This window comes from Deinococcus aquatilis DSM 23025 (assembly GCF_000378445.1).
Classification (GTDB): Bacteria; Deinococcota; Deinococci; order Deinococcales; family Deinococcaceae; genus Deinococcus; species Deinococcus aquatilis.
In genome coordinates, this window is the sequence record NZ_KB899716.1 from 1 (window position 1) to 57269 (window position 57269).

The 57269-nt window shown below is 61.9% G+C and carries 53 protein-coding genes (1 of these 53 running past the window's edge); 24 read left to right on the forward strand and 29 right to left on the reverse strand.

The annotated features are described in order from the left end of the window. Nucleotides 1-240: 240 nt before the first annotated feature. On the reverse strand, nucleotides 241-708 hold the full coding sequence (locus tag F561_RS0113025; RefSeq protein WP_026298875.1) for an S-ribosylhomocysteine lyase: 468 nt from the start codon (nucleotides 706-708) through the stop codon (nucleotides 241-243). 98 nt (nucleotides 709-806) lie between these two features. Here F561_RS0113025 and lspA point away from each other — a divergent pair, with 98 nt between their 5' ends. Then, a complete protein-coding gene (lspA, locus tag F561_RS0113030) occupies nucleotides 807-1364 on the forward strand; it encodes a signal peptidase II (protein WP_019010409.1) in 558 nt (185 codons plus the stop codon). An 86-nt stretch (nucleotides 1365-1450) separates the two neighbouring features. Here lspA and rpmB read toward each other — a convergent pair whose 3' ends face one another. After that, nucleotides 1451-1666, reverse strand: a complete 216-nt coding sequence (gene rpmB, locus F561_RS0113035) for a 50S ribosomal protein L28 (protein ID WP_026298876.1) — start codon at nucleotides 1664-1666, stop codon at nucleotides 1451-1453. Nucleotides 1667-1918: 252 nt separating this feature from the next. Further along, nucleotides 1919-2185, reverse strand: a complete 267-nt coding sequence (locus F561_RS0113040) for a GlsB/YeaQ/YmgE family stress response membrane protein (RefSeq protein WP_019010411.1) — start codon at nucleotides 2183-2185, stop codon at nucleotides 1919-1921. Nucleotides 2186-2680: 495 nt separating this feature from the next. Between F561_RS0113040 and thrC the strand changes: the two genes are divergently transcribed. Then, nucleotides 2681-3721 (forward strand): threonine synthase, encoded by a 1041-nt coding sequence (thrC, locus tag F561_RS0113045; protein WP_019010412.1) that lies wholly within the window; start codon nucleotides 2681-2683, stop codon nucleotides 3719-3721. Between the two features lie 109 nt (nucleotides 3722-3830). Beyond that, nucleotides 3831-4739 (forward strand): homoserine kinase, encoded by a 909-nt coding sequence (thrB, locus tag F561_RS0113050; RefSeq protein WP_019010413.1) that lies wholly within the window; start codon nucleotides 3831-3833, stop codon nucleotides 4737-4739. 75 nt (nucleotides 4740-4814) lie between these two features. Here the strand turns inward: thrB and F561_RS0113055 are convergent, their stop codons facing one another. After that, the gene (locus tag F561_RS0113055) at nucleotides 4815-7043 is read right to left on the reverse strand and encodes an MMPL family transporter (protein WP_026298877.1); all 2229 of its coding nucleotides are present in this window, start codon (nucleotides 7041-7043) and stop codon (nucleotides 4815-4817) included. Between the two features lie 81 nt (nucleotides 7044-7124). After that, nucleotides 7125-7904, reverse strand: coding sequence for an APH(3') family aminoglycoside O-phosphotransferase (locus tag F561_RS0113060; RefSeq protein ID WP_019010415.1), 780 nt, complete (start codon nucleotides 7902-7904; stop codon nucleotides 7125-7127). Nucleotides 7905-7986: 82 nt separating this feature from the next. Here F561_RS0113060 and F561_RS0113065 point away from each other — a divergent pair, with 82 nt between their 5' ends. The 3 genes from F561_RS0113065 to F561_RS0113075 all read left to right on the forward strand — a co-directional run bounded on the left by F561_RS0113065 (nucleotide 7987) and on the right by F561_RS0113075 (nucleotide 10268). Beyond that, the gene (locus tag F561_RS0113065) at nucleotides 7987-8889 is read left to right on the forward strand and encodes a hypothetical protein (RefSeq protein ID WP_026298878.1); all 903 of its coding nucleotides are present in this window, start codon (nucleotides 7987-7989) and stop codon (nucleotides 8887-8889) included. Beyond that, a complete protein-coding gene (locus F561_RS0113070; RefSeq protein WP_019010417.1) occupies nucleotides 8886-9263 on the forward strand; it encodes a hypothetical protein in 378 nt (125 codons plus the stop codon). Before F561_RS0113065 ends, F561_RS0113070 begins: the two co-directional genes overlap by 4 nt. A 165-nt stretch (nucleotides 9264-9428) precedes the next feature. Then, complete coding sequence (locus F561_RS0113075; protein WP_019010418.1) at nucleotides 9429-10268, forward strand: CDP-alcohol phosphatidyltransferase family protein; 840 nt, start codon at nucleotides 9429-9431, stop codon at nucleotides 10266-10268. 129 nt (nucleotides 10269-10397) lie between these two features. Here the strand turns inward: F561_RS0113075 and F561_RS0113080 are convergent, their stop codons facing one another. From F561_RS0113080 to F561_RS0113105, 6 genes are all read right to left on the reverse strand, one after another. Then, nucleotides 10398-11072 carry a DUF2270 domain-containing protein gene (locus tag F561_RS0113080; RefSeq protein ID WP_019010419.1) on the reverse strand — a complete coding sequence of 225 codons (675 nt, stop codon included), beginning with the start codon at nucleotides 11070-11072 and terminating at the stop codon, nucleotides 10398-10400. Nucleotides 11073-11170: 98 nt separating this feature from the next. Continuing rightward, on the reverse strand, nucleotides 11171-12376 hold the full coding sequence (locus F561_RS0113085) for a low temperature requirement protein A (protein ID WP_026298879.1): 1206 nt from the start codon (nucleotides 12374-12376) through the stop codon (nucleotides 11171-11173). A 204-nt stretch (nucleotides 12377-12580) separates the two neighbouring features. Then, entirely contained in the window at nucleotides 12581-13540 is a 960-nt protein-coding gene (locus tag F561_RS0113090) for a glycoside hydrolase family 130 protein (RefSeq protein ID WP_019010421.1), read from the reverse strand. A gap of 89 nt (nucleotides 13541-13629) precedes the next feature. Next, complete coding sequence (locus F561_RS0113095; protein WP_019010422.1) at nucleotides 13630-14292, reverse strand: MBL fold metallo-hydrolase; 663 nt, start codon at nucleotides 14290-14292, stop codon at nucleotides 13630-13632. Between the two features lie 22 nt (nucleotides 14293-14314). Further along, nucleotides 14315-15253, reverse strand: coding sequence for a hypothetical protein (locus tag F561_RS0113100; protein WP_019010423.1), 939 nt, complete (start codon nucleotides 15251-15253; stop codon nucleotides 14315-14317). A 76-nt stretch (nucleotides 15254-15329) separates the two neighbouring features. After that, on the reverse strand, nucleotides 15330-16082 hold the full coding sequence (locus F561_RS0113105) for a metallophosphoesterase family protein (RefSeq protein ID WP_026298881.1): 753 nt from the start codon (nucleotides 16080-16082) through the stop codon (nucleotides 15330-15332). 143 nt (nucleotides 16083-16225) lie between these two features. Here F561_RS0113105 and dprA point away from each other — a divergent pair, with 143 nt between their 5' ends. Continuing rightward, nucleotides 16226-17323, forward strand: coding sequence for a DNA-processing protein DprA (gene dprA, locus F561_RS0113110; RefSeq protein ID WP_019010425.1), 1098 nt, complete (start codon nucleotides 16226-16228; stop codon nucleotides 17321-17323). A gap of 81 nt (nucleotides 17324-17404) precedes the next feature. On the opposite strand, the gene F561_RS0113115 is transcribed toward dprA, so the two are convergent. Next, complete coding sequence (locus F561_RS0113115; protein WP_019010426.1) at nucleotides 17405-17692, reverse strand: hypothetical protein; 288 nt, start codon at nucleotides 17690-17692, stop codon at nucleotides 17405-17407. A gap of 63 nt (nucleotides 17693-17755) precedes the next feature. Here F561_RS0113115 and F561_RS0113120 point away from each other — a divergent pair, with 63 nt between their 5' ends. The 6 genes from F561_RS0113120 (at nucleotide 17756) to pyk (ending at nucleotide 25560) form a co-directional block, all read left to right on the forward strand. Beyond that, the gene (locus tag F561_RS0113120; protein ID WP_019010427.1) at nucleotides 17756-18772 is read left to right on the forward strand and encodes an NAD-dependent epimerase/dehydratase family protein; all 1017 of its coding nucleotides are present in this window, start codon (nucleotides 17756-17758) and stop codon (nucleotides 18770-18772) included. 138 nt (nucleotides 18773-18910) lie between these two features. Next, nucleotides 18911-19327: a DUF4397 domain-containing protein gene (locus F561_RS0113125; protein WP_019010428.1), complete on the forward strand. Its 417-nt coding sequence runs from the start codon at nucleotides 18911-18913 to the stop codon at nucleotides 19325-19327. Nucleotides 19328-19547: 220 nt separating this feature from the next. Next, nucleotides 19548-20918, forward strand: coding sequence for a chromosomal replication initiator protein DnaA (gene dnaA, locus F561_RS0113130; RefSeq protein WP_026298882.1), 1371 nt, complete (start codon nucleotides 19548-19550; stop codon nucleotides 20916-20918). Nucleotides 20919-21323: 405 nt separating this feature from the next. After that, on the forward strand, nucleotides 21324-22406 hold the full coding sequence (gene dnaN, locus F561_RS0113135) for a DNA polymerase III subunit beta (RefSeq protein ID WP_019010430.1): 1083 nt from the start codon (nucleotides 21324-21326) through the stop codon (nucleotides 22404-22406). Between the two features lie 294 nt (nucleotides 22407-22700). Continuing rightward, nucleotides 22701-23969 (forward strand): phosphopyruvate hydratase, encoded by a 1269-nt coding sequence (gene eno / locus F561_RS0113140; protein ID WP_026298883.1) that lies wholly within the window; start codon nucleotides 22701-22703, stop codon nucleotides 23967-23969. Nucleotides 23970-24108: 139 nt separating this feature from the next. Then, a complete protein-coding gene (gene pyk / locus F561_RS0113145) occupies nucleotides 24109-25560 on the forward strand; it encodes a pyruvate kinase (RefSeq protein WP_019010432.1) in 1452 nt (483 codons plus the stop codon). A gap of 290 nt (nucleotides 25561-25850) precedes the next feature. On the opposite strand, the gene tyrS is transcribed toward pyk, so the two are convergent. Further along, nucleotides 25851-27539, reverse strand: coding sequence for a tyrosine--tRNA ligase (gene tyrS / locus F561_RS30005; protein ID WP_019010433.1), 1689 nt, complete (start codon nucleotides 27537-27539; stop codon nucleotides 25851-25853). Between the two features lie 517 nt (nucleotides 27540-28056). Here tyrS and F561_RS0113155 point away from each other — a divergent pair. After that, nucleotides 28057-28995, forward strand: coding sequence for a GNAT family N-acetyltransferase (locus F561_RS0113155; RefSeq protein WP_019010434.1), 939 nt, complete (start codon nucleotides 28057-28059; stop codon nucleotides 28993-28995). A 44-nt stretch (nucleotides 28996-29039) separates the two neighbouring features. On the opposite strand, the gene truA is transcribed toward F561_RS0113155, so the two are convergent. Continuing rightward, complete coding sequence (truA, locus tag F561_RS0113160) at nucleotides 29040-29891, reverse strand: tRNA pseudouridine(38-40) synthase TruA (protein WP_019010435.1); 852 nt, start codon at nucleotides 29889-29891, stop codon at nucleotides 29040-29042. A gap of 80 nt (nucleotides 29892-29971) precedes the next feature. Between truA and F561_RS30325 the strand changes: the two genes are divergently transcribed. Further along, complete coding sequence (locus F561_RS30325; protein WP_019010436.1) at nucleotides 29972-30826, forward strand: peptidoglycan DD-metalloendopeptidase family protein; 855 nt, start codon at nucleotides 29972-29974, stop codon at nucleotides 30824-30826. Between the two features lie 78 nt (nucleotides 30827-30904). Here the strand turns inward: F561_RS30325 and F561_RS0113170 are convergent, their stop codons facing one another. Beyond that, complete coding sequence (locus F561_RS0113170; protein WP_157451843.1) at nucleotides 30905-32695, reverse strand: AfsR/SARP family transcriptional regulator; 1791 nt, start codon at nucleotides 32693-32695, stop codon at nucleotides 30905-30907. A gap of 100 nt (nucleotides 32696-32795) precedes the next feature. Between F561_RS0113170 and F561_RS25465 the strand changes: the two genes are divergently transcribed. Beyond that, complete coding sequence (locus F561_RS25465; RefSeq protein WP_019010438.1) at nucleotides 32796-33065, forward strand: antibiotic biosynthesis monooxygenase family protein; 270 nt, start codon at nucleotides 32796-32798, stop codon at nucleotides 33063-33065. 87 nt (nucleotides 33066-33152) lie between these two features. On the opposite strand, the gene fumC is transcribed toward F561_RS25465, so the two are convergent. Then, the gene (fumC, locus tag F561_RS0113180) at nucleotides 33153-34562 is read right to left on the reverse strand and encodes a class II fumarate hydratase (RefSeq protein ID WP_019010439.1); all 1410 of its coding nucleotides are present in this window, start codon (nucleotides 34560-34562) and stop codon (nucleotides 33153-33155) included. A 120-nt stretch (nucleotides 34563-34682) separates the two neighbouring features. Here fumC and F561_RS0113185 point away from each other — a divergent pair, with 120 nt between their 5' ends. Beyond that, entirely contained in the window at nucleotides 34683-35684 is a 1002-nt protein-coding gene (locus F561_RS0113185) for a YpdA family putative bacillithiol disulfide reductase (RefSeq protein WP_019010440.1), read from the forward strand. 81 nt (nucleotides 35685-35765) lie between these two features. Here F561_RS0113185 and F561_RS29660 read toward each other — a convergent pair whose 3' ends face one another. After that, nucleotides 35766-36080: a hypothetical protein gene (locus F561_RS29660; protein WP_211214818.1), complete on the reverse strand. Its 315-nt coding sequence runs from the start codon at nucleotides 36078-36080 to the stop codon at nucleotides 35766-35768. Here F561_RS29660 and F561_RS25475 point away from each other — a divergent pair. After that, nucleotides 36073-37287 carry a VanW family protein gene (locus tag F561_RS25475; RefSeq protein WP_245556517.1) on the forward strand — a complete coding sequence of 405 codons (1215 nt, stop codon included), beginning with the start codon at nucleotides 36073-36075 and terminating at the stop codon, nucleotides 37285-37287. The two genes, F561_RS29660 and F561_RS25475, sit on opposite strands and share 8 nt — an antisense overlap. A gap of 73 nt (nucleotides 37288-37360) precedes the next feature. Here the strand turns inward: F561_RS25475 and parB are convergent, their stop codons facing one another. The 5 genes from parB to mnmG all read right to left on the reverse strand — a co-directional run bounded on the left by parB (nucleotide 37361) and on the right by mnmG (nucleotide 42068). Beyond that, entirely contained in the window at nucleotides 37361-38218 is an 858-nt protein-coding gene (gene parB, locus F561_RS0113195; protein WP_026298885.1) for a ParB/RepB/Spo0J family partition protein ParB, read from the reverse strand. Next, on the reverse strand, nucleotides 38202-38951 hold the full coding sequence (locus F561_RS0113200; RefSeq protein WP_026298886.1) for a ParA family protein: 750 nt from the start codon (nucleotides 38949-38951) through the stop codon (nucleotides 38202-38204). Before F561_RS0113200 ends, parB begins: the two co-directional genes overlap by 17 nt. 82 nt (nucleotides 38952-39033) lie before the next feature. Further along, complete coding sequence (rsmG, locus tag F561_RS0113205; protein WP_019010444.1) at nucleotides 39034-39771, reverse strand: 16S rRNA (guanine(527)-N(7))-methyltransferase RsmG; 738 nt, start codon at nucleotides 39769-39771, stop codon at nucleotides 39034-39036. Beyond that, a complete protein-coding gene (locus F561_RS0113210) occupies nucleotides 39768-40172 on the reverse strand; it encodes a hypothetical protein (RefSeq protein ID WP_051096916.1) in 405 nt (134 codons plus the stop codon). Before F561_RS0113210 ends, rsmG begins: the two co-directional genes overlap by 4 nt. A gap of 90 nt (nucleotides 40173-40262) precedes the next feature. Further along, nucleotides 40263-42068: a tRNA uridine-5-carboxymethylaminomethyl(34) synthesis enzyme MnmG gene (gene mnmG / locus F561_RS0113215; protein WP_019010446.1), complete on the reverse strand. Its 1806-nt coding sequence runs from the start codon at nucleotides 42066-42068 to the stop codon at nucleotides 40263-40265. Nucleotides 42069-42178: 110 nt separating this feature from the next. Here mnmG and F561_RS0113220 point away from each other — a divergent pair, with 110 nt between their 5' ends. The 5 genes from F561_RS0113220 to F561_RS0113240 all read left to right on the forward strand — a co-directional run bounded on the left by F561_RS0113220 (nucleotide 42179) and on the right by F561_RS0113240 (nucleotide 48259). Next, on the forward strand, nucleotides 42179-43780 hold the full coding sequence (locus tag F561_RS0113220; RefSeq protein WP_019010447.1) for an aminotransferase class V-fold PLP-dependent enzyme: 1602 nt from the start codon (nucleotides 42179-42181) through the stop codon (nucleotides 43778-43780). A gap of 404 nt (nucleotides 43781-44184) precedes the next feature. Further along, nucleotides 44185-45348: a thiamine pyrophosphate-dependent dehydrogenase E1 component subunit alpha gene (locus F561_RS0113225; RefSeq protein WP_019010448.1), complete on the forward strand. Its 1164-nt coding sequence runs from the start codon at nucleotides 44185-44187 to the stop codon at nucleotides 45346-45348. After that, complete coding sequence (locus tag F561_RS0113230; RefSeq protein WP_019010449.1) at nucleotides 45345-46373, forward strand: alpha-ketoacid dehydrogenase subunit beta; 1029 nt, start codon at nucleotides 45345-45347, stop codon at nucleotides 46371-46373. The genes F561_RS0113225 and F561_RS0113230 overlap by 4 nt, the downstream gene beginning before the upstream one ends. A gap of 35 nt (nucleotides 46374-46408) precedes the next feature. After that, the gene (locus F561_RS0113235; RefSeq protein WP_026298888.1) at nucleotides 46409-46642 is read left to right on the forward strand and encodes a hypothetical protein; all 234 of its coding nucleotides are present in this window, start codon (nucleotides 46409-46411) and stop codon (nucleotides 46640-46642) included. 66 nt (nucleotides 46643-46708) lie between these two features. Then, nucleotides 46709-48259 (forward strand): dihydrolipoamide acetyltransferase family protein, encoded by a 1551-nt coding sequence (locus F561_RS0113240; protein ID WP_019010451.1) that lies wholly within the window; start codon nucleotides 46709-46711, stop codon nucleotides 48257-48259. A gap of 101 nt (nucleotides 48260-48360) precedes the next feature. Here the strand turns inward: F561_RS0113240 and F561_RS0113245 are convergent, their stop codons facing one another. The 7 genes from F561_RS0113245 to F561_RS30330 form a co-directional block, all read right to left on the reverse strand. After that, the gene (locus tag F561_RS0113245; RefSeq protein ID WP_019010452.1) at nucleotides 48361-49185 is read right to left on the reverse strand and encodes an ABC transporter permease; all 825 of its coding nucleotides are present in this window, start codon (nucleotides 49183-49185) and stop codon (nucleotides 48361-48363) included. After that, nucleotides 49182-50024: an ABC transporter ATP-binding protein gene (locus F561_RS0113250; protein ID WP_019010453.1), complete on the reverse strand. Its 843-nt coding sequence runs from the start codon at nucleotides 50022-50024 to the stop codon at nucleotides 49182-49184. The genes F561_RS0113245 and F561_RS0113250 overlap by 4 nt, the downstream gene beginning before the upstream one ends. 7 nt (nucleotides 50025-50031) lie before the next feature. Continuing rightward, the gene (locus F561_RS0113255) at nucleotides 50032-51063 is read right to left on the reverse strand and encodes an ABC transporter substrate-binding protein (RefSeq protein WP_019010454.1); all 1032 of its coding nucleotides are present in this window, start codon (nucleotides 51061-51063) and stop codon (nucleotides 50032-50034) included. Between the two features lie 377 nt (nucleotides 51064-51440). Then, nucleotides 51441-52340, reverse strand: a complete 900-nt coding sequence (locus tag F561_RS0113260) for an SDR family oxidoreductase (RefSeq protein ID WP_019010455.1) — start codon at nucleotides 52338-52340, stop codon at nucleotides 51441-51443. A 161-nt stretch (nucleotides 52341-52501) separates the two neighbouring features. Beyond that, entirely contained in the window at nucleotides 52502-54502 is a 2001-nt protein-coding gene (gene tkt, locus F561_RS0113265; RefSeq protein ID WP_051096917.1) for a transketolase, read from the reverse strand. Nucleotides 54503-54724: 222 nt separating this feature from the next. Next, complete coding sequence (gene pdxY, locus F561_RS0113270; protein ID WP_019010457.1) at nucleotides 54725-55645, reverse strand: pyridoxal kinase PdxY; 921 nt, start codon at nucleotides 55643-55645, stop codon at nucleotides 54725-54727. A gap of 20 nt (nucleotides 55646-55665) precedes the next feature. Beyond that, nucleotides 55666-56496 (reverse strand): peptidoglycan-binding domain-containing protein, encoded by an 831-nt coding sequence (locus F561_RS30330; protein WP_019010458.1) that lies wholly within the window; start codon nucleotides 56494-56496, stop codon nucleotides 55666-55668. Nucleotides 56497-56635: 139 nt separating this feature from the next. Here F561_RS30330 and F561_RS0113280 point away from each other — a divergent pair, with 139 nt between their 5' ends. Continuing rightward, nucleotides 56636-57269, forward strand: the 5' portion of a protein-coding gene (locus tag F561_RS0113280; RefSeq protein WP_019010459.1) for a winged helix-turn-helix domain-containing protein. It continues 62 nt past the right edge of the window; the window shows 634 of its 696 coding nt (coding positions 1-634); its start codon is at nucleotides 56636-56638; its stop codon lies beyond the right edge, outside the window.

Here is a 57269-nt window from a genome sequence, read left to right on the forward strand (position 1 = left end):
TGCTTGCTCTCGCTCTTCTCACTCGCTTGTCATGCACCGCGCCTCTCTTGAGGCTCAGAGAGATTACAGGGGATTCCCTCACCTGTCAACCCCCTTAACCCTATCTGACCTCACACCTTTTCTGAAATACCTACAGAACGCCTCTGACACGCATAAATCCGGCCCTTGCGGACCGGATCGAACGAGAATCATTTTGTGTTTGTACTGCTCTGCACTGTAGGCACAGCGATGAAACGTGGCTCAGCGCTTGAGCAAAACAGTTTCCTGAACCTTTAGGCCCCCAGCCAGAGCGTCACGGGCATGTTGGCGGGCGGCCTCCAGGTCGTGGTCACGGTAATTGCCGCATTCCAGTTCGCTGACACCGGGAATGGGACGGTCATGGGCGGCGGTATCGCGCAGGGCTGCCTCGAAGGCCCGCAGTACTCCCTGCTCATCGGGTTCGCCAATCACGGCCATATACATTCCGGTGCGGCATCCCATCGGAGAGACATCGACAACATCGGTCAGGTGATCACGCAGATAACCGGCCAGCAGATGTTCCAGGGTGTGGATGGCCGCCGGGTCAATGGCTGCCTGATTGGGCTGAAGCAGACGCAGGTCGTATTTGCTGATCGAATCGCCACGCGGCGTGGTTTTGACACCTGCCAACCGAACGTAGGGAGCCTTGACTTTGGTGTGATCCAGATCGAAAGATTCGACATTTGCCATGCCCATCATTGTCGCTCAGTTGAAAGGCGGGCATGGTGACGTGGTCAGCACCCTCTCCGCCGCAAGTAACAGACCATTGTTTCAGACCCCACTGCTTGATGCTCTGCTTCTCTGCTCTCCGTATACTGCTCGGCGTGCCGACCCTGACCGACCGTGCGCCGCGCTTGCCTGTGTGGACGCCGTTTTTAATTGCTGGCCTGCTGATCGTGGCCGACCAAGCCCTCAAGGCCTGGGCGCTGTCCAATCTGGTGCAGGGTCAGCCCGCTGTTCCCTTCATTCCCGGCGTGATCGACTGGGTGCTGACCTTTAATACGGGCGCGGCATGGAGCCTCTTCAGTGGCTCGGCCCTTCCGCTGGCGCTGGGGCGGTTGGCGGTTGGACTGGGAATTTTGGCTTACGTCACCTTCCGTCCGCAGACACGCTTCGTCACCGTGATCCTGAGCCTGATTTCCGCTGGGGCCATCGGGAACGCCATAGACGGTATTCGCCTGGGCAAGGTGACGGACATGATTCACTCCCCTGCCCTGAGCGCTGTGACCCGCGCCCTGAATGCAGGCGACTTTCCTATTTTCAACATTGCCGACAGTTGCGTGGTGGGCGGCACCCTTTTGCTCTTGATCGCCACCTTCGTAGCCGACCGCAAGCCCAAGCTCTAAGAAGAGCAGAGACAAAAGACCGCTGCCTCCATCCAGAACGGACAGAGGCAGCGGTCGGCGTGATGACCCAACTCAGATCAGGCTGTTCAGATCAGGTTGCGGCGGCACTTAGTGCAGACGCGCAGGCGCAGGCTGACGCCGCCACGGGTCACGGTGAGAGGTTGCAGGTTGGGGACCTGACGGGTTTTGGTGACGCCGGTGACCTTACGGCCTACGCCGCCTGCCGCACGGGCCTTACCACGGCGCACTACAGAGTTGACGACAATCGGCCCTTTGCCGCACACTTCGCATACTTTTGACATGTTGGTCTCTCCTTCTTGAGTCTAGTTCCGCTGCACTGCCCGCAGGCCGCGCCCCATTTTGGAGCGTCTGCCACGCCGGGCGGGAACAGACAAGCCTTACGAATGTAGCACATCCAAAATGGGCAGGATAAGGCCTCCACAGACTGAGCGGCGAACCTTAAAGGAGCAGGCCAAGGATCAGCTGAGGCGAAAGACGGAAGGCATGAAAAAACCGGAAACCACGAGGGAATCCGGTTCAGAAAGCTGAAAACGTTAACGCAGAACGCGCAGGGCCTTCAGGATGGCGATCAGAACGACGCTACCGACGACGCCCCAGATGATGCTCCAGAAACTGAAGCCCGTTCCGGCATTGTCTCCGCCGATGTTCAGCAGGTTGCCGAACAGGAACTGAGCAATGATGCTACCGACGATACCGATCAAGATGTTCGCCACTGCACCTTGTTGGGCATTGGTTTTCATGATCAGACTTGCGAGCCACCCGCAGAGGGCACCTACCAGAATAGTGATGATCCAACTCATGTTCTTACCTCCTGGACGTTGAGTTTCAACGATGGTCGCTTCTGAGGTGAAGCCGTTGTGGGTTGAGCATGAGACGGCAGCCCCCCCATAAGTGTAGTAGGGCACACCTTCTCAAGACTGGCCCAACACCCGGTAAGCACCAGCCAAACCGCTGCTGAAGCTGAGCTATGCAAACTGCGGCCAGCACGCTCATTTCTGATCTTGAGCTGATGCACAGCCCCCAACTGGGCGAGTGTCTCTGTGCCTCACATTTCATATCCTGACCCTGAGAAGCCGTCCGGTCAGCCCTTCTTTCGGGTCTGTCCCACTGTTCTTGCAACCTCCCCTACCTAAATAGAAGGCCAACAGGACGCCCATCCAACTGAATCTACTGCTGACCTGTCTTGCCCCCCCGACAACGCTGGGGCGACGACACCGCTAGCATAGGCAGACTTGATCCGCCCGCCCACTGTATTTCCTGACAGGGGCGCGGCGGCGCGGAGGACACTGAACCCTATGCCCGGACTACTTGAACGCTACCGAGACTTTTTGCCCATCACCGACAAGACGCCTGCCCTGAGTCTGCACGAAGGCAGCACGCCCCTGATTCACGCGCCTGCCCTGAGCAAACTGCTGGACATCGACCTGTACCTGAAATACGAGGGCCTGAATCCCACCGGCAGCTTCAAGGATCGGGGCATGGTGATGGCGGTTGCCAAAGCCGTGGAGGACGGCGCAGACACCGTGATCTGCGCCAGTACGGGCAACACCAGCGCCGCCGCCGCCGCCTACGCGGCCCGCAGCGGCCTGAGGTGCATCGTGCTGATTCCCGATGGCAACATTGCGCTGGGCAAGTTGGCGCAGGCAGTGGCCTACGGAGCGCAGATCGTGGCGATCAACGGCAACTTTGATGCGGCCCTGAGCCTCGTGCAGCAGATCAGCCGGGAACACCCCATCGCCCTCGTGAACAGCGTGAACCCCTACCGCCTTCAGGGACAAAAAACCGCCGCCTTTGAAATCGTGGACGAACTGGGCGCGGCTCCCGACATTCTGGCCCTGCCCGTGGGCAACGCCGGAAACATCAGCGCGTACTGGATGGGCTTCCGCGAGTACCGCACACGCGGCATTACCGACACCCTGCCGAGAATGTGGGGCTTTCAGGCGGCGGGCGCGGCTCCGTTGGCGCGTGGGCTGGAGCGGGTAGACAACCCCGAAACGCTGGCAACCGCCATCCGCATCGGCGCACCGGCCAGCGCCCACCTTGCCAAAGCGGCGGTCAGCGAAAGCGGCGGCCTGTTTGACATGGCAACCGACGATGAAATCATGGACGCCTACTTTCAGATTGCCCGTGAAGGCGTGTTCTGTGAGCCTGCCAGCGCCACTCCCGTCGCGGGCCTGCTGAAGCTGCATGCCGCCGGAAAACTGAAGCCCGGATCGCGTGTGGTGGCGGTTCTGACTGGCAACGGCCTGAAAGACCCCAACAACGCAATGCGGAACATGGCCGCGCCCGTGGCAGTAGGAGCCGACATGCAGAGCGTGCTGGCAACTATTCTCTAGGGATGGGTGAGTGGTTAGTGGTGAGTGGTGAGTGGGAAAAACACAGGACAGAACGTAGATCGTGGAGTGTGGGCGAGACCGTCTGGAACGCTGAACTTCCGGTATTCGGATGACCTCGTTTACGGTTCGTGCGCCTGCCAGCAGCGCCAACTTGGGGCCGGGGTTCGACAGCCTCGGCCTGAGCGTGCCGCTGTACACCACCTTACGGGTCACGCCGCAGCTCATCACCGAAGTGGTGCCGATGGGCGCGGGGCTGGAAGGCACGCCGCACGACGAGAGCAATTATGTGTACCGCGCCATGCTGCTGGCTGCCAAACGCGCTGGGCAGCCACTGCCGCACGCCCGCATAGAAATTGAGTCGGATGTGCCGCTGGCCCGTGGGCTGGGCAGCAGCGCCGCCGCACTGGTGGCCGGAATCGTGGCCGGAAACGAGCTGCTGGGCACGCCCCTGACCCCCGAAGTGGTGCTGGACGTGGCTGCACGCGAGGAAGGCCACCCCGACAACGTGGCCCCGGCGCTGTTCGGCGGCATCGTGGTTGCCACACTGGACAAGTTGGGCACGCATTACGTACGCCTTGATCCGCCCGCACATCTGGCCGTCACGGTGCTGATTCCCGACTTCGAGCTGTCGACGAGCAAGGCCCGTGCCGTGTTACCCAAGGAATACAGCCGCGCCGACGCTGTACACGCCCTCTCTCACGCCGCGCTGCTGGCGGCGGCCCTCAGCGTGGGCAGGCTGGATCTGCTGCGCCACGCCATGCAGGACTACATTCACCAGATCTGGCGAGCGCCCCTTGTTCCCGGCCTCAGCGATATTCTGGAAGAAGCCCACAAGCACGGCGCACTGGGCGCGGCCCTGAGTGGCGCTGGCCCCACGGTGCTGTGTTTTCACGATACCCGCGAGGACACGGCGCGGCTGCACACCTACCTGCATACGGTGATGGCCAAAAACGGCCTGACCGGAACGGTGCTGGATCTGCCGATTGACGCGGTGGGCACGGTGGTTGAACGGCAATAGGGATCGTGGAGTCTGGAACGTGGATCGTGGGGCAAACGCCAAACCACGATCCACGTTCTACGATCTACCCCCTGATTAATGCTCTATTCGCACCTGCGGCAACAGCCGATCCAACCACTTCGGCAGCCACCAGTTCCACTTTCCGGCAATTTTCAGGAAGGCAGGCACCAGCACCAGCCGCACCAATGTGGCGTCGAGCAGCACGGCCACCGCCAGCCCCAGCCCGATGCTTTTGTTGGCGACCACGCGCCCCACGATGAAGGCGCAGAACACGATGAACATGATCACGGCGGCGCTGGTGATGATCCGCGCCGTACGCCCGACGGCCAAGACCACCGCCTCATCGTTGGGATGACCGCGCAGTACCTCTTCTTGCACCCTTGAAAGCAGGAAGATTTCGTAATCCATGCTGAGGCCGAACAGCACCGCGAACAGCAGCAGCGGCAGGCTGGAATCCAGTACACCCACATCCTGCGGAATGCCCAGATAGGAGGCCAGAAAGCCGTCCTGTACGATCAAAGTGACCACTCCATAGGCGGCGGCCACCGTCAGGGCGTTCATCACGATGCTTTTGAGGGGAATCAGCAGGCTGCGGAAGGCCACCATCAGCAGCAGGAAGGTGGCCGTAAACACGCCCACGATGACGGTGGGCAGCGTTCCGGTGATGGCCTGACTGAATTCGCGCTCTCCGACGGGTGCGCCGCCCAGCGTGTAGCGGTAGCCGCTGGCATCCAGCGTGCGCCGAATCTGGCTCTCGAAGGCGTCGATGCGGTCTGCCCGCAAGGCCGTACTCGGAATGACCGTGACGCGCAACAATTGGCGGTCTGTGCTGAAGGAACGCCGGGTCAGCGCCGTGACGGCAGCGATGGCGTCCGTGCCCCCGCCGCCTGCTCCGTTGGCGCTCAGGTCGGCGGCGGTCAGGAAGGGACTGAGGACGGTCTGCACGCCGGGTAAGGCCCGCAGGTCGGCCACCACGGCCCGGAACCGTTCGCGGTCTGTGGGGCCGTAACGCTTGCCATTGTCCAAGACCACCTCAAATTGACTGAGCAGGCCACCCGCCCCCAGCGTACGAACATCCGACAGCGCGTCCCGGCTTTCGACCCCCGCTGTCAGGCCCCATGCGCCCGCGTAGCCTGTTTTCATATTCAGGGCGGGCAGCGCCAGCAACAGCAAAAAGGCAGTGCTAAGGATCACGCCGAGGAAGGGGCGGGCCGTGACGCGGCGGGCGAAGGCCGTCCAGGCTTCTGAGGCCGCGCTGCTCTGTGCCCACGGAAATTTGAGGATGCGGGGGCTGTTGACCCGTTCTCCGAGGAGGGCCAGCATGGCAGGGAGGGCCGTGAGGCTGGCAAGCACGGTGAGCAGGACGGCCAGCACCCCACCGAGGCCCATGCTGCGAACAAAGGCCAGCGGCGGCAGGATCAGGCCCGCCATCGCAATGGCAACCGTGACGCCGCTGAAGGCCACGCTGCGCCCCGCCGTCAGCATGGTGCGGGCCGCTGCCGCCCGCGAATCGCTGTCCAGGGCCAGTTCTTCGCGGAAGCGGTTGACCATCAGCAGGGCGTAGTCGATGCCCGCGCCCAACCCGATGAGTGTGATGATGCTCTGGGCAAAGGTACTGACCTCCATGACCTGCGTGAGGCCAAACAGACAGGCCATCGCCACCGTGATGCTCAGCACGCCCACGACCAGCGGCAGCCCGGTGGCGACCAGGGCCCCGAACACCAGCAGCAACACTAGCGCCGTGAGGGGCAGCGCGGCAAATTCACTGCGTTTGGTGTCGCTCTCGGCAAAGGCAGTGAAATCATCGGCAATGGCCTGCCCACCTGTGATACGGATGCTGAGGCCGGGGCCGGACGCCTCCACCTTTGCCGCGTACTCGCGCACCCGCCCAAGGGTTTCGGTGGCTCCTTCCTCCAATGGAATCTGGGCCACCGTGAGGGCCAGCACACCGTCAGTCGCCCGCGTGGGCAGCGTGGTCTGGGCATCCTGACGCAGCACCCGCGTCACGCCCTGCACTCCCTCCAGCCCCTGCACGAACCTGTCGTAGGTGGCCCTGCCCTGGGCCGTGTTCAGATCCGGGGTGCTGCGCGTGACCAACAGCACGGTATTGGTGTCTTCTTCTCCGAACCGCTCGCGCAACAGATTGATGACGCGGCGACCATCCGAATTTTGCAGGCTGCCGGGATTGGCCGACAAGGCGGCGGGAGCGCGGGCCGCGAAGGGCACCGATAGCAGCGCCGCCAGAACCCAGAGGGCCAACACCAGAAGGGGCCGCCGGGTGACGAATAGGGAGAAGGCACGCATGAAGCCCAAGTAGAGCATGTGGGTCACAAGGGGACGTGACGGAAGAGATACAGGCTGGGCGGTGAGCCGTGAAGACCCGCTCTAAAACAATTCGTCCAGCAGGCAGTAATAGGCCAGCTTTTGCGGGTCTACCCACTCGCGCCCGTAGGCATCCAGAAAGGCCTCGGCGTGGGCGGCGGTCAGGTTGTGCGTCAGGCTGCGGTGGGCAAGGGCCACATCTGCATGTCGGTCTGCCAGCCCCGCACGGCCCACATCCACGAAGCCCTCCACCCACTCTCCGTTCAGGATCAGGTTGGGCAAACAGGGGTCGCCGTGCGTCACCACGAGGTCTTCGGTGGGCGGGCGGGTGCGGGCCAGCTCGTTGAAAATGCTGATGGCGCTGCGGCCCAGGCGTTCTTCGTCAAAATCTGTTTCATCCACCGCGCCCGATTCCACCTGTTCGCGGGCCAGCCGCAGGGTCACGGGCAGGGTCATGGAAAAGGGGCAATCGCGCACGGGCAGGGCGTGAAGTTCCCGCAGCGCACGCGCCAGCAGGCCCACCACCCGCTCGGGGTGCAGCAGGGCGTCGGAGTGGCTCATGGGAATTCCGGGCAGGCGCGACATCGCCAGAAATTCGTGCGTGGCACTGACCTCAAAGCCGATCAGCGCAGGCACGGGCACGCGCCCCGCCAGCCAGCGCAGCCGCTCGCGCTCCTGCTGCAAGGTGCTGACCGGGTGGCCGCCGCGCTCCTGTACCTTCAGCACGTATTTTTGCGACCTCCACACGCCCGCACCGCTCTGGCCCTCGGTCACGGCTTCCCAGCGGGCGGCGGGCAGAATGCGGCGCAGGGCGTCGGGCAGGGTGGGGAACGGATCGGACATGGGGAAAAGGATAGAGGGTGGGTCGCAGTCAGAGGAACACAGTTTCCGGTTCTCACGGCCCAAGCCCTGTACACTGCGGAGCGTGAAGGTTGGCTTATTGGAATCGCGTGCGGCGCGTCTGTCGGGGTACTGGGCAGCGTACCTTAAGGAACTTGGGGTCGAGAGAGCTGTCTCTGACCTGACCGACGCCGAGGCTCTGGCGCTGGGGCAAGAAAGCCTGCCGGGGGAACCCGTGCAGGTGCAACTGGCATTGGGGCGCATTCTGGCGCTGGGCCGGGTAGATGCGGTGCTGGTGCCGCAAAGTGCGCCCGTGGCGAACGACGCCTGGGGCGAGGCGCTCACCGAACTGCTTTCCCGGCGCTTCAGCAGCCTGCCCACGCTGATGCCCATTCCCGACGGCGGCCCCACGCTGGAAACCGTCGCCACCGAAATTGGCCTGAAACTGGCCCAGAATCCGGGCGGAATGCGGCTGGCGCTGGAACGGGTCAAGCCCAAGTCACGCGGAGCACGCGAAGACATGCCGCCGCTGGCGATGGCGTCGCGGGTCACGGTGGCTGTGATCGGGCCGCGCTCGCTGCTGGCCGAAGAGATTCTGGCAAGCGGCCTCGCCCCGGCGCTGGATGCTTTGGGGCTGCATGCCGTCTTTTCTTCCGAATTGCCTGTGGCGCAGGTGCTGGCACGGGCCGAGCGGATGGAAGAAACCGGGCAGATTCCGGCAGGCGAGCGGGAACTGTTTGGCGCGGCGTCCCTGTTGTCGGGCAAAAGTGCTGTGCGGGGCGTGATCTTCGTGGCTCCGGCCCGTGACGCGGCCCACCGCGCCGCCCTGAACCGCGCCGCCGCCCGGATGCACGCGCCCACCCTGCTGATCGATCTGGACGCCGGACAGACCGAGTGGCCCGAACTCGAAGCCTTCCGGGACCGGATCACGCTGGGCGCATCGGCGCGGGCCGCTGCCGAAAACACTCTGCCGGAGGACCCTGCATGAATATCTGGCGCTGGCTGACCACCCCCGACCCCGAACCGGGCTTTACACGCGGCAAGATCATCAAGCTGACGGTGCGCGTATTCCTGTTCGCCATCTTTGCCACCCTGGTGGGCGGCCTGCTGCGGGCCGTGGGGCTGGGGCCGTATCTGGATACGTGGTGGGGAACGCTCCTGTTCGTCCTGCTGCTGTACGTGCCTCTGGCCCGTTACCTGATGGTCGATACCTTTGCGCCCAGCAGAGTGCGTGGAGGCCGGTTGGGTGGGGGCAGCAAAGCGCCCGTGAACAAGGCAGGTCAAACCAGCGCCGAGCGCCGCAAAGAGCGCAACCGCTATGCCGGAGTTCGCAAGAGTGCGCCGAAGGGTGGAAGGCGGTAAAGACCGGCAGTGGTCAGTCGTCAGTGGTGAGTGGGAAAAGCGTGGTGGCCGTATCGTCCAAGCTCTCACCAATTCTGTAACCCAATCAAAACCTGATCCAGACCCGCCTGCATGAACGATCATGCAGCGGGTTTTTCTTTGAAGAGGCCGCGTTGGTGCAGAATCATGGACACCATGCCTGCTGCCTCCTCTCCCCCACCCCACTTGCCCACGCTGGAGCAGACGCGTAAAGCCCGCCCCGGCAGAGAGTGGGCGTCCGAACGGGTGTTCCGGCCTGCGGCGCAGCAGTTGATCGGCCCTCTGGCCCGCTGGGGCGTGAATCCGGCCCATCTGGTGCTGTTTCATACGGCGCTGGGCCTGTACGCGGCCCATTCCATCCGGCGTGGTGGGTGGCTGACGCCTGCGCTGCTGCTTCAGGTCAAGACTGTGCTGGACGCCGCCGACGGCCAACTGGCCCGCGCCACCGGACAGACCACCGAAACAGGCCGGTATCTGGATACCGAGATGGATCTGGTGGTGAACGCGGCGCTGAATGTGGCCCTTGTGGGACGCTGGGGCCTGCCGCTGACGCTGCTGCAAAGCCTGATCCTGAGCGTGGATTACCTGTGGGAACGCGATTACCGCGCCGCACGCGGCGAAGAATTCCGGGCCGCGCCTGCCCAGAGCGGAGACAATCCGCACCTGTTGGCTGCCCTCAAAGCCGTGTATGCCGCCTATTTCGTGCCGCAGGAAAAGCTGTTGGGCGCGGTATTCCAGCGCCGTCTGCGTGCCCGCACGGGTCAGCCTCCGACCCAGGCGCAACAGGTAGCCTACACGCCTCAGCCCATCACCGGAATCGCCGCCAATCTGGGCCTGAGTACGCAATCGTTGGCGCTGGGGGTATGTCTGCTGCTGGGCCGCCCGCGCCTCTATGCCGCCAGTCTGCCCCTACAAGCGGCGCTGCTGGTGGGGGTGCAACTGTGGCGGGAAGGGCGGGTGGAAGGGTCAGTGGAAAGTGGGAAGTAGTGAGTGGGAAGGTCAAAAGCTTTCTTGTTTTGCCCATCGCCAGAGCATTCTCAAAGTCTCTGTTCGTACCTTGGCGCATAGATTCTGCGGCCACCACGCTTTTCCCACTACCCACTCACCACTGACGTTTCATCCTTCTTCCAGCGGATAGGTTCGGGCCGCCCGAATCGCCAATACGATCAGGTGGGTGTAGAACACCGTGATTCCCAGAAAGACCAGCCAGCCGGGAAAATTACCGATGTCGGCCAGAGCCAGAGCATCCGGGAATTCCAGCGACCAGCCTTTGGGTTGGCTGAGATCCAGTTTGGCAAACCACGCGAACAGAACCGCCGTATAAATCCACAGATAATTGCGGTTCAGACGCCAGCCCAGTGCATCGGCGCGGGTCATGGGACTGCGGGGCTTGCTCAGTTCGGCCAGCAGCAATTGATGCCAGCCGGTATCCACCTTGTCGCCCAGCATGGCCGGATAAAAAAAACGTTCCATGATCCTGACCCGGTGATGGGCGATCTCGAAACTGCGGAAGCGCCGTGCCTCCAGCCGCAGGAAGAAATAGTTCATGAACATGGCAAACAGAAAAGTGGCGTGGCTGTTGTTGGGATCACCGAGGGCAAACGAAGCCAGACCTGCCGTGGTCACAACCGACCAGTTGGTGGTCATATCGAGGCGTTGACGGTAGGCCGTCATCTTGCCCACCTCTGCGCGGTACAGATGAATCAGGGCATTGGCCGTGTTGGTGGTGTAGCTCGCTTCAGTGAGAGCGCCGTCCAGCAAGGCTCCCAATCCGCCGCCAGAGCCGGGCATCAGACCGGAGCCATAGACGGAGAGGAGTTCATGCCCTCAGGGTAGCGCAGCAGCGCAAACAGCAGTCTTATCTGGATTCCGTTCCCCATACATCCCGATCAGTGAATGTCGGTGCGCCCCACGTTGCCGCTGGAAAACCACGCCCGAACTCCCAAGATAGCGTGCAGGACGTGCAGCAAGATCAGCCCCACGACCATCCAGGACAGGGTGACGGGCAGCAGGGGCAACAGCAGGGCCGCCCCCGCCGTCGCTATTCGCAGCGGCACGATGGTTCGGGCGGCGATCAGGGGTGTGCCGCCGTGTTCCAACGTACCTTCCAGCCCCGCGCAGGCCAGATAGAACAGGGCAAATCCGCCCGCCAGCAGCCAGCGCACGCCTGCTTCTACACTGTGTAACTCTGCGCCTTCTCCCTGCGGGACAATGGCGTGCTGAACCATCGCGCCCATCATGGTGATGCCGATCACCAGCGGCAGGTGCAGATAAGACCACAGGGCAAATTTACGGCGGTCGTGGGAATCGGGTTCCAAGCGCCCGATGTAATCGAAGTAGATCCACCACAGCCCGAAACCCAGCAGAAATCCCAGAGAAAAGCGCACCAGCGTGACCAGATCGACGCTGCCCGCGTCGGCCAGGCCGTTGACGGTGCCCACCAGATTTTCACCCAGCACGATAATCACGAAGAGGCCGAAGCGTTCCGGCAGTTTGCGAGCAGCGGCAGGAAAGGCAGTGACCTGATCCCTGAGCGTCAGGAGCGGAGTCAGCAGGTCTATCAGCAGGCCAGCCGCTTTGAGGGCCAGTCCCACCGGGCCACCCACGAAGGCGGCAATGACCCACAAGATGATGCTAAGGCTGAAGTTCCGCACGTAGACATCAGTCACGACCCGCGTCTGAGGATTGTGCCGCCCTGCCCGCCACCACATGAAGGTGATCACAGCCCGCGCAAAGGCGTAGGACAGCGCAAAGCCAGTCGCCGTTTTGCTGAAGCCGTACTCAGCCGTTGCTGCAATGGCCGCGACCGAGAGCATCTGCAAGAACGTGAACGCCCGGAAGCTGAGGTCGAAGGTTTCAAACCGCTCGTTGTAATAGGCGATGGAAAGCCAGATCCACCACACCGGAATAAACAGCAACACGAATTCGGTGAACGTCTTCAGGTCGGGGTGGGCGGCCAGATGGTGCGCCAACCGCGAAATGACGACCACGAAAATCAGGTCGTAAAAGAGTTCCAGCCACGTGACCCGCTTGGCCTCGCTGCCCGGTACATGAAGCTGCGGCTTTTGCCACCACAATCGGAAGTTAGTTAACATCAATCCTCATGACATCAGCCTCTCATCTGAACAGATGGTCGATTGGATGCCAAGCGGGATTTATATAGATAAGTGTCGAGCTAAAACTGAACTTGAATAGATTGGGGTTAGTTCATGGCTCGATCAGGTCAGGCTACAAGAGTGTTTTTAATATCGGCAGATTCCACCGGGTCAGATTCACATTGTTACTTAGTGCCAGAAACGCTACTGACCCTGCACGAAATTGATCAGGTCATTTAATTTACAGGTCGCCAAACCCACCATCCGGTCAGCGCCACCGTAATACACCCACACCTCGTCGCCAACTACGGGATTGGCGCAGGAGAAAACCACGTTGGGCACATCTCCGCGAATTTCCCACGTCTCAGTGGGTTCCATGATGAACTCGGCAGGGCGGTGTAAGACCTTCGATGGGTCTTCCAGATCAAGCAGGGCGGCAGACAGGCGGTAGACATGGCGCTGGTCGTAGGCGTGATACAGCACCAGCCAACCGTGCGGAGTCTCGATAGGCACACCCCCCGCACCGACGCGTTTTTCGTCCCAGCCGCCCAACTCGGGTCGCGGGGCTATCAATTCTCGGTGATCCGTCCAGTTCAGCAGATCATCGGAAGAGGCCAGCCAGATGCTGGGCGGGCGGCGGTGGAACATCACGTAGCGCCCGCCGATCTTGCGCGGAAACAGCACATGGTCTTTGTTGTCCTCGCCGCGAATGACCGGGCCGAGCCGTTCCCACGAAATCAGGTTGTGAGAGCGGGCCAGGCAGGGCATGATGCCGTGCGGAGAATAGGCCGTGTAGGCCATATAAAAACACTGGTCGTCCTCATGCCATGTCACGCGCGGGTCTTCCACTCCACGCGATTCGTAGGGTTCCTGCGGGGCCAAAACGGGCTGTTCCAGTTTGTTCCAGGTCAGTCCATCTGCCGACACCGCGTACCCGATGCTGGAAACGAAATCGATGCCCTGCGCCCGGTAATGCATATGAAAGAGGCCCGCATGCTGCACCACGGCGGCATTGAAAACGTTCATGGCTTCCCAGGCGTTCAGTGGGCTGGGGCGCAGAACAGGACTGTGTAGGTGGCGGTGAAGCAGAAAGCGGCGGCCATCGTCGGCCCGCAAAGTGGCGACGGCATCGAAAACTCCGGCAGGTGGGTCTGAATAGGTCATGACGGCTCCTGAAGAACTGACGTTTGCTGGTTTATCCAAGCGCTGAGAGAGCACACACTCTGGATAGGAGCGCTTGGCTGCGGCAGGTACTACTGCAAGAACGGATTGGTACGCCGCTCGAAACCGGTGGTGGTGGCTGGCCCGTGTCCCGGGTAAACGGTGGTGGCATCGGGCAGGGTCAGAAGTTCCTGCGCGATCCCTGCCAGCAGTTGGGCATGGTTGCCGCCGGGCAGGTCGGTGCGGCCTATTCCCCCCCGAAAAAGCGTATCTCCAGCCACCACGAAACCACTGTCCTGATCCACGAACACCACATGACCGGGCGCGTGTCCGGGCACCTCGCGGGCAGTCAGGGTCAGGTCGCCCGCTGTAAAGGTCTGCCCCTGGGCAATGCCGTGGTCGGGCGCTTCCGGCTGAATGAACGGCAGATTCCAGCGGGCCGCACTCGCCGCGCCCATCTGGTAGATCGGCAGGTCGGCGGGGTGCAGATACACGGGAACTTTCAGGGCCTCACGCAGAGGCTGTACCGCACCGATATGGTCGAAATGTGCGTGTGTAAGCAGAATTCCGCGCACGGTCACGCCCGAGGACCGCACCCAGGCCAGCACCTTGTCGGCCTCGTCGCCGGGATCGAAGAGGAAGCCTTCGTTCTGCTGGCCTGCCACCAACACGGCGTTTTCCTGCAGAGGTCCAGTGGAGAGGGTCCAGACGCGGGCGGAGCCGTGCAATTGAGGTTGGGTGTGCGGGCGGGTCATGTGGGCAGTGTACTGGTGGCCGCTATACCAATCCGAACGCATCCCGCAATCCCAGCACGAAGACCTGAAAGCTGAGGCTGGGGCTGGCGTAGGCCTCCAGCGCGGCTTGCAGGGCGTCCAGGGCGGTGTCAGCGCGGGCACGCTGGGCAGGTGGGCGGGGCTGCCACACGAAGCGAAGCGCTTCAGGATGCCAGGCCGGATCAAAGCGTTTTTCCAGACTCTCGGCGGCTTCCAGTGCAGTCAGCAGGCCCGTGCCGATGGCCTGATCGAGTTCGCGGGCATCGGCCAGGGCGCTCCGCACGGTGTCCGGGTCGGCCAGAACTCCGGCGCGACCTGCGGCAAAGGCCACCAGTTCGGGGTCAGGGTCGTGGCCCGCTTTCGCCAGCGCGAATGCCATCGCCTGATCGGGCGCGGGCGAGACGCTCAGGCGGGCGCTTCTGCTGGCAATGGTGGGCAGAACCGCCCGCGCATCCTCGGCCAGAAAGACGAACAAGGCTCCGTGAGGCGGCTCTTCCACCAGTTTCAGCAGGGCGTTTCCGGCAGTATTTCCCAGGTATTCCGCGCCGTTGACGATCACCACGCGCCGCCTGAAGGTGGGCCGGACTTCCAGAAACTCGTAGACGTGAATGTCGTACTCGTTCTTGTCGTCGCGGTTGTCCAGAATTGCGCCGATAGGAATGATCTTGCGCCGGGCCGTTTTGCCCGTGCTGGTGGTGGCGCGGGGTTCCACGGTCAGCAGATCGGGGTGCGTGCCCGCCGCCAACATGCGGCAAGACGGACACTGCCCACACGCCTCGCCCGACATGCCGCGAATTCCCGAGCAATTGAACTGCGCGGCCACTGCCCAGGCCACCGCCAACTTGCCCACCCGCGCTGGCCCGGTCAGCAACAGGGCATTGCCCCCAAAGAGTCCGGTCTGCTCCAGCACAGGCCCGTGCAGCAGCGCGGCCTGCGCCGTCATCGGCCCGATGGCCAGAACTATCGGCTCGGCTTCGGCCTGCTTTTTGGTGCTTTTCCCACTAGCCACAGCTCACGTCCTACTTCCCGATGGCCAACCGCGCTGCCAGTACCTGCGGCAACCCTGCTTCCAGCGCCGCTTCCTGTGCCCGTCCGATGTCGTAGGCCACCCGGAACACCTCGAAATGGCCGCGCACCGAGTCGTAAATGGCGTAGCTGGCACGCGGATTGCCGTCTCGGGGCTGGCCCACGCTGCCCGGATTCAGGATCACGCGGGCGCTGGGCGGCACCATATAACTGCCCCCGTCCTGAAACGCCTGATGCTTGATCCACTCACCTACCGGGGCATTCAGGGTGGCGTAGACGCTGGGGGCGTGCGTGTGCCCCACGAAGCCCAGCCGCCCCTGCCACTGCGCGAAGGCGTCGCGGGCCGCCGTGACCGAATCGGTGTAATCGTCCAGGCTGACCGGCGTGCCGTGGCGGTAGCGTGCGCCCACATCGGGATCGTCGATGCCGTCACGCCACACCCGCACCCAGGCGATATCCCGCTCGGAGAGGCGGTCGAGCTGCCACAGCAGCGCCTGAGACACGATGCTCTCTTTGATCTCGCGGCGGCCATCGGCATAGTCCAGCAACATCTGGTCGTGGTTGCCCATCACACATACGGCGTCCAGATCGCGCAGGGTGTTCAGGACCTCGCGGGGGTGGGGACCGTAGCCCAGCGCGTCGCCAAGGTGGATGACCTGATCGTGCCGCTTGGAATCGGCATCACTCAGAACCGCTTCCAGAGCTGTCTGGTTGGCGTGAATGTCAGAAAGCAGCAGGAGCCGCACCCCCCCATGATACGCGCCCAACTGATGAAAGGCTGAAGATGTTCTGCACAGGAGGTCATTTCCGGGGCTAAACGGCAGATCGGAGTAGGGGATGTTGGTGAACGACCTATCAGTTAACTGCCTCTTCCCGCTATTCTGGCCGCGTGACCTCCGGCTCCCTTTCTTCTCCCACCACCGACCAGGCTGAGGAATTGCTGGCCCTGCTGACGCTCCGGTTTACGCCTCAGTTGGGGCCACGCCGGATAGAGAGTCTGCGAGAACGCTTCGGCAGTGCGCGGGCGGCGCTGACCATGCCCCTGACCGAACTGCGCCACACGCCGGGGCTGGATGCCAGATCACTCTCGGGCATCGGGACAGCCAGGCCCGCCCAACAGGCCGAGGCCGAACTGAGCAAACTGGAGCGGGCAGGTGTGACCCTGCTGGGCCGGGGTCTGCCAGGATATCCGGCGGCGCTGGATTCTTTGGGCGACCCACCTGCCGTGCTGTGGGTGCGGGGGCCACTGCCTGACCTCCCCAGCGTGCCACGGACCATCGGCATGGTCGGCACTCGCGCCGCCAGCCCGCACGCTCTGGCACTGACCCGAAAAATCGCGGCAGATCTGGCCCGCTCAGACGTGACGGTGATCAGTGGGCTGGCACGCGGCATAGACACCGCCGCCCACAGCGCCAGCACCGAGGCGGGCGGCCTGAGCATCGGCATTCTGGGCAGCGCCGTGAACATGATCTATCCGCACGAAAACGCGGCCCTCGCCCAGAAGCTGACCCTGATTTCCGAATATCCGCTGGGAACGGGGCCAGCCACCCACCACTTTCCGATCAGAAACAGGTTGATCGCGGCGCTGAGTGCCGCAACAATTGTCATGGAAGGCGAGCTGAAATCTGGCTCACTCATCACGGCGACGCACGCGCTCGAATGTGGGCGCACCGTGTTCGCCGTGCCCGGACTGGCAGGCGATCCCCGCGCCGCTGGCCCCCACCGCCTGATCCGCGACGGAGCCGTCCTGACTGAAAACGTGCAGGACATCCTGAATGAGATGGGGTGGGGAGCAGCCTGCACTGCTCCTCTGCCCGACCTTCCACCCGATCAGGCCCGCGTATTGGCCGCCCTGAATGCACCTTCTACCCTGGACGACTTGCAGGCAGGCACCGGCCTGAGCCTCTCAGAACTGCAAACCGCACTGGTGATGCTGCAACTACAGATGTTGACTGAGGAGGTGGGAGGGCGGTGGGTCAGGCGCTAGAGGCTGAAAGCACCAGCTTCCCTGGCCCGGAACTTATGGCACAGAGCTTATGGGCTTATAGCCCCAAGTTAGACTCGCCTGCTACTCGTGCTGCGGCCCATAGTCTTTTTCCACATCCACACGCGGCGGGCCGGGCAAAGTCACGCCTTCGTGTGCAGGATCGAGCAGCGTGGGCAGCACGTCTTTCAGGCCCACGGTCAGGTGGCCCGCCGTCCCCTGCACGCCTCCGCTCAGTGGATCGAGTGTCAGGCTCCAGCCCCCGTCCGGCCAGTTCACCCCTGTTTCCAGCCTTTCCCCACGCGCTAGGCTCGCGGCTTCCAGATCGTCCAGGCGCACCCGGACCCGCCCTCCCGTGAACCGAATCTTCATGGCGGGCAGTGTATGGCGGCCACGGGATGATGGGAAGTGGAGCGGCGTGGCATCCTGACGAACATGACCACAGCCAGACAGGTTCAGAAGGTGTTGGTACTGGGCGGCACACGCTTTGTCGGGCGGCATATCGTGGAAGCCCTTCTCTCGGCGGGCCATGAGGTCACGGTGCTGACACGCGGCCAGTCTGTGGACGAACTGCCCGGTACGGTAGAACGCCTGCAAGGTGACCGCGAGCAGGGTGCGGCGGGCCTACAGGCCCTCAGTGGGCGCAGATGGGATGCCTGTATCGATGTCAGCGGTTACACGCCCGCAGCGGTGCAGGCCAGCACCAACGCCTTGGCAGACAGCGTCAACCGGTATGTCTTTGTCAGCACCGTCAGCGTGTATGCCGAACAACACCGCCACCCCATCCGTGAGTCCGATCCCCTGCTGCCCGCCGCCCCGGAAGACCTGACTGAAGTAACAGGCGAGAGCTACGGCCCGCTGAAAGTGACCTGTGAACGAATCGTGCAGGATGTTTTCGGAACACGCGCCACCATTCTTCGACCACAGATCGTGGCTGGCCCTTTTGACCACACGGCCCGTTATCCGTACTGGCCCGACCGGGCCGCCCAGTCCCGGCAAGACGGCAGGCCCATGCTGGCTCCGGGCAAAGGCTCGGATCATGTGCAGGTCATCGACGCACGGGATCTCGGACGCTTCGCGGTGCGGATTCTGGAAGACGGCACACCCGGCATCTTCAACGTGTCCGGCCCGCGCCTGACCTGGGCGGAATTCATGCAGGCCATCGGCGCAGAGTCGGTGGTGTGGGTGGACGCCGCGACGCTGGAAGCTCAGGGCATCGGCTGGCGCGACTTGCCACTCTATCTGGCCGATGACAGTGAGCAGGGCGGCCTGATGGATATAGATGCATCTCCTGCCCTGGCCGCGGGCCTGACCCTCACCGACCCGGCCACCACCGCACGGGATACGCGGGCCTGGAGTGCGGGCCAACAGACAGCTTATGCCCTGACTCCTGAGCTAGAATCGGCGGCCCTGAATGCCAATCGTGATGTACAGGACGCAGATTCTCAGTAATCCCGACGGGCTTCTGCATCACTTCTTCAAAAACTGTGCCAACTCTTCAACAACGCTGCATCGGAACTTAAAACGTGCCGCCTAACCTCTGGGCAACAGGGAAGCCGAGAACGGCCCCTGAACACCCGGAGGAACATCATGAAGAACCTGAAATTGCCCGTCCTGACCGCCACTCTGCTGCTGACCGCCACCTTCACCGCTGCTCAGGCCCAGAGCGGTCTACAGAGACTCAGCGCCGACACCGACGCGGCGAATGTCTATTTTATGGTCGATACTGGACGGGCAGGAGCCGTGGATCTATTCGTGGATGGTCAGAAAGTCGTGGCACAGGCCCTAGCGACCGACGCGGCCACCCTCCTCAATCTCACGCCGGGCAGCCATGACATTCTGGTCAAAACCGCCTACGACGGAATGACCATCGCTCAGAGCACGATCAATGTCGCTCTTGACCAATGGTATGCCCTGGGAGTTCAGAATAATGACACCGCGACGGACTACGACCTGACGTTTGTGAGTGGGAGCCGCAACGTTCAGCAGTTCTTGGACGGCAATTGAACTGCTGGAAACCAATTTAAGCGATCCCCTCCGTCAGACGAGGGGATCGCTTTTTTGTATCGAATGCGGCCAGAATCACGTGGCTAGAGACTGTGAAATCTCAGAAGCGGGACATCCTGAAAGGCAACAGGTCAAAGAAACCGGGAATGGTATGCTGGCCTGACATGGGCTGAAGCAAAATCAAATCAGTCCAACGCAGGCCAGAAGGGGGGTGTGCTTTATTTCGCAGGAAATCTGGGCGGACGTGCTGGGGTACGTCCGCAAAAACATCTCCGAAGTCGAGTACCACACCTGGTTTGCCCCGGTCAAAAACCTGGGCGTCCAGGAGGGATCGTTGGTGCTCGGTGTCAGGAACAGTTTTGCGCAGGAGTGGTTTCGCAAGCACTACCTGGACCTGCTTGAAGACGCGTTACGTAGTCTGGGGGCGCAAAATCCCGCTGTAAGTTTTCAGGTCTTGCCTGCGGTGCAAGAAGCTATGTTCCTGCCGCAAGACCCGCCGCCACCACCCGGCCCGCCCACGCGTTCCCCTTCGCCCGCCCCCTTAGAGAACCGCAAAAGCCTGAATCCCAAGTACACCTTCGAAAATTTTGTGGTGGGACCAAACAACAATCTGGCCCATGCCGCAGCGTTGGCTGTGGCCGAATCTCCGGGCAAGGCCTACAATCCGCTCTTTATTTATGGGGATGTCGGCCTGGGCAAAACCCACCTGATGCACGCCGTCGGGCATTACATGATGGAGCGCTTTCCGGGAAAGAGAATTGAGTATGTATCTACGGAAAGCTTTACCAATGATCTGATCAATGCCATTCGTGATGACAAGATGACTCTGTTTCGCAACAGATACCGCTCTGTAGATCTTCTGTTGGTGGATGACATTCAATTTTTGGCGGGCAAGGAACGGACTCAGGAAGAATTCTTTCATACGTTCAATGCTCTCTATGAAAATCATAAACAGATCATTCTGAGTTCAGATCGGCCTCCCAGAGATATTCAGACCCTGGAAGGTCGTCTGAGAAGCCGATTTGAATGGGGACTGATCACCGATATTCAATCTCCGGAATTTGAAACACGTGTAGCGATCTTGAAGATGAACGCGGAGCATAACCGCATTGATATTCCTCAGGATGTTCTGGAACTCATCGCACGGCAGGTCACGAGCAACATCCGTGAACTGGAAGGTGCCTTGATGCGCGTGGTGGCCTTCAGTAGTTTGAATAACGTGCCATTTTCGCGTGCAGTGGCGGCCAAAGCTCTGAGCAACGTTTTTACGCCGCAAGAAGTTAAGGTAGAAATGATTGACGTTCTGCGGCAGGTAGCGGCGCATTTCAACATGCCGCAAGACGTGGTACGCGGTGCAGGACGTGTGCGGGAAGTTGTAGTACCACGTCAGGTTGCCATGTACCTGATTCGGGAGTTGACAAGTCATTCTTTGCCTGAAATTGGCCAGTTTTTTGGGCGCGATCATTCTACCGTGATGCACGCGGTCAGCAAAGTCACGGAGCAAATGGGCAAGGACACCGAACTGACAGCCTCAGTTTCAAGCCTCCGAAGACAAATGCAGGGCTTGGATGAGGAAGATAATGAGGCATAATCAGGACGGTGTTTTACGTACAGATAAAAATAAGTTCCATCCAGCGTTCCAAAACCGTGTGCAGAGTTTCACAAGCTGTGGATAAACCTGTGGATAACCTGTGGATAAGTGCCTTTTTTCTGTGGATAAAATTGTGGATAACCCAAGGTCATTTGACCCCTGTGGATAAGTGCCGATTTTATCCACAGGTTATCCACAGGAAGATGCCAGTTATCCACAATTTTGTCCACAGGCCAAACATGCGCCCAGCGCTCCTCTAGACCACTTTTCCACAGTTTCCACAGGCCCTATTACTACTACTACTATCTTTTAATTTATATAAAGACAGGTAAAAGATAGGAACGCCCCATGAGGGGTCAAATTAGATTCTGTCCCCTCCCCTTCTCCACCAAGAGGTCACCGATTATGAGAGCGCATATCACCAAAAAAATTCTGAGCGAAGGTCTAGGACTCCTTGAGCGTGTGATTCCTAGCCGGAGCAGTAATCCCCTCCTGACCTCGCTGAAAGTGGAAGCCACTGAAGCGGGCCTGACCTTGAGTGGGACGAATCTGGAAATCGACCTGTCCTGTTTTGTGCCCGCAGAGGTTCAGACCCCACAAAACTTTGTCATTCCGGCCCATTTATTCGCTCAGATCGTTCGCAGCTTGGGCGGCGAACTCGTGGAACTGGAATTGACTGGAAACGAACTCGCCGTGCGTGCTGGCGGCTCAAATTTCAAGTTGCAGACTGGGGATCTGGAAGCCTATCCGCCTCTGTCTTTTCCCACGCAGGCCGACGTGAGCCTGGATGCCGGAGAACTTTCACGGGCCTTCGGTAGCGTGCGCTACGCCGCCAGCAATGAAGCTTTTCAGGCGGTCTTCCGGGGCATCAAGCTGGAACACCGGGGTGAAACGGCGCGGGTCGTCGCTTCTGACGGCTACCGCGTGGCGATCCGGGATTTCCCGGCCAGTGGAGACGGTAAAAATCTGATCGTGCCTGCCCGCAGCGCCGACGAACTGATTCGTGTGCTGAAGGACGGCGAGGCCCGGTTTACCTACGGTGAGGGCATGCTGACCGTGACCACCGACCGCGTCCGCATGAATCTGAAACTTCTGGATGGAGACTTTCCCGACTATGAGCGTGTGATCCCCAAAGACATTCGTTTGCAGGTCACCCTGCCTGCCACGGCCCTCAAGGACGCTGTAAACCGCGTTGCTGTGCTGGCCGACAAAAATGCCAACAACCGCGTGGAATTTCAGGTATCGCAGGGCAAGTTGCTGCTGGCTGCAGAGGGCGACTATGGCCGCGCCCAGGACACGTTGGATGTGGTTCAGGGCGGCACGGAACCAGCCATGAGTCTGGCGTTCAATGCCCGGCATGTCCTGGATGCCCTCGGTCCCATTGAAGGAGACGCCGAGCTTTTGTTCAGCGGCTCTACAAGCCCCGCCATCTTCCGTGCCAGCGGTGGAGGCGGTTATATGGCCGTCATGGTCACGCTGCGCGTCTGAGGGGCCAGTGGAGGGCAGCGTGGGCATCTCTTGCCGCACTCGCCTGTGTCAGTTGCGAGCTGCTCGGATATTTTGGCAGTGATGCGCAGGTAGCCGAGACTTCTCAAATCGAAATCCAATCGAGATCAACGCGGCAGGATTCAAGGCGGGCGACCGCGTTAGACCGGGTGCATCCAGATCTGACATGGGGCGCTTATAGTGTTCCAAGTACACCTACCCTCCCGGCAGCTTAGGAGCGCGGGTTGAATCGAGGAATACCGAGAAGTGCCGCTGATGCAGTACCCGGAGGAACGCATGAACATCGAAAAAGTGATGGCCCGTGAAGTGCTGGATTCGCGTGGGAATCCCACCGTAGAAGCTGAAGTTCACCTCGACAGCGGCTATGTAGGCCGCGCCATCGTGCCCAGCGGAGCCAGCACCGGCACGCACGAGGCCCTTGAACTGCGCGACGGCGGAAGCCGTTATGGCGGCAAAGGCGTGCAGAAAGCCGTTCAGAACGTCAACGAGGCGCTTGGGCCAGCTGTCGTGGGTCTGGATGCCAGCGACCAGGCAGCCATCGACGCCGCCATGCTCGACCTTGACGGCACCCCCAACAAGGGACGCCTGGGAGGCAACGCAATTCTGGCAGTCAGCCTTGCCACAGCCCGTGCAGCAGCGGCAGAACTCGATATTCCGCTGTACCGCTACCTTGGCGGCAGCAATGCCAAAACGCTGCCCGTGCCCATGATGAACCTGATCAACGGCGGCGCACACGCCGACAACTCGGTCGATTTTCAGGAATTCATGGTCATGCCGGTCGGTGCGCCGTCGTTCCGCGAGGCACTGCGTTACGGCGCAGAAACCTTCCACTCGCTGAAAAAAGTGTTGAGCGCACGCGGCTACAACACCAACGTCGGTGATGAGGGCGGTTTTGCCCCTGACCTCAAGAGCAACGAGGAAGCCCTCAGTGTGCTGCTCGAAGCCATCGAAAAGGCGGGCTACGAACCCGGCAAAGACATCGTGATCGCGCTTGATCCTGCCGTGACCGAACTGTACAAAGACGGCAATTACCACCTCGAAAGTGAAGGCCGCGTGCTGTCTACCGCCGAGATGGTGGATTTCTGGGCTGATTGGGCCGCCCGTTACCCCATCCTGTCTATCGAAGACGGCCTGGCCGAGGACGACTGGGACGGCTGGCGTTTGCTGACCCAGAAAATTGGCGACAAGGTGCAACTTGTCGGCGACGACCTGTTCGTGACCAACCCCGAACGCCTTCAGCGCGGCATCGATACTGGTGTGGGCAACGCCATTTTGGTGAAGGTGAACCAGATCGGCAGCCTCACCGAATCGATGGACGCCATCGAACTCGCCAAGCGCAGCCGTTACGGCACCATCATCAGCCACCGCAGCGGCGAATCTGAAGATGCGTTTATCGCTGATCTGGCCGTCGCCACCAATGCTGGACAGATCAAGACCGGCAGCGCCAGCCGCTCCGACCGTATTGCCAAGTACAACCAACTGCTGCGCATCGAAGACGGTCTGGGTGACCGCGCCGTGTTCCTGGGCCGCAAAGCCCTGCGCTGAGCCTCATCTTGGCCCGGACAGGTGGGCGGTGGGGCCTTGACCCTTGCCGCCCACCTGTCCAGAAGAATTTGGAATCCTTTCCATCCGAAGCAGGTACCGGTTCTAGAGCAGGCACTCTCTACAAAAGCAGGTAACACACATGAAGCACTTTGACCGCGCCACCAAAATTGTTGCCACCATCGGCCCCGCCAGCCGCAGCCCTGAAGTCCTGGGCCGCATGATCGACGCGGGCCTGAACGTGGTCCGCATGAACTTCAGTCACGGCGATCCCGATGATCACCGTCAGACTTTCGAGATGGTTCGCAAATTGGCCGATGAGAAGGGCGTCAGCATCGGCATTCTTCAGGATCTTCAGGGGCCGAAAATTCGTGTGGCCCGCTTTGCTGAAGGCTCGGTCACGCTGGTCAAGGGCCAGAAATTCGTGATTACGATGGACGACGACGTGGAAGGCACCGCCGAGCGCGTGGGCACCACCTACAAGGGACTCGCGCTGGACGTGCATCCCGGCATGGCCCTGCTGCTGGACGACGGCAACATGGCTCTGCGCGTAGACGGCGTGCGCGGCAACGACGTGCAGACCACGGTGGTCGTGGGCGGCGTTCTGAAAAACAACAAGGGGATCAACGTTCCTGAAGCCGACCTGTCGGTGCCCGCGCTGTCTGACAAGGACGTGCAGGACATGGAATTCGGTGCCCAGTTGGGCGTGGATTGGGTGGCCCTGAGCTTTGTTCGCAGCCGCGACGACCTGCTGCTGGCCCGTCATTACCTCTCCCGCTTTGGCAGCCGCGCCAAGCTGATGGCGAAGATCGAGAAGCCTCAGGCCGTAGACCGCTTTGAAGACATCCTGAAAGAAGTGGACGGCATCATGGTGGCTCGTGGCGATCTCGGCGTAGAAATGCGTGCCGAGCAGGTTCCCACCATTCAGAAGCGCATCATCCGCATGTGCCGTGAAGCAGGCAAACCCGTGATCACGGCCACGCAGATGTTGGAAAGCATGATCAGCCTGCCGCGTCCGACCCGCGCCGAGGCGTCTGACGTAGCCAACGCCATCTACGACGGCACCGACGCCGTCATGCTGTCGGCGGAGTCGGCGGCGGGGATGTACCCAGTCGAGTCTGTGGCGATGATGGACCGAATCGCCCGCGAAGCCGAGGGCAGCGAACACTACGCCATGTTGCAGCGTCAACTGGTCGTGGATACCGAACTGGCGCAGGATTCTATCGCTTACGCGGCCTGTAGCATCGGCGAGAAGCTGGATTCGCCCGCCATCGTGACCTTTACCAGCACTGGCGGCGCGGCGGCCCGCATTGCCAAGAACCGGCCTCCACTGGCAATTCTTGCCCTCACGCCCAACATCCAGACGCGTAATCAGCTGGCGCTGTCATGGGGCGTCGTGCCGATGCTCAGCGAGGACCCCCGCGATACCGACGACATGGTCCGCATTGCCAACGACGAATTGAAAAAGAGTGGGCTGGCTGATGTAGGCGACCGCTACGTGATCACGGCGGGTGTGCCGTTCGGCGTGCGTGGTACCACCAACATGCTGCGCGTCGAGCGTCTGCGCGAAGAGGACATGAGTACGCGAGTCTGATCTCACCCACAATTCTGACCTGACCAACCCCACCGCCAAGTGTGATGGGGTGGTCAGGCTTTTATCCACAGGGACGCAGTTTATCCACACGCCACCTGTGGATAACTTTGTGCTGTAAATAGAATTTTTTCCGCTCAGGCACGTTATCCACAGCCTGGGGTGGTTGTCCACACCATCCTGTGCATAACTTTGCGTGCATGGCCCCTGGGCAGTGCCAAATCCGGCCATCAAGGGCAGGGCCGAAGAAGCCGCTGTGCGGACCATGAACGCCCCGTGAAGGTCATCTTGGTCTAAACCTCAGCAACCACCCTGGCAAAGCGGTCCTTGCCCTTCTGGATGACCGCACCGCCCTCTGGAAGTTCGATGCTGGCCTGCGCTTCGGCCACCGTTTCTCCGTTCAGCTTGATTCCCCGGTTCTGAATCAGTTTGCGGGCTGCGCCGTTGCTGGGTTCGAGTCCAGCCAGCACCACGAGGCGGGCCACGCTGTAGCGCCCTTCGGCGTTGCGCTCGGCGGCGGGAATGCTGACGGTGGGAATATTTTCGGGAATTCCGCCTTTGGCAACAGAATCGTAGCGTGATTTTGATTCGTCGATTTCTGATATGGCCTCAAATAATTCACTTTCGCTTCCAGAAAAAACATACTGATCGACTAGCTCTGACATAATTTCCTTGAGTTCTATTTTTAGATTGTCAATGATTTTAGTTTTTGCGAGTAGTTTTATTAGTTTCTTTGATCTTATGCCAATCTCATTGATATCTTTAATCTCCTTCAGCTTATCCAGCTCGTTTTCTATTTGATGATATATAACTTCAGCCCTAGATATAGTCGTATTTAATTTTTCTTCATTTTCAACTAAAAGAGTATTTTCACTTAAACTTATTAAGCCATTGATAGTCTTTAATAATCTGTCCAATTTAGACTTTTCTTGAATTAATATGCTTAAATCAAAATCGTCTATTTGATTGCTTGAAATAATATCTCCTACATCTAGTGGAAATACTCTTCTATGTAATATGGGGGATAATTTTTTAAGCGATTCTTTGGTTGGCGGTATACTGTGTTTTACATAACTTGTAATCAAGGTTGCTAAGACTTCATGTGCCTCTTTGGGTTTCTTAATTAGCGATTCAATATTTTCGGCGCTCAGATCGGTCAGCAGCGTAAAGTAGTTGCCCAGCAGCGGATCGGGCACCTTCATCAGCTTGGCAAACATTAGGTGCGCTTCGTCGGTCAGGCCGATGTAATTGTCCAGACTCTTGGACATCTTCTCAGTGCCGTCCAGGCCCACCAGCAGCGGCAGGGTCATCACCACCTGCGGTTCCTGTGCGTAGTCGCGTTGCAGGGCGCGGCCCACAAGGTTGTTGAACAGTTGATCGGTGCCGCCCAGCTCCACATCGGCCACCAGCGCCACCGAATCGTAGCCCTGCGTCAGTGGGTACAACAGTTCGTGCATCTGAATGGGCGTGCCGGAATTCAGGCGCTTGGTAAAGTCGTCGCGCTCCAGAATGCGGGCCACGGTGTAGCGGCTGGCAAGCCGGATCACGTCGGCGTAGCCCATCGGCTCCAGCCACTCGCCGTTAAAGCGCACCTCCAGCACGTCCGGGTCGTCGCGCAGAATCAGTCGGCACTGTTCCAGGTAGCTGGTGGCATTGGCGCGGGTCTCTTCCAGCGTCAGCGGCGGGCGGGTCTTGGATTTGCCGCTGGGATCCCCGATCATGGCTGTAAAATCGCCGATCAGCATGATGACCTTGTGGCCCAGATCCTGAAATTGGCGCATTTTACGCAGGATCACGGCGTGTCCCAGATGCAGGTCAGGCCGGGTCGGATCGGCCCCCAGTTTCACGCGCAGGGGGCGGCCTTCTGCCTGTGCCTGCGTCAGCTTGCGCCGCAGATCGTCTTCCGAAACCAGATCGACCACACCGCGTTTGAGCAGGGCAATCTGGTCGTCTACGGGCAGGTTTTTCCGAATGTCTGTCATGGGAACTCCTTCTAGCTCAGAGGGGCAAAAAAAGGCGGCGTGCCCTGTATCGCACGCCGCCTACCGGAACCGTTCTGCCCTTGCTTACGCCAGACGCCCCGACTTGCGGCGGGGTGAATACGGCGGGCGAGCGAACGTCATAAGGGCAGGGTAGCACAGCTTTACCGTGCCCCGCTCTCATTGCATACATCCCAAAAACAGCGCAGCCCCCGCCGGAAACAGGCGGGGGGCGCGGGTTAAGACTGAGGTTGGGTCAGCGGTCGCCCCGCTGTGATCCCTCCGGGTTAGCGAACAAGTGCACCGATGGCACTTCCATTCCGGTATCAGCATAATATGATATAGACAGAATACTGTCAATATATATGTGAATATACCCAAAGTCACAAATTCAGTCCAGACTCTAAGAGCCTGCTGAGACGGGCAAGCTGAAGCATGGGTGAGCGCATACTGCCTAGCTAGGCCAGGTGGCCTACTGCCCAGATTGGCGCTTCAAAGGTGCTCAGTGCAGGATGTTGTCATGTCTGAATCGCTCAAACCGTCCACCCACACGCCATTCACGCTACGCCTATTCCAGAATACCGATGCTGAGGCGGTGGCTCAGGTCTTGACAGACGGTGTTCGTGGGCACTGGACCTATAGCGCCGAGCAATTTCGGGAAGACGGGCAACCGGACCGCTTGCGCTTGGTGGCGGTGCAGGGTGGGCGTCTGGTGGCAACAGCCCGGATTGCTCCATTCGGCTCGGGCGCACCGGATGCCCTGCGGCTGGATCTGGCAGGCGACGGCGCAGCCTTCGGGCCGCTCTATCTGGCCACGTTGGGCCGCCTGCCCGCTGGGTTTTCCCGCCTGCTGGCCGTGATCCGCGAGGACTGGCCGGAAACGATGCGCTTTTTTGCGGCGGCAGGCTTCCGCAACGCCTGGCAATCGTGGGGCGCACATCTGGACTTGTCGGGCTTTGAATTTGCCCCCTTCCAACCTCTGGAGAAACGCCTGTTTTTGGAGGGCTACGAGGTGGAACGCCTGGGGCGAGATGCTGCAAACGCTGACTGGGACGCCCTGTATGCCCTGTATCAGCAGGGAAGTGCCGATGCTCCGCGCAACCCCACCACCACACCGGACGCCCTGAACGCCGCCGAATTCCGGGAAGTGGTGCAGCGTGAAGAAGTGGCCTTCGTGGTGCGCTGGCGCGGGCAACTGGTCGCCAGTACCCGCCTGACCCCACACGGCGCAGAGGTAGAAACCGAACATACCGTGACCCACGCCGCGCACCGTTCACGCGGCCTCGCCACGCTGGTGAAGGCCCACGCCCTGGCCTGGGCCAGAGCCGAGGGGTTTTCTTCTGCCGGAACCGGGGGAACGGTGCTGAATCTGCCCATGCTGCGCGTGAATGCCCGCCTCGGCTATGTACCCGAAGCCATGTGGATCACCTGGGAGCTTGGATTATCGGGGCTGGCCTAATGGTCTAGAGTCCAGGGGTCTAAGACCTGCTTAAAAACTCTGGATTAACCGCGCCTGTACACCAGTTGCCCGTATTCCGCTCCACTGAAGGTCAGGCCGTGTGCGGGCACGTTGGCCCCTGCACGGGCGCGTTCGCCTCCGCTCAGAATGTCGGCGGTCTGGGCCGGGGTCAGGCGGCCCTGGCCTGCCAGCAGCAGCGTACCCACCAGGCCGCGCACCATATGACGCAGAAAACTCTCGCCCTGAACGTGAATTTCCCCGATATCTCCAGCGGCCTGAACTTCCAGTCGCCGCAGTTCCCGCACGGTGTGGCGGTCTTCACGGGTGGCAAAAGCAGCAAAGTCATGGGTGCCGATCAGGACGGCGGCGGCGGCATTCATGGCCTCCTTGTCCAGCGGCCCGGAGACGTGCAGGGCGCGGTCTGCCCACAGCGGATGCCGTTGCGGGGCTACCCACAGGCGGTAAATGTAGGCACGGCCCGTACAGCCGAATCGGGCATGAAACCCGGCAGAAGCAGGCGCGGCGTCCAGCACGGACAGATCGGGTGGCAGATGGGCATTCAGGGCGCGGGCCAAACGCTCGGGCGCAAGGCGGAAGCTGTCCGGTACGTCGATGTGTACGGGCATGGCGTCGGCATGAACACCCGCGTCGGTGCGCCCCGCCGCCACCGGACGCGCCGCCTGCGTTGCCCCCAAGCGTGCAAACGCTGCGTGCAGGGTGTCCTGCACTGTGCGGGCCTGGGGCTGAGATTGCCAGCCCGCAAATTGTGCGCCGTGGTAGGCCACTGTAAGGCGCAGACGGACAAACCCGGCAGGCGGAGAAAACAGCTCTGTTGAGAACACTGCTGCTGGCACAGACAGGGGGGCGGATTCGGAAACGGCGACATCGGCAGACACCTCAGCAGGCTAGCGGATCAGTCACAGGCGGCAGGCACGCTCTCAGCCTAAAACGTGTTCAGGCCGTTATCCTGTGGCCTGTGAATCTTGTCCACTGGGTTTCGCGGGCCGTCCGCCTGACCGCTGTTGCCGCTCTGTTGGGGAGCGTGTCGTTGGCCGCTTCCTCCTACCGCGTCCAATCCGGCGATACGTTGTCGGGAATCGCGGTGCGGGCGGGCGTGACGGTCGCGCAGTTGCGGGCCGCCAATCCCTCTTTGCGCGATGCCAATTCGGTGCAGGCAGGCCGAGTCCTGACCCTGCCGGGGCGCGTGCTGCCTGCCACCTCCTACCGCGTCCGTGAGGGCGACAACCTGACCGTGATCGCTCAGCGTGTGGGCCTGACATTGACGCAGTTGGTGCGGGCCAACCCTAAATACGCAGGCGGAAAACCCGTGTGGGCAGGGGCAGTGATCCAGATTCCGGCCCGCACGGTGGCTGCCCGAACGGGCACAACCGCCACGGTGCGTCCCGCAGCTATCCGGGTTGATCCCGTTTCTCCAGCGTCGTCCGGCGCGTGGCTGTGGCCTGTGGCCGGATACCGCTCCATCACCAGCGATTACGGTTCCCGTGTGTTGGACGGCGTGCGCGAGATGCACTACGGAATAGATATCGTTGCTCCGACCGGAACTCTGGTAAGGGCGGCCCGCAGCGGGCGGGTGCTGGAATCTCGCCCCGATTTCGACCGGGGCTGGGGCTGGACCGTGGTCATGCAGCACCCCGATGGCTGGATTACCCGCTATGCCCACCTCAGCGCCAATCTGGTCAGGCAGGGCGAACAGGTCGTGCGTGGGCAGCCCATCGGAAAGGTGGGCAATACAGGACGCTCCACGGGGCCGCACCTCCATTTTGGAACCTATCTGCGCTGGAACCCACGCAATCCACTGAGTCTGTACTGATCAGGGCGCCAGTGTTCCACGCCCGCGCCTCTGTTGCCCATTGATCATCCGGGGCGTTTCCTGGGCCAACTCCTGCCCTCAGTCATACCCGCCGAACCGCTGATCTTTGGCCTTCCTGGACTGCTGCTCTATGAAATGTTGATCGGTCAGGCGGTGCAGCGTACGGCGTTCTGCCACCCAACCTGTGTGGGGCAGCAGCGGCAAGAACAGTCCCGGCGCGGCGGCCACTGCACTGGGCCGCTGCACATCCAGGGCCACGGGGACCAGCAGCGTATAGGTGGGGTAGCGTTTGGGGCCGCCGACGCGCACAGCATCCGGGCCGAGGTGGGCGCGGAGTTCGGCCAGGGCCTGCCGGAACAGTGCCAGGGTCTGTTTGGGCGGCAGGTCTGGAAACAAGTCCAGTTCGGCCTGTGTGCGGGTCACTTCGCCCTGCAAAGTCAGGTAGGCGATCAGGAGCGCGGTTTCAGGCCAGCGCAGGGGCACGGGCTGACCGCCTCGGCGCAGGGTCGTCTGACCGAGGGTATCGAGCGTCCAGCCTGCCCACGCCTCAGCCTGCTGCGGCCCCTGCCGATGCACCGCCTGATCGGCCTGCTCTGCCCAGATGCTCAGATCCGGCTCCAACGCCGCCAGTTGCATCAAGGTGGTCAGCTCTGCCAGATCGGGAGCCAGAAGCTGAGGCGCACTCAGACGCAGCAGACCGGGCAGGGCTTCGCGCAGGCCATCCAGTGCTTGCGGCACAAGGTTTTGCCGGTACAGCAGGTCGGCCCGGTGCAGCCTGACCCTGACCACCCACGGTGGTGGCAGGCTGCCGGGTGCCTGTAAAGCTGCGTCCAGGTCGCGCAGGGCAGCGCAATCGTGATGTTGGCGGCGCAGCAGCAGGCCCCGGCAGGCCCAGTCTCTCGCCTCGGTGGGACGGGGAAACAGCGGGTAGCTGTGCACGGCAGCCAGCGCGGCCCGGTGGGCACCCAGCATACTCAAGCGCTCTGCCAGGGCAAAAGCACAGGTTCGGCGCAGATTCACCCGCTCTACCGCTTCAAGTGCGTCGGCCAGTTCTGTCAGTGCCCCCACGTTCCCCTGAAGCTGAAGCGCGGCCAAGGCCCGCAAGGCCCGCGCATCGGGGCTGGCTGGCGTTGGTGTGTGGTGGGCAGCCGATTCCCCGTGTTTGGCAGAGCTGACAAGGGTGCCCTGTTTCTGCTTGCCCCGCGCCTCAGACTCAACAGGTGCATCCTCCGCTCCCTGCTCATCAACCACCTGTCCAGAGATGAGCGTCAGGGTCAGTGTCCATTCAGCCGCCCAGACCTCCGCCGGAATCGCCTGATCTGCCTTGCCCTGCGCAGTCTGGGCCGTCTGGAGTGCCTGCACTGCCTGCGCTGCCTCGCCAGCCTCACGCAGCCCCCGTGCCAGCGCCAGCCAGAGGTGCGGAGTGAGTAGAGAAGGGAGGCTGGAGGCGTGCTGCACGCACTGAAAGGCCCGCTGCCAGTCTGCCTCCTGAGGCTGGGCCTCGGCCTGACGGAGCGCGGCCCATGCCTGGGCACAGGCCAGGGCTGCCGTACAGGAGGCATCGTTGCCCAGGCTCTCCTGGTGCGGCCCCTCCTGGCTCAGCCCCTCACGGCTCAGGTAATTCAGGGCCGCAGTCTCATGCCGCTCTGCTGCCTCGGATAAACCCAGCAGCGCGTAGATGTATCCCAGCGTTGCCACGGCCCAGGGGTCGCCGCCTGCGTTGGCCCGCGCCATCGGCCAGAGCGCTTCCTGAATTCGGCCTGCTCCCAGCAACCCGAGCGCCTGTGTCCGCCAGTCGGCAGCCCGCCGAATCACCTCGGGCGATACGGCGACATCGGCAATACCAGGAGGAGGAACAGGAGGGGACACGGTATGAAACTCAGCCTAGCGCGTCTGAAGACCCTGGATTGCCGTACCTGTCACGCCCCCAAAAGGTGGGAGAGAACGCCGTAGCCGTTAGCCTAGGCCTATGACCGTCTTCCAGACCGCCGCACCCCACCCCGTTCAGGTGCAATACGTGGAAGCCCGCGACGATGGCGATGGCCTGACTGCTGCCGCCCTGAGTGCCCATCTGGACACCTTACAGGCCCAGCCGGGATTCGTGGGGGCCGAACTGTTGGTCAGTCCGGCCCAACCCGGCCTGCTGCTGATCGCCAGCCGTTGGGCCACCCCTGCCCCTGAACTCCCGCTGCCTGCCGGAGCCAAAGCGTGGGTTTTTGAGGTGCGGGAATCGCGCTGAGCAAGGTGCCTGGGTTGTAGAGAGTGGGTGTGGGAAAGGCGTGGTGGGCAGTTCTGCTCGGCTTTTCCCATAACCCACGTCCCTCCCTCAGTTATGCGTCATCTCCAGCGGAATCACCCACGCCGTGAATTCTTCGTCGGTGACGTAGCCGAGGCTCAGCGCCGCTTCACGCAGGCTGCTGCCTTCCTTGTGCGCTTTTTTGGCGATGGCGGCGGCCTTGTCGTAGCCGATGTGCTTGTTCAGCGCCGTCACCTGCATCAGATTGATGCTCAGGTTGTGCTCGATTTTCTCCAGATTCGGTTCGATGCCCACCGCGCAGTTGTCGTTGAAGGCGAGGCTGGCGTCGGCAATCAGGCGGATGCTTTCCAGCACGGCGTGAACCATCACGGGCTTGAACACGTTGAGCTGAAAATTGCCCTGACTGCCCGCAAAGGCGACGGTGGCGTCGTTGCCGAAGACGCGGGTCGCCACCATCGTCAGCGCCTCGCTCTGGGTGGGGTTCACCTTGCCAGGCATGATGCTGGAGCCGGGTTCGTTTTCGGGAATCACGATCTCACCGATGCCGTTGCGGGGGCCGCTTGCCAGCCAGCGCACGTCGTTCGCCATTTTCATCAGAGCGCCTGCCAGAGTTCGCAGCGCCGCCGAAGTCTGCACCAGCGCGTCATGGGCGCTGAGGGCCGCGAATTTGTTTTCTGCCGAGCGGAAGGGAAAGCCCGTTTCGGCCTCGTACTTTTGTGCGGCCAGATCGCCAAATTTGGGATGGGCGTTCAGGCCCGTTCCTACCGCCGTGCCGCCGATGGCGAGGTCGTACAGGCCCGCTTCGGCGTGCTTGACTTCGGCCAGTGCGTAATCCAGTTGGGCCACCCAGCCGCCGATTTCCTGGCCCAGCGTGATCGGTGTGGCGTCTTGCAGGTGCGTGCGGCCCACCTTGACCAGTCCGGCGTGCTGCTCGGCCTTGGCGTGCAGCGTGTCCCGCAGTTTGCCCACGCTGCCGTACAGTCGGTGGTTCAGCTCCAGCACCACGGCGATGTGCATGGCGGTGGGAAAGGTATCGTTGCTGCTCTGGCCCCGGTTCACATGGTCGTTGGGATGCACGGGCGCTTTGCTGCCCAGCACGCCGCCCGCCAGTTCGATGGCGCGGTTGGAAATTACCTCGTTGGCGTTCATGTTGCTCTGGGTACCGCTGCCCGTCTGAAACACCACCAGCGGAAAATGGCTGTCCAGCGTGCCCGCGATCACTTCATCGGCGGCCTGCACGATCAGGTCGGCCACGTTTTGCGGCAACTCGCCCAGTTCGGCATTGGCCTGCGCCGCGCCTTTTTTCAGAATTCCCAGTGCCTGAATCACCGGGCGGCCCCAGACGAAGGTGTCGCGCCCAATCGGGAAATTGTGGATGCTGCGCTCGGTCTGTGCGCCCCAGTAGCGGTCAGAGGCGACTTCCAGCTTGCCCATCGTGTCGGATTCGGTGCGGGTGGCCGGGGTGCGGGTATCGGTCATGCTGCAAGTTTAAGGCGGTCAGGCTGTCACGCGGTCAGGAACCCCGGACAGGTGAAAATGCAGGCCGTTCTCCCGGCTCCCTTACGGTCTTCCCTCCCCTCCCCTGCCAGAATGGAAGGCATGAGTGGTCTGATTGATGTGGCAATCGTGGGCGCTGGCCCGGTGGGACTCGCGGCAGCCATTGCCTGCAAACGTGCTGGCCTGAGTTATGTGGTGCTGGAAAAGGGCTGCGTGGTCAACGCCATCTTTGAATATCCCACCTACATGACGTTTTTTACCACCGCCCCGGAACTGGAAATCGGCAACCATCCGATGGTGACGGGTCACGACAAGCCGGATCGCCGCGACGCGCTGATGTACTACCGCCTCGTCACGCAGCGCGAGGAGTTGAACGTGGAGCAGTACACCACCGTCACGGACATTCACGCGGCCCCGGCGGGCTTTACGCTGGAAATTGAGGCGCGGGACGGCACGCCCGGAGTCGTGGAAGCGCGGCGCGTGATCGTGGCGACCGGCTATTACGACAACCCCCTGCATCTGGGCATTCCCGGTGAGGACGGCGACAACGTCTCGCACTATTACACCGAAGCGCACCCCTTTATGGGACTTGACGTGACTGTGATCGGTGCGGGAAACAGCGCCGCCGACGCCGCCCTTGACCTGTGGCGCGGCGGGGCCAAAGTCACGATGGTGGTGCGTGCCCCCGAACTGAAATCCACCATCAAATACTGGGTGCGCCCTGACCTGGAAAACCGCATCAAGGAAGGCAGCATCGCCGCGCATTTCAACTCGCAGGTCGTGGAGATTCAACCCGATGCAGTGCGAATTCTCCGGGCCGATGGCAGCACCTTCGATCTGCCTACCCATTTCACCTTTGCCCTGACTGGCTACCGCCCCGACCTCAGCTTCCTGGACAGCCTGCAACTGGCCCAGCAGCCCGACGCCTGCCTCGTTCTGTCCGAGACTTACGAGAGCAGCACGCCGGGGCTGTTCGTGGTGGGAAGCGCAGGCTTTGCGGGCAAGACCAATCAGGTCTTTATCGAAAACGGGCGGCATCACGCCATTGCTGCCGTGGCCGAAATCGGGCGGCAACTGGAAGGCGCGGCGCTGCTGGCCCGCTGAGGTTTCTCGCTGCCCTGTCTTCACGTTCACGCGCTTCACAATTCAGTGTGGAGCGCGTGAAATACTGCCGGGCATGAAGGGTCAACTGAGGCGAAGGGGCGTGTGGACGGCAGTGGTCAGCGCCGTATTGGGTGCTGCACTTTTAGGCGGCGCGGTGGCGCAGACGGAGACTCCGCCGGTTTCTGTTCCTCCCGCTTCTGCTCCCCCAGTCACCGAGCCTGTGCCTACGCCGCCCGCAACGCCCCCAGCCTCAACGCCAGCCACTACCCCAGCTACAATTCCGGCGCTGCCCCTCCCGCCCATGCCCCCCAGCGTCACGCCGCCTGCCCCGGTCGTCCCTGAGCCTGTTGCGCCCGTACCGGTGGCCCCCGCGCCTACACCGCCTGTCGTGCCCACGCCTGAGCCTGTACCGACGCCGCAACCCATGCCCACGCCGCCCACTCCTGAGCCTGCGGCCCCTGTCCAGCCCGCACCGACGCCCCCCGAACCCAGCGTGCAGGTCACGCCCACCCGTACCGCGCCGCTGCTGATTACTGTACGCGCGGAGTGGCCCGCCCTGATCGACGGCAAAAAAACCACGCTCCCTTTTACCCGCACCCTCACTGTTTCCGGTGCGCGGGTCGCTCAACTGCGCGGACGTGGCGGCGGCATCAGCGCTTCTCTGGAAGCCGACCTCAAGAAGTTTGTCTCCGAGCTGCCTTCCAAGCCCGAGGACGCCCGCTTTGAAGAGTTGTGGGACGGCTGGTCGGTGGTGCAGCGCAACGGGTTGATCATCAATATGGAAAAAACCCGTGCGAGCATCGAAGCCGTGCTGAAAAATCCGCAGGGCGTGCAGGCCAGCGTCATCGTGTCGGGGCAGGTGGCACCCGAACGCACGCTGAATTTCTTTGCCTCGCGCGGCATCACGCAGCATCTGAGCACCGGTGAAACCAACTATTACGGCAGCAGCGCAGCCCGCATCACCAATATTCATGTCGGTGCGTCGCGTTTTAAAGACCGCCTGATTGAAAGCAAGGTCTTCTCGTTCAACGGGGCGGTAGGTGCAATCAACACCAAAAACGGCTTCGTGACTGGCCTGGTCATTTCCGGCGAACGCACCGCAGATGGTGTCGGGGGCGGCATCTGTCAGGTCAGTACCACCGTCTTCCGTGCCCTCTACGGCGCGGGATTGTCCACGCTTCAGCGTCAGCCTCATTCATATCAGGTGCACTATTACGATCCACAGGGACTGGACGCCACCATCTACCAGCCCTCGCTCGACCTGAAATTTGCCAACGATACCGGTGGGGCGTTGTGGTTCCAGACCGACTGGAACGATGATGAGGCCCGCCTGACGGTTGCCGTGTTCGGTCAAGCCCGTGACTACACCGTGGAAGTTGGTGCGCCGCGCACGCTCGCTACCCGCCCCTCCCCTGCCGACCGCCTGATTTCCGACCCCACCCTGCCCGCCGGACAACGTAAGCAGGTGGATTGGGCCGCCCCCGGAGCCACCCTGGAAGTCACCCGTAAATTCGTTCGTAACGGGCAGGCTTTCAAGCAGGACATTCTGCGAAGCGTCTACCGCCCGTGGCCCAACATTTTCCTGGTGGGCACGCGCCGCTAAGCCTGAGCTATAGGCGTGGGGAGAGGCTTGAACGGCCTCTCCCCACGCTGTTTTTGGCTCTTTGATTCTCAGCTTATTCCTCGGCAGTGAACCCGAGCAGTTCCAGAATCCGGTCGAGTTCCTCGCGGGAGCCGTAATTCAGTTCTACGCGCCCCTTGTCTTCGCCGGTAATGCGTACCCGCGTCCCGGTGCGGCGGCTCAAGTCCAGTTCCAGTTGGCGGTAGGTGCGCGGTGGGTTGACGGCAATGGGCGTGTGGGCCGTGGGTTGTTCGGTTTTGGGTTCCCGCTTCAGGGCCTCGGCGTCCCGAACATTCAGGCCACGCGACACGATCTGTTGCAGTGCCCAGTCGCGGTCCTGGGCAGGCTGCGCCAGAATGGCTCGGGCGTGACTGGCTGTAATTTCACCGCTATCCAGCGCCCGCAGCGCGGTTTCTCCCAGCGTCAGCAGGCGCAGCGCGTTGGATACGGTGCTGCGGCCTTTGCCTACGGCCTGGGCCACCCCTTCCTGATTCAACCCGTGATCCAACAGGGCCTGATAGGCCCTCGCTTCTTCCAGCGGCCCCAGGTCTTCGCGTTGTAGGTTCTCGACAATCGCGATTTCCAGCGCCTCACGGTCTGCAAGGTCGCGGATGATCACGGGCAGTTCGGTCAGGCCCGCAAGCTGGCTGGCCCGCCAGCGCCGCTCCCCCGCCACGATCTCAAAAGCGTCGCCGCGTGGGCGCACCAGCAGGGGTTGCAGCACGCCCTTTTCCCGGATGCTCTGGGCCAGTTCGGCCAGCCCTTCGGCGGCAAAAACCTGACGGGGCTGATACGCCGCCTGCACGATTCTGTCCAGGCGTAGGGTCTGCACCCCAGTCAGCCTGCTGATTTCAGCCTGAGGTTTGCCCAGTAGTGCGTCCAGGCCGCGCCCAAGACTAGATTTTTTCGACACGCTGCATCACTTCCTCGGCCAGCCGTTTGTAGGCTGCCGCGCCGCTCGACAGGGGCGCAAACGCGTTGATGGGCTTGGCAAAGCTCGGCGCTTCAGACAGACGCACATTGCGCGGAATGACCGACCAGAACACCAGTTCCCCGAAATGCTGCCGCACCATCGTTTCGACTTCCTGGGCCAGATTGGTGCGCCCGTCGAACATCGTCAGGGCCACCCCCAACACCTTCAGGCGTGGGTTGAGGCCGCTCTGTACGCGCTGCACGGTTTCCATCAGGCCCGCCAATCCCTCCAGCGCGTAGTACTCGGCCTGGAGGGGAATCAGCAGGGCGTCGGCAGCAGCCAGCACGTTCACGGTTAGCGGCCCGAGGCTTGGCGGCGCATCGATCAGGACCAGGTCGTAGCCTTTCACGCTCGCCAGCAACCGGGTCAGTGCGTCGGGATCGTCCGACAGTTCTACACCCGCGCCAGCCAGATCGGGCGTGGCAGGCAGCACGTCCAAGCCCGCCTGATCGGTGGTGCGCGTCCACTCGGCCACCCGGCCCGGTTCACCCAGCGCCTCATACAGCCCTTCAGTGGCCCCGCGCAGCCCCAGTCCACTTGTGGCATTGCCCTGTGGGTCCATATCCAGCAGCAGTACCCGCCGCCCGCCCGCCGCGAGGTAGGCGGCCAGGTTGATGGCGGTGGTCGTCTTGCCCACCCCGCCTTTTTGATTGACCACGCCAATGGTTTTCACAGGAGTTCCTTGACTACGAGCATTGCCAGTGAAGATACCGTCATTCCGCAGGAACATGGCAGGGCGGCGGCTGCGTGTGGCCTCACGTATTGCCATTCCAGAAGAGCGGCTGATGGTTCGGCACGCCCGGACGCCGGGGGTACTTGGCGGGTGTGGGCTTCAGCTTCTCGATCACGATCAGGGTGCGGGCATCGCCCAGAATCGGCAGCGTGAATGGATCGACCACCTGCACCTTACCGCCCACCTCACCCGACGCACGCCGACCTGCATTGAGTTCTTCGGCGCTGATCGGGCCTTTTTGAGCCACCAGAAGGCCGTTCTCCCGCAGAAGCGGCAGGGCCAGTTCAGCCAGAATCGGCAGTGCGGCCACTGCACGCACCACTACCCGGTCATAGCGTTGGCGGTGTTGGGGGTCTTGCCCCAGTTCCTCGGCACGACCTACCAGTGGATTGACGTTGTTGAGGCCCAGTGCGGCAGCGGTGGCCGCCACGAATTCGATCTTTTTGCGTGTGGAATCCACCGGCACCAGTTGCAGGTCAGGCTGCACGATTGCCAGTGGCAGCGCCGGAAAACCCGCACCTGTTCCCAGATCGATAACCCGTTGAACGCCGTGCAGATATCCTCCCTGCAAACAGGTCAGCGAATCCACGAAGTGTTTGAGGATGATGTCGGGTTCTTCCTTGAGGGCTGTGAGATTGGTGCGGGTCGAGCCTTCCAGCAGCAGCCTCAGCAACTCAGCAAAAGCAGGCAGGTGCGGCGTGAGGTCTAACCCCAGCGCGTCGCCGCCCCGCAGCAGGAGGTCCTGTCCTTCGGGGGTCATGGGTTGGCCTGCAATTCGGACAGGTCTGCCGTGTTCATCTCTGCTGTATTCATCAGGCCGTACCTCGTTTTCATATCGGTGTAGCGTTCAAAAGCGTGATCATCCAGTTCGGCCATCGGCAGAGCGTCCAATAGTGGGATGAGCTGGTCGCGCAGCACCTTTCCCCGCGCCATCCACTGGTAATACTGGCGTCCGCCGTGATCGTAGGGGCCGTACAACCGCGAACCGGGACAGATTCGCAGCATGGTTTCAAAAAGTTTGCGGTGACGGGTGTGCATCCTCAGTGTGATGTGCGCTTGCTTGCCGTCGCCGCCAAAATGCCCCTCACCAATCAGGATGCCCAGCAGCAATCCCTGATCGAAGGATGTAGTTGAAGTGGAAGATGGGGTGGGCGTGTCCATGTTTCACCGTCAAGTTTCCCGTCAAACAGAGTACAGGTCAAGCACCTCCACCCAGTTTTGTTTCACCGTCAAGTTTCCCGTGAAACATTCTTACACTGGCTGTCGTTTGAGGTGTACCAGCAGGGCGCTGATGTCGGCGTGACGCACTCCCGGCACACGGGCGGCCTGTTCGATTGTCAGCGGGCGCACCCGTCCCAGCTTTTCGCGGGCCTCGTTAGACAGGGCAGTAATGCCTGCAAAGTCCACCCCGCTCAGACTCAGTTCCCGCGCCCGGCCCTCGGATTTGAGTTGGGTTTCGGCGCGGGCAATGTACCCCGCATACTTCACCCGGATTTCCAGCGCTTCGCGTTCGGCGGCGTCCAGTGCAGGCAACGTAAAGCCCAGCGCCTCCACATCCGGCAGGCTAAATTCCGGGCGGCGCAACCACGCATCCCCGGTGTGGCCCTGCACGCGCTGGCGGCCCAGTTCGGCCACCGCAGCAGCCACGCGCCCGTATTTGGCGGCCACACGCTCCTGCTCGGCATCGTCTACCAGACCGAGTTCATGGCCTAGCGGGGTCAGGCGTTCGTCGGCGTTGTCCTGGCGCATCAGCAGGCGATGTTCTACCCGGCTGGTCATCATGCGGTAGGGTTCGTCACTGCCCTTAAAGACCAGATCATCCAGCATCACGCCCAGATAGCCGGTTTCACGGCCAATAAACTGCTCCGGTAGGCCCTTGGCGCGGCGGGCAGCAGCGGTTCCGGCCACCAAGCCCTGCGCCGCCGCTTCTTCATAGCCGCTGGTTCCGTTGATCTGGCCCGCCGTGAACACCCCCGGCAACAGGCGAGATTCCAGATTCAGGGTCAATTCGGTGGAATCCACCACGTCGTATTCCACGGCGTAGGCATAACGCTGAATCACGGCCTGCTCGAATCCGGGCAGGGTACGGACCAGACGGTCTTGCAGGTGCGGCGGCAGCGACGAGCTGAAGCCCTGCAAATACACCTCGCTGGTTTCTATGCCGTCGGGTTCCACAAACAGCAGGTGGCGGTCATGGTGGGCAAACCGCACCACCTTGTCCTCGATGCTGGGGCAATAGCGCGGCCCCAATCCCTCGATGTCTCCGGCGTACATGGGCGATTCGTGCAGGTTTTCCTGAATCAGGCGGTGGGTTTCGGGGGTGGTGTAGGTCTGCCACGTGGGAGAGCGGGTGGCACGTGGGCCGGGCTGCCCGGTAAAGCCGCGTGGGTTGGGGTCGGCGGGAATTTCCAGGAGGTCGGCAAAGCGCACGGCGTCGGCCCGCACACGCGGCGGCGTTCCGGTCTTGTAGCGCTTGAGCTGATGCCCTGCGGTTGCCAGCGGCTGCGACAGGAAGCGGGAAGGTGGCTCGCCCTGCCGTCCTTCGGGGCGCGACTGGCGTCCGTACCACGTGACCGCCCGCATAAAGGTTCCGGCGGCGATGACCACGCTGCGGGCGGCCAGCCTGCGCCCATCAGTGGTCACAACCCACCAGCCGCCCTGCCCGTCGCTTTCCAGATCGGCGGCTTCCCCGCGCACCACGTCTATTCCCGTGTGCCCCAAGATCACGTCCTGCGCGTATTCGGCGTAGGCGTCGCGCTCATTTTGCACCCGCAAGGACTGTACCGCTGGCCCCTTGCTGGCGTTCAGCACACGGGTATGGATGGCGGTGGCGTCGGCCAGTTGGCCCATCAAACCGCCCAACGCCTGCACCTCAAAGACGAGCTGGCTTTTGCCGGGGCCGCCGACTGCCGGGTTGCAGGGCATCCGCCCGATGGTGGAAGGATTGCCCACCAGCAGCGCCACCCGCGCATATTTGGCCGCCGCCCACGCCGCTTCCAAACCCGCGTGCCCGCCGCCGATCACGATTACGTTCCATCCTGTCTGCACGCCGCTCATCTCAACCAAGGAGTGTAGAGGACACGGGAAACGATTGCGCGGCCTCAGCTCACGGTCTGCTCTGAAGGGGACTCACAATAAAAAACCGCCGCGCCGATTAAGCTGTCTTCATGGACTTTGCCTCGCTGCGTGCCGACCTGATCGGAACGGATACCCTGATTCGCACCCCGTTCGGGTCTCGCCGCGTGACCTATGCGGATTATGTGGCCTCTGGCCGCGCCCTCAGGAGCATAGAGGAGCGGGTGCAGACGCTGGCGCTGCCGCTGTATGCCAACACCCACACCGAAGACAGCGCGACGGGGGCACAGACCACGCATCTGGCGCATCAGGCGGCCGAATACGTGAAGGGGCAACTGGGCGGCGACGCGAGCTGCAAGCTGGTGTACTGCGGATCGGGGAGCACGGCGGCGGTGCGGCGGCTGCAAGACATTCTGGGCCTCAGCGTGCCGGAAGCCCACCGCGCCGCCATCCTGAATGCCATGCCCGCCCACGAGCGCCCGGTGGTGTTCGTCGGCCCCTACGAGCACCATAGCAACGAGGTCAGTTGGCGCGAAACGCTGGCCGAGGTCGTGGAAGTGCCGCTGTGTGAGCGGGGCAACCTTGATCTGGACGCGCTGGTGACGCTGCTCAAGGCCCCGGAATTTGTGCGGCGGCCCAAGATCGGGTCGTTCAGCGCGGCCAGCAATGTCACGGGCCTCCTGACCGATACGCGCACGGTGGCGCGGATTCTGCACGCCCACGGCGCGTTTGCCTGCTTCGACTTTGCCGCCAGTGGCCCCTATGTTCAGATCGATATGAAACCCGGCAAGGCCGACGGATACGACGCGGTGTTTCTGAGTCCTCACAAATTTGTGGGCGGCCCCGGAACACCGGGTTTGCTGTGTTTTCAGGAACATCTGTACCGCCTGAGCGTGCCCAGTACGGCGGGCGGCGGCACGGTGCGTTACGTGAGCCGCACCAAGCACGCCTACATCGACGATATCGAGGCCCGCGAGGACGCCGGAACGCCAGCCATTCTGGGCAAAATCCGCACCGCGCTGGCCTTCCGGGTCAAAGAGGAATTGGGCGTGAAGGCATTGACGGCCCGAGAACACGATCTGTTTGCGCGGGCCATGACCCGCCTGACGCCTAACAAGCGCGTGCATCTGTTGGGCAATCCCGATTCGCCCCGGCTGGCGTTCCTGTCGTTCCTGATCCGCACCGAGTCGGGCGCATATCTGCATCCACGGTTCGTGGTGCGCCTCCTGAACGACCTGTTCGGCATTCAGGCACGCGGCGGGTGTGCCTGTGCGGGGCCATACGGCCATGTGTTGCTGGGCATCGACGAGGAACGCAGCGAACGCTACCTGAACTGCATTCTGGGCGATATGGACGGCCTGAAACCCGGCTGGACGCGCCTGAATCTGGCACCCTGGGCCACCGACGCCGAAGCCGAATTCTTGTTGGATGCCATCGAATTCGTGGCCGCACACGGAGAACGCTTTTTGCCCCTGTACCGCTTCGACTGGGGTTCGGGAGCGTGGACGCATGAAGCTGACACTGCCCCGCTGGACCTGTTTGGAGACGCCCGCCCCGAGCGCAGTGGAGGAGAGGTGCCCTACGCCGCATATCTGGCCGAGGCGCTGGCCCAGGCTGCCGCCGTGGAGCCTGATCTGACGCAGCGAACGATTCCGGCGCATATTCCGGCGGATCTGGTGTTTTTCGCGTACTGAATGTCAGTGGTGAGTAGTTAGTGGTCAGTGGGAAGGGCATTCAGGGGCTTGAGTTCCGAGAGGAGTTTTGCCTGCACAGCCGTCCAGCAGTGTCAGACGCTTCCATGTTCTGACCCGGCGCGGTGAGAGCCTTGGCCCGTCTACCTTGACACCGATATTTCGGGCGAGGCCCAGCACAGCGAACCGGAGCAGGCCAGCCCACTTCATGCCCATCATGAAGATGAGAAGGCGTGTGCCTAACTGTGTCTTTTTTGCCATACAGGACGCGACGGGCCGAATCCGTATAAGATACCTAACGAGCGTTTGCTAGACAGATTCCCATACAGCGAGGAGGCCAGAGCTGGTGCCTTTTGCCGCCTGATGTCTTCTGCCTTAAACCCCGCCGCATCCGAGGAGGCCCGGTCATGACGACCGCTTCACAACCCACCCCCAATACCCTACCGACCACCCCACCTTCCAGCTCCATCGAACCTTTTTCTCCCGAGCCGCTGCGCTGGGTGGCCGAAGATGGCCGCCCGGTGCGCGATCTGCCCGCCCGCTACACGCCCGAACTGCTGCGCGAACTTCATCACGAGATGGTGCGTGCCCGCGAGTTTGACCGCAAACTGGTCACGCTGCTGAGGCAGGGGCGCACGACTTTTTATGCCCAGTCCAGCGGCATGGAAGCCACGCAGGTCGGACTGGCCCGTTCTATTCGGGTGGGCCACGACTGGGTGTGGCCGTATTACCGCGACCACACGCTGGGCCTGGCTATGGGCGTGCCCATGATCGACCTGATCAGCCAGTGCCTCGGCACCAATTCCGACCTGTGTAAGGGCCGTCAGATGCCGCACCACTTTGGCAGTGCGCGGCAAAATTTCGTGTCTATCAGCTCCAGCATCGCTTCTCAGGTGCCGCCTGCCGCCGGAAACGCGATGGCCCAGAAGTACCTCGGCACCGATGAAATTACCCTGTGTACCTTCGGCGACGGCGCGACCAGTGAGGGCGACTGGCACGCGGGCCTGAATATGGCGGGCGCGGCCAAGGCTCCGGCCCTGTTCGTGTGCGAGAACAACCAGTGGGCCATCAGCACCAATCTGGCGGCCCAGACGGCCAGCCCGAACATCCATATCAAGGCCAAAGCCTACGGAATGCCGGGATTTTATGTGGACGGTAACGACATCGTGGCGGTCATGGAGGTCTGCGGGCACGCCGCCGAGTGGGTGCGGGCAGGCAACGGCCCCGCGCTGGTGGAGTGCCTGACCTACCGGGTCGGCTCTCACAGCAACGCCGATGCCGACGCCGAAAAGAATTACCGCACCCGCGACGAGGTGAATTCCTGGCTGGCCCGCGACCCCATCGCCCGCATCGAGGGTCTGTTGGCGCATCTGGGCCACCCCGTAGACGCCGAGGAACGTGCCAACCTCATTTCGTCGGTTCACCGGGCCGTGGATGCCGATGTGCTGAAGGCCGAGGCCACCGGGCAACCCGACTGGCGCATCATGTTCGAGGACGTGTATGCCGATACGCCGCCCCATCTGCGCGATCAGGCCGCCTTCGTGCGGGCCGAGCAGGAGGGCCAGAAATGACGGCCACTGAGAATCGTCCAGCCCAGACCGGAGCAACACAGACCGGAGAAACCCGCACCCTCACGCTGATTCAGGCCGTGACCGAGGCCATGCGTGAGGAACTGGCCCGTGATGACCGGGTCGTGGTATTTGGCGAGGATGTGGGCGCACGCGGCGGCGTCTTCCTGGCCACCGCCGGACTTCAGGCCGAATTTGGCCCGCGCCGGGTCTTCGATACGCCCCTTTCCGAAGCCAGCGTGGTGGGCGCGGCGGTGGGCATGGCCGTGCGTGGCCTGCGCCCGATTGCCGAAATCCAGTTTGCCGATTACATGGGGCCGGGATTCGATCAGATCATCAGTCAGGCGGCCAAAATCCGCTACCGCAGCGGCGGGCAATTTACCGCGCCCCTGATTATTCGCACGCCCAGCGGCGGCGGCGTGAAGGGCGGGCACCACCACAGCCAGAGTCCCGAAAGCTACTTTACGCACACGCCGGGTCTGAAAGTGGTCATGCCCAGCACGCCCTACGATGCCAAGGGGCTGCTGAAAGCCGCCATTCGCGGGGAAGACCCGGTGATCTACTTTGAACCCAAGCGTCTGTACCGCGCTGCCAAAGGCGAAGTGCCCAGCCACGACTACACCGTCAAAATTGGTGAGGGAGCGATTCGGCGGGAAGGAACTGACCTGACCCTGGTGGGCTACGGCGGCGTGATGCCCGACGCGGAGCGGGCCGCCGCAGCCCTGGCCGCAGAGGGCGTCAGCGTGGAAGTCATCGACCTCAGGAGTCTGGTGCCGTGGGACCGGGAACTGGTGCTGAGCAGCGTGCAAAAAACAGGCCGCGCCGTGCTGGTCAGCGAGGCCCCGCGCATCAGCAACTTTATGGGCGAGGTGGCCTACGTGATTCAGGAGCAGGCATTCGATTCGCTGCTGGCTCCGGTGGGTCAGGTCGCGGGGTTCGATACGCCTTATCCGTACGTACAGGACAAGGTGTATCTGCCTGGCCCCAACCGCATCACGGCGGCCTGCGTGAAGGCCCTGAACTACTGAGCTTCTCTGGTGGTTCACCTTCTATGCTGGGGGTCATGAGACCCGACCTTCTGCGCCCGCTGCTGGGCACCATCGGCCTTGCTGTCGGCTTTGGCCTGTATTCGCTGACAGGACGACTGGCCGAGCCGTGGCAGAGCCTGTGCATCGGCGCCATGTTTGTGCTGCTGGGCGTGGCAGCCTGGTTCTACGCGGGCGATGAACGCTGGATCAAAGTTCTGGGCGTCATTTTGATGGCTTATGGCCTGCTGCGGGCGTTCCTTCTCCGCTAAACACAACTCGTAGGGCTGGGTCTCTTTCCAAAACTCACGCCCTACAACCCACAACCGAGGTAATCCATGAAAGAAGTGCTGCTGCCTGAACTCGCCGAAAGCGTAGTCGAGGGCGAAATCCTGAAATGGCTGGTCGAGGAAGGCGACATGATCGCGCTGGAACAACCCCTGTGCGAGGTTATGACCGATAAGGTCACGGTAGAACTGCCCAGCCCGGTGGCCGGACGCCTCAGCAAGCGGCTGGCGCAGGAAGGCGATGTGGTGGCCGTCCATGCGGCCATTGCCCTGATCGACGAGGGCGGCGCGGAGAGTCCGGCCAGTGGTTCGGCAACAGGGGAGAGCGTGGCCCCGATTCAGGCCATTCAGGACAGTGTTCAGAATCCGTCCACCACCGCCGAGCATCTGCCCCCACAGGCGCAGGAAGAACGCTCGATTGTGGAAGCGGGCCATATTCCCGCCAAAGCCGACGACGATACCAGCCTCTTTAAAGCCTTTGCCAGCGATGAAACCGTGAAGGTGCAGGGGTTGGGGCAGGGGCTGGGCACAGGTGGCCGCACCGCCGTTCTGACTCCCCCTGCCGCTGCTGTGGCTGCCACACCAAACCGCGACGATGGCCGGGTTCTGGCCGTGCCTGCTGCCCGCCAACTGGCGCGGGAACTGGGTATAGATCTGGCGCAGGTGCAGGGCAGCGGCCCCAATGGGCGCGTGCGGGTGCAGGACGTGACGGCGCATGTGGAGCAGGCCAAAGCTCCAGCAGCACAGGCTCCAGCAGTCCAGACTCCAGCGGCGCAAACTCCAGCAGCACAGGCTCCATCTGTTCAGGCTGTGCCCCAAGCGCCCGCATCCAAGGCCGCCACCAACGGAATGCCCGTGGCCCCCGTGCAGTACCGCACACCCAAAGGCTACGAGCACCTCGAAGACCGTGTGCCCCTGCGCGGAATGCGCCGCGCTATCAGCAACCAGATGCAGGCCAGCCACCTCTACACCGTGCGGACCCTCACCGTGGATGAGGTCAACCTGACCAAATTGGTGGCCTTCCGTGACCGCGTGAAGGATGAGGCGAAAGAAGCGGGCGTGCGCCTCAGCTACATGCCGTTTTTCTTTAAAGCGGTGGCGGTGGCCCTTCGCAAATACCCCAGCCTGAATACCTCGTTCGACGAGGCCAGCGGGGAAATCGTGCAGAAGCGGTACTACCACATGGGTATGGCCGTTGCCACTGATGCGGGCCTGACCGTGCCCGTGCTGCGCGACGTGAACCACAAGAGCGTGTTCGATCTGGCCCGCGAAGTGGTTGACCTCGCAGGCCGCGCTCAGAACGGCAAACTCAGCGCCGACGAACTCACGGGCAGCAGCTTTAGCATTACCAACATCGGCTCTATCGGGGCGCTGTTTTCCTTCCCGATCATCAACGTGCCCGACGCTGCCATTCTGGGTGTGCATTCCATCGTCAAGCGCCCGATTGTCAATGAACACGACGAAATCGTGGTGGCCCATATGATGTACCTCAGCCTCAGCTTCGATCACCGCCTCGTGGACGGCGCAGAGGCCGCCCGCTTCTGCAAGGAAGTGATCCGCCTGCTGGAAAATCCAGACCGCTTGATGCTGGAAGGAATGTAACGCAGACAGAATTCAAGGCGGCCCTGATTCCGGATGGAAGGGCCGCCTTCTTGCTGCTGATGGAAAATCGTTGGCCTTGATCTGTTCAGTTGCAGAAGCTGTCAGGAGTTCTGAGAACGGTAGGCCCAACCGGTCATCCGGGCCTCAACCACGGCAAACACCGCATATAGCAGCACGCCCATAGCGCTGACGAGCAGCACACCGCCAAAGACCAGTGGCACCTGAAAAGTACTGGCGGCCTGATTCATCATGACGCCGATGCCCTTGTTGCTGGCCGCCAACTCGCTGATGATGCTGCCCACGAAAGCCAGCGTTACGGCCACCTTGAGGCTGGCAAAAAAGTACGGCAAGGAGCGCGGCAGGCTGACCTTGGTGAACACTTCCCACGGCGTGGCGCCCAGCGCTCGCAGCACATCGCGGGGTTCGGGTTCCACAGTGGCCAAGCCCGTAGCAACGTTGACGACCACGGGAAAAAAGGAGATCAGGAACGCGGTCAGAATGGCAGGGACAGCCCCCACGCCAAACCAGATCACCAACACGGGTACCAACGCCGCCTTGGGCACAGCATTAAAGCCGATCAGCAGGGGATAAAGCGCCTGATAGGCTGTCCGGTTCAGCCCCACCAGTGCGCCCAGAGCCAGGCCAAGTACGACGGCCAACGCAAAGCCCAGCAAGGTGGTCGTGAGGGTCTGAAGGGCGTGCTCGGCCACAGCAGGCGCAAACTGCATCAGCGCCGCTACCGATGAACTCGGCGTGGGCAGGATAAAGGCAGGAATCCTGAACAGTCGGCAGGCCAGTTCCCAGATCAGAAAGAAGGCGGCGATGGTCAACACTGGTGGCAGCATTGCCTTGAGGCCCGTCTGAAATGCACCGGCCTGCGGCGCAGTTGCGGGCACCTTTTCGGCTTGCAGCACTTCAGGCGTCACGAGGCCACCTCCATCAATTCCTCGGCCCGAATCCGGGTTCTGACGCCGCCAATGTGTTCCCGGAGTTCACGGACAATTTCGCTGAACTCGGGCGTAAACGTTCCTTCCAGGGTGCGGGGGCGCGGCAATTCTACTTCCCGCCGCAGGGTGATCTGTCCAGGGCGTGGGCTCATGACATAGATGGTGTCGGCCAGCAGTGCGGCCTCGCGCAGATCGTGCGTTACCAGCAATACGGTAGGCCGCGCACCCATCCAGAGGGCTTGCAGGGCCAGCCACAACTCCTCGCGGGTAAAGGCGTCAAGTGCCCCGAAAGGTTCATCCAACAGCAAAATACTGGGCTGATGAATCAGGGCGCGTACCACGTTGGCCCGCTGCTGCATCCCGCCCGAAAGTTCCCAGGGGTGTTTGTCCTCGAAGCCGCCGAGACCCACTGCTGCCAGCATTCGCCGTGCACGCGCGACGAACGGCGCAGGGTCTTTGCGATAGGCCGCCTTGTGTGCGGGTGAAACTTCCAGCGGCAACAGCACATTTTGCAGCACTGTGCGCCACAGCAGCAGACTGGGATTTTGAAAGGCGATCCCGACCTGACCCGTCGGCCGGGGAGCCACGCCGCCCACCGTAGCGGTCCCCACCGCCGGAGTCATCAGGCCAGACACCAGTTTGAGGATGGTGCTTTTGCCGCAGCCACTTGGTCCTACAATGGCCACGAATTCACCGGGAGCAAAGCTGAGGCTGACGCCCCGGACAGCTTCTATCTGCCCATTTTTGGTGGCGTAACGCAGCGTCACATCACTGAGTTCAATGGCATTTTTGGCAACTGGTGTGCTCGGTGCGGTCATGACATCCTCACTTCAACGCAGGTGCTTTGCGCTCGGCAGCGGGCGGCAGATAGGAGGCATTAAATACGCTGGTGGGGGAGAGCGTGACAGGCAGATCAAAGGCCTGTTTGACGGTATTGATGCTGGATTTCAGGCGGTCGGGGCGCACCGAGCCAAGGCCCAACGCCTTGACATCGGAGGTCAGGACGCTGCCGCCAAGAGCGAGGCGCAGACGTTCGGTTTCCAGAGCCACGTTCATCAGGCCGTTGCGTTTCTGTACAGCGGCAATGCCCGCTCCAGGGTCCTTGATCGTGTCTTTTAGACCCGCATTCACAGCGGCCAGGAAGCCCTTCACGACTCCAGGATTTTTCTGGGCAAAGTCGGCCCGCGTAATAACGGCATTGCCGTACAGGCCACGCACACTGGCCGCATAAGGAAAGATGGTCAACTCATCGGCAGCCACGCCGATCTGCTTGAGGTTCAGTAAAGAGGTGAAGGTAAAGCCGCTGATGGCGTCGGCCTGTTTGCGGGCCAGCATCGGTTCGCGCAGGGCTCCGTCTACGCTGACCCATTTCACTTTGGTGGCGTCGATCCCGTTGGCCTCGGCAAAGGCCGGGAACAGTCGGCGGGATGCGTCACCAACAGGGGCAGCAATGGTCTTGCCTTCCAGATCCTTGGGGGTCTTGATGCCGCTGCTCTTAAGAACCACGATGGCGTGCGGCGGCGCGTTGTAGACCATGTAGACCGCGACCAGTTTCTGTGCCGGATTGCGTGCATTGAATTCCATCATCGCGTTGATGTCACCAAACCCCAGATCGTAGGTGCCCCCGGCAATCTTGTTGATGGCGTCGCCCGAGCCAAAGCCCCGGTCAATGCTGACATTCAGCCCTTCACGCGAAAAATAGCCCCGATCAAGCGCCAAAAAATAAGGAGCACTGGGGCCTTCAAGCGCCCAGTCCAAGGTGAATTTCAGGTTGGTACTTTGGGCCTGTGCCGTAGACACTGTCGACAGGACAAGGGCGGCACCAAGATTGAAAAGGCGTTGCGTGAGAGTAATCATGACAGCCTCCAGTAGCCCAGCCGTAACCAAGCGACCCATGCAGAATGTCACAAGATTTGACAACAAAATACATGAGGTCCAGACAATAGACAGATAAATATGATTAAAGTCTGCAAATTGTCGAAAAACTACTGGACGTTTTGGTAAAGACTCGCTATCGGTCTCTAGCTATTCTGAGAACGTCTACCGACGGAACAGCTTGGAGCAGTTCTCCGAATGGCAGCATGAGAATGTCCGTTTTCCTGCTGCCTGCATACTCCGTCCTGCTCGCCACCTTTACTTGCTCCGCTCGGTCAATGAGGCGCTCTCTTGTTGACCCATACTGTAAAAGGACGGAAGGTGATTGCTCCCTTCCGTCCTCTGTTCGTGCTGTTGCTTTAGCCGTTGACTACTTCGCCCCCGTTCACGTGCATCACCTGGCCGGTCACGTAGCTGCTGTCCTCACTTGCCAGATACACGTAAGCGGGCGCAACTTCGGCGGGCTGGCCCGGGCGCCTCAGAGGTACCTTCGCCCCGTGCTCACCGACCTTTTCCTTGTCCATGGTGGCCGGAATCAGGGGTGTCCAGATGGGGCCAGGAGCCACGGCATTGACGCGGATGCCCTGCTCGGCCAGTTGTCCACTGAGGCTGCGCGTGAAGGCCACCTGTGCGCCCTTGGTGCTGGAATAGTCCAGCAGTTCCGGGCTGCCCTTGTAGGCCGTGACACTGGTCGTATTGATGATGCTCGCGCCTTCCCCCAGGTGGGGCAGGGCCGCCTGAGTCACGTAGAACATTCCAAACACGTTGGTACGGAAGGTGGCTTCAAGTTGCTCGGGTGAGATGTCGGTCAGGCTTTTTTGTGGGTGCTGCTCGGCGGCATTGTTCACCACGATATCGAGGCGGCCAAACCTGTCTACCGTCTGCTGTACGGCATCTCTGGCAACCTGAGGATCGCCCACGTCCCCTGCGATGATCAGGCATTGGCGTCCTTCGCCCCGAACCATCTCGGCTGTGGCCCTGGCGTCCTCGTGTTCGTCAAGGTAAAGCAGGGCCACATCTGCGCCTTCGCGGGCAAAATGAACGGCCACTGCCCGTCCGATGCCGCTGTCTCCACCCGTGATGATGGCAACTTTGCCTTCCAGCTTGCCGCTCCCCCGGTAGTTGTCGCGCACGACCACAGGCGCGAGGCTCATCTCGGCTTCGCTGCCGGGCTGATCGCTCTGGGTTTCTGCGGGCACCTGCTCAGGCATGTCCTGAATGGCGGCGCTTTCCGGTCCCTGATTCTGGTCTGAGGTCATGTGTCTATTTCACACGTCTGGGCGCGGTTTGTCCTTTACCAGCCATGTACCTAATTCAGGAAGAGGACTCAGAAGACCTTGGTGCCGACCAGAGAAAACCCCCATCCCTGGCTGCTCGGGGTGGGGGTTCATGGACTCTGGACTGATTACAGATTCTTGACTTACAGCAGACCCTTCACCGTCTTGACCACGTTGGGCACGCTGAAGCCGAATTTCTCGAAGAGGATGGGCGCGGGGGCCGATGCACCGAAGGTATCCATGCCGATGACTGCGCCTTCCAGGCCGACCCATTCGTACCAGGGCTGCTTGGTGGCGGCCTCAATGGCAACGCGCTTGACGCCGGGGGTCAACACGCTGTCGCGGTAGCTGCGGTCCTGGGCGCGGAAGACTTCCATGCAGGGCATGGACACCACGCGTGCGCCGATGCCTTCCTGTTCCAGAGCATCGGCGCTGGCGAGGGCCAGAGCCACTTCGCTGCCGCTGGCGACCAGAATGACCTGAGCGTTGTCGGCGTCACGCAGCACGTAGGCACCCTTTTTCACGCCTGCATGGTTGCGGGGCAAAATTGGCAGGTCCTGACGCGACAGGATCAGGGCGGTGGGGCCTTTGCCGTATTCCAGCGCCATCAGCCACGCGGCGGCAGTCTCGTTGGCGTCGGCGGGGCGAATCACATGTGCGCCGGGCACAGAGCGCAGCATCGCCAGTTGCTCGATAGGCTGGTGCGTGGGGCCGTCTTCCCCGAGGCCGATAGAGTCGTGGGTCAGCACGTACGTCACGGGCTGCATCTGAAGGGCCGAGAGGCGGAAGGCGGGCTTGAGGTAATCGGCGAACACCAGGAACGTGCCCACCAACGGGCGCAGGCCACCGAACAGGCTCAGGCCGTTGGCAGCGGCGGCCATCCCGAATTCACGCACGCCGAAGTAGACGTTGCGGCCCTCGTAGTGACCGGGTTCCAGTGTGCCGCTATCGGTGATGGTGGTCTTGGTGCTGCCGCTCAGATCGGCGCTGCCGCCCATCAGTCCGGGCACCACTTTTGCCAGCGCGTTGATCACTTCGCCGCTGGTCACGCGGGTGCCCGACGCCTTGCCGCCGACTTCATAGTTGGGCAGGGCATCGGCCAGATTGGCGGGCAATTCGCGGGCCAGCATCGCGTCGAGTTCGGCGGCCAGCTCGGGGTAGGCGGCGTGGTAGCCCTCCATCATGCTGTTCCACTGGCCTTCTTGCTCTGCGCCGCGTGCGGTGGCGTCCATATGGGCCTTCACTTCCTCGGGCACCGTGAAGGGCGGGTAATCCCAGCCCAGCGCGGCTTTGGTGGTTGCCACGCCTTCTGCACCCAGCGGCTCGCCGTGCGCCTTGCTGGTGCCTGCGCGGGGGCTGCCGAAGCCGATCACGGTACGGACGTGGATCAGGGTGGGCTGATCCTGATTGGTTTTGGCCTGCGCGATGGCAGCGCGGATTTCGTCCAGATTGTTGCCGTCCTGTACGCGCAGCACTTCCCAGCCGTAGGCGCGGTAACGCTCGGAGGTGTCTTCGGATTCGGCCTTGTTGGTGGCCGTATCAAGCTGCACCTGGTTGTCATCGTGCAGCCAGATCAGTTTGCCCAGTTTCAGGTGTCCGGCCAGCGCCGCCGACTCGTGGTTCACGCCTTCTTGCAGGTCGCCGTCGCCCAGAATGGAATAGATGTAGTTGTCGAACACGGGAAACTCGGGGCGGTTGTAGCGGGCGGCCAGGTGATGCTCGGCCATCGCCATGCCCACCGTCATGGCCGCGCCCTGACCCAGTGGCCCGGTGGTGGCGTCCAGCCCCTTGGTATGAAAAAACTCGGGGTGGCCGGGGGTCTTGCTGCCCCACTGCCGGAAGTTTTTCAGGTCTTCCAGGGGCATGTCGTAGCCGGTCAGGTGCAGCAGAGAGTAGATCAGCATGCTGGCGTGCCCTGCCGACAGCACAAAGCGGTCACGGCCCGCCCATTCGGGATTGCCGGGGTTGTGGCGCAGGAAATCCTGCCATACCACGTAAGCCATCGGAGCGGCTCCCAGCGGCGCACCGGGATGCCCGCTGTTGGCCTGCTGCACTCCATCGATGCTCAGAGTACGAATGGTGTTGACGCTCAACTGCGCCACACTGGAAGTCTGACCCGTGGCCTGCTCTGTGCTAGTGGACATACCGCCTATCTTAACCTGTTAGTAGATGGTGTACACCGGACACGAATAGGCTGACCTTCATTTTCTGTCTAAGTCCAGCGATTGGCTGCCTGTAGATTCTGAGTAGGTCGAAGTTCATCTCTAGATTGACCGAGCGAAGCGAGTATCGGAGAAAGTACGTCGTCGTGGGAATGGAGCTTTATCCCGCTGTTGGGGATAAGCAGAATGTCAACTACGACGTAGTTAGCCCACCCGCTGTGCCCCGAAGATCTGTCCCGGCGCGGCGTAGTCGTTGCGGGCCGCCACCAACTGAATCTCGCGGGTTCCGGCGCGGTGGGTGCGCTCCAGCAGCGCGTACAGGGCACTCATGGACAATTCCAGCGCGGCGGCTACGTTCCCTGTGCGAACGTACTGTCCCAAGAACAGTGCGGCGATGGCGTCTCCGGTGCCGTTGCGTGGAGGGTCCAGCGGCAGCAGCGGCGTGCGGCACACCCAGGCCCCTTCCCCCGTGACCGCCAGGGTTTCGATGGTGTCCTGCGGCGCGTCACTGCGGGTCAGGCTGGTCACGAGCACGATTTGGGGGCCAGTGGGGTTCAGGCGCTCTCTCAGGGCGTGAGCGGCGCTCAGGGCGTCTTCGAGGGTCTGCACGGTTTGCCCGGTCAGGAGTTCGAGTTCAAACTGGTTGGGCGTCACGATGTCGGCGGCAGGAATGGCCTGCGCCGCGATCAGCTCCGGCAGTTCTGGCCGCACGAACACGCCGCGCCCCACGTCGCCCATCACGGGGTCGCAGCAGTACAGGGCCGCCGGGTTGGCCGCCCGCACACGCCGCACTGCATTGACCACAGCGCCCACGGTGCCCTCACTGCCCATGTAGCCGCTGAGTACCGCGTGGCATTCCGGCAGTGCGCCGCGTGCCTCGATGCCGTCCAGCAGTTCGGCCACCAGTTCGGGTGGAAACACCGCCCCCGTCCATGCTCCGTATCCCGTGTGGTTGGAAAACTGCACCGTGTTGACTGCCCATACCTCGAATCCGAGGCATTGCAGCGGAAACACGGCGGCAGCATTGCCTACATGCCCATAACTGACCCAGGACTGAATGCTGAGAATGTTGAGTGGCACGGTCTTGATGGACAGGTCTGAAGATGCTGGAACGGGGGCGGTCATGCCTCCAGAATACGGCCCACTCAGCGGATAGCGCTGGCCTTGAACGGTTTGGCACTGGTGGAGAACAAAACGTTCCAAGTGTCCCGGTCCACGCGTCCGGTCACGCTCAGGCTGTTGGCTGCCTGAAATGCCCGCACGGTGGCCGCCGTGACCGGGCCGAAATAACCGTCGCCACGCCCACCATTGCCCGGCTGTGTCAGAGCGATCAGACGGTTTTGCACGGCCCGGACATCCTGCCCATTGATGCGTTGGGGCAGCAGTTCCAGCAGGCGGGTGTAGGGCACCGGGGCCAGTGACGCGGCGCTGGTGGTGGGTGTAGGGGCTGGGGTGGCAGCGGGCGTCACTGCGGGCGCAGGCGTGGGCCGGGTCAGCGTCACGCCGTCGATTTTGGTGGAGTTGGCGGGCGCAGAACTGGCTGGAGTGGCCGCTGGGGTGGGCGTGGTCGGTGCGGGTGCCCCGGAGGGCGGCGTATCCACATAGACCAACGTCTGGGCGCGGCCATCCGGGTCGGGTTGCAGGCGCACATAGACGAACCCCGCCGGAGTCTTCAGCCAGTTGAACACGCTGCGCTGCTCGTCCCGGCTGCGCCACACGCCGTACAGGTCAGGCTCCAGCTCTGCCACCAGTTTCATCCGCACGTTCTCCACCGTGCCGCCTGTACCCACGCAGGCTTTCAGGTTGGTGCCAATTTTGGCAAAACTGGTGGGGCAGTTGCGGAGTACCCCGTCCAGTACCCCGGCCAGCCGAACCGCTGCCTTTTCTACATCTGCTTTGGCCGGAGCGGCGGCAGCAACAGGCAGGGCAGCAAGGCTGACATGGGACAGGGCAAACAGCAGGGCAACGCGCTTCATCAAAGTACAAGTAGCACGCCCAGATCACTGGAGTCTGATGGGGCTGTCAGAAAGGGTTGAGCGTGTCTTCAGAGGTGCAGACCTGCGGCTTTCAGCGCCGGGGGATGCGGGCTGAAAGTGGTTCTGCCACGCTACAGGCATGACCTCCACACAAGCAGACCAGTTGCCAGACCAACTGCGGATCACTGACCCCAGACAGGCCCGTGCCCTGCGGCAACAGCATCATTTTCTGGCCCGCTTCCTCACGCCGCATTCTCCGAGCGACGTGGCCGCCTCGTTGGGGATGGCCGCGAATCTGGCCCACCACCATGCCCGCAAACTGGCCGAACTGGGCCTGCTTGTTCGTCTAGAGCGTCAGGGTGGCAAAGTGCGTTACCAACTGGCCGCACGGGAGTTTCTGATGGCTTCCAGCCTGCTTCCACCCGAAGACAGACAGGGCAACGGCACCAAAGACATGCAGGAATTGTCAGAGGCTTTTTTGCACGCCTACGAGCGGTCATGGCGCTCCATGCAGACCGATGAGGACGGCAACTTCAGCTTTGGCGACCACATCACGCCCGCGCCGCCCATCAGCTTTTTGCAGAAATCCGCCGCCGAGCCTTATCCCACCCATCTGGACGCCCTGACCCTGCGCCTCACCCCGGAACGGTACGCCCGCCTCGCCCACGCCCTGAGCAGTTTGATTGCCGAAGCTGCCACCGAGCCGCTTACCGATGAAGGCCAAGCTTGCACATTGGCAGTCCTGGCCTTTGAGGGTATACCGGGTGAAATGA

Coding starts and splice junctions, on each gene's coding strand:
- F561_RS0113115 (WP_019010426.1), bottom strand. CDS start 17,692: ATGAAGATTCGGTTCACGGGAGGGCGGGTCCGGGTGCGCCTGGACGAT.
- F561_RS0113235 (WP_026298888.1), top strand. CDS start 46,409: ATGAGACCCGACCTTCTGCGCCCGCTGCTGGGCACCATCGGCCTTGCT.
- F561_RS0113120 (WP_019010427.1), top strand. CDS start 17,756: ATGACCACAGCCAGACAGGTTCAGAAGGTGTTGGTACTGGGCGGCACA.
- F561_RS0113100 (WP_019010423.1), bottom strand. CDS start 15,253: ATGACGGCGCAGGCCGCGCTGCTGCACGGGCCTGTGCTGGAGCAGACC.
- F561_RS0113075 (WP_019010418.1), top strand. CDS start 9,429: ATGGACACCATGCCTGCTGCCTCCTCTCCCCCACCCCACTTGCCCACG.
- rsmG (WP_019010444.1), bottom strand. CDS start 39,771: ATGACCCCCGAAGGACAGGACCTCCTGCTGCGGGGCGGCGACGCGCTG.
- F561_RS25465 (WP_019010438.1), top strand. CDS start 32,796: ATGACCGTCTTCCAGACCGCCGCACCCCACCCCGTTCAGGTGCAATAC.
- pyk (WP_019010432.1), top strand. CDS start 24,109: ATGAAGCACTTTGACCGCGCCACCAAAATTGTTGCCACCATCGGCCCC.
- F561_RS0113080 (WP_019010419.1), bottom strand. CDS start 11,072: ATGCCCGGCTCTGGCGGCGGATTGGGAGCCTTGCTGGACGGCGCTCTC.
- F561_RS0113095 (WP_019010422.1), bottom strand. CDS start 14,292: ATGACCCGCCCGCACACCCAACCTCAATTGCACGGCTCCGCCCGCGTC.
- F561_RS0113210 (WP_051096916.1), bottom strand. CDS start 40,172: ATGGACACGCCCACCCCATCTTCCACTTCAACTACATCCTTCGATCAG.
- F561_RS0113070 (WP_019010417.1), top strand. CDS start 8,886: ATGAATATCTGGCGCTGGCTGACCACCCCCGACCCCGAACCGGGCTTT.
- F561_RS0113060 (WP_019010415.1), bottom strand. CDS start 7,904: ATGTCCGATCCGTTCCCCACCCTGCCCGACGCCCTGCGCCGCATTCTG.
- F561_RS0113155 (WP_019010434.1), top strand. CDS start 28,057: ATGTCTGAATCGCTCAAACCGTCCACCCACACGCCATTCACGCTACGC.
- thrC (WP_019010412.1), top strand. CDS start 2,681: ATGCCCGGACTACTTGAACGCTACCGAGACTTTTTGCCCATCACCGAC.
- F561_RS0113250 (WP_019010453.1), bottom strand. CDS start 50,024: ATGACCGCACCGAGCACACCAGTTGCCAAAAATGCCATTGAACTCAGT.
- mnmG (WP_019010446.1), bottom strand. CDS start 42,068: ATGAGCGGCGTGCAGACAGGATGGAACGTAATCGTGATCGGCGGCGGG.
- F561_RS0113255 (WP_019010454.1), bottom strand. CDS start 51,063: ATGATTACTCTCACGCAACGCCTTTTCAATCTTGGTGCCGCCCTTGTC.
- thrB (WP_019010413.1), top strand. CDS start 3,831: ATGACCTCGTTTACGGTTCGTGCGCCTGCCAGCAGCGCCAACTTGGGG.
- F561_RS0113090 (WP_019010421.1), bottom strand. CDS start 13,540: ATGACCTATTCAGACCCACCTGCCGGAGTTTTCGATGCCGTCGCCACT.
- fumC (WP_019010439.1), bottom strand. CDS start 34,562: ATGACCGATACCCGCACCCCGGCCACCCGCACCGAATCCGACACGATG.
- F561_RS0113185 (WP_019010440.1), top strand. CDS start 34,683: ATGAGTGGTCTGATTGATGTGGCAATCGTGGGCGCTGGCCCGGTGGGA.
- F561_RS0113220 (WP_019010447.1), top strand. CDS start 42,179: ATGGACTTTGCCTCGCTGCGTGCCGACCTGATCGGAACGGATACCCTG.
- F561_RS0113085 (WP_026298879.1), bottom strand. CDS start 12,376: ATGTTAACTAACTTCCGATTGTGGTGGCAAAAGCCGCAGCTTCATGTA.
- F561_RS0113125 (WP_019010428.1), top strand. CDS start 18,911: ATGAAGAACCTGAAATTGCCCGTCCTGACCGCCACTCTGCTGCTGACC.
- F561_RS0113225 (WP_019010448.1), top strand. CDS start 44,185: ATGACGACCGCTTCACAACCCACCCCCAATACCCTACCGACCACCCCA.
- F561_RS0113040 (WP_019010411.1), bottom strand. CDS start 2,185: ATGAGTTGGATCATCACTATTCTGGTAGGTGCCCTCTGCGGGTGGCTC.
- lspA (WP_019010409.1), top strand. CDS start 807: ATGCTCTGCTTCTCTGCTCTCCGTATACTGCTCGGCGTGCCGACCCTG.
- dnaN (WP_019010430.1), top strand. CDS start 21,324: ATGAGAGCGCATATCACCAAAAAAATTCTGAGCGAAGGTCTAGGACTC.
- pdxY (WP_019010457.1), bottom strand. CDS start 55,645: ATGACCGCCCCCGTTCCAGCATCTTCAGACCTGTCCATCAAGACCGTG.
- tkt (WP_051096917.1), bottom strand. CDS start 54,502: ATGTCCACTAGCACAGAGCAGGCCACGGGTCAGACTTCCAGTGTGGCG.
- F561_RS0113230 (WP_019010449.1), top strand. CDS start 45,345: ATGACGGCCACTGAGAATCGTCCAGCCCAGACCGGAGCAACACAGACC.
- F561_RS0113025 (WP_026298875.1), bottom strand. CDS start 708: ATGGCAAATGTCGAATCTTTCGATCTGGATCACACCAAAGTCAAGGCT.
- F561_RS30330 (WP_019010458.1), bottom strand. CDS start 56,496: ATGAAGCGCGTTGCCCTGCTGTTTGCCCTGTCCCATGTCAGCCTTGCT.
- F561_RS0113055 (WP_026298877.1), bottom strand. CDS start 7,043: ATGCGTGCCTTCTCCCTATTCGTCACCCGGCGGCCCCTTCTGGTGTTG.
- tyrS (WP_019010433.1), bottom strand. CDS start 27,539: ATGACAGACATTCGGAAAAACCTGCCCGTAGACGACCAGATTGCCCTG.
- rpmB (WP_026298876.1), bottom strand. CDS start 1,666: ATGTCAAAAGTATGCGAAGTGTGCGGCAAAGGGCCGATTGTCGTCAAC.
- eno (WP_026298883.1), top strand. CDS start 22,701: ATGAACATCGAAAAAGTGATGGCCCGTGAAGTGCTGGATTCGCGTGGG.
- F561_RS0113260 (WP_019010455.1), bottom strand. CDS start 52,340: ATGACCTCAGACCAGAATCAGGGACCGGAAAGCGCCGCCATTCAGGAC.
- F561_RS0113240 (WP_019010451.1), top strand. CDS start 46,709: ATGAAAGAAGTGCTGCTGCCTGAACTCGCCGAAAGCGTAGTCGAGGGC.